Origin of the sequence: Nonomuraea sp. NPDC000554, from assembly GCF_040300065.1 — a bacterium.
In the GTDB taxonomy this organism is placed as follows: Bacteria; Actinomycetota; Actinomycetes; order Streptosporangiales; family Streptosporangiaceae; genus Nonomuraea.
Genome location: NZ_JBEPDC010000014.1, coordinates 1 through 57054 on the forward strand (window position 1 = coordinate 1; position 57054 = coordinate 57054).

At 68.0% G+C, this 57054-nt stretch carries 51 protein-coding genes and 4 pseudogenes (1 of these 55 only partly in view); 26 read left to right on the forward strand and 29 right to left on the reverse strand.

Annotated elements, in window-relative coordinates:
• A partial coding sequence (locus tag ABT294_RS25275) for a type I polyketide synthase (protein ID WP_350808728.1) occupies nt 1–2145 on the forward strand: 2145 nt, incomplete at its 5' end.
• A gap of 98 nt (nt 2146–2243) precedes the next feature.
• On the opposite strand, the gene ABT294_RS25280 is transcribed toward ABT294_RS25275, so the two are convergent.
• Nucleotides 2244–2939 (reverse strand): TetR/AcrR family transcriptional regulator, encoded by a 696-nt coding sequence (locus ABT294_RS25280; RefSeq protein ID WP_350808729.1) that lies wholly within the window; start codon nt 2937–2939, stop codon nt 2244–2246.
• A gap of 484 nt (nt 2940–3423) precedes the next feature.
• On the opposite strand from ABT294_RS25280, the gene ABT294_RS25285 reads away from it, so the two are divergent.
• Together ABT294_RS25285 and ABT294_RS25290 are read left to right on the forward strand one after the other, a co-directional pair.
• Entirely contained in the window at nt 3424–4944 is a 1521-nt protein-coding gene (locus tag ABT294_RS25285; RefSeq protein ID WP_350808730.1) for an MFS transporter, read from the forward strand.
• Nucleotides 4945–5152: 208 nt separating this feature from the next.
• Nucleotides 5153–6004, forward strand: a complete 852-nt coding sequence (locus tag ABT294_RS25290; protein WP_350808731.1) for a class I SAM-dependent methyltransferase — start codon at nt 5153–5155, stop codon at nt 6002–6004.
• Nucleotides 6005–6013: 9 nt separating this feature from the next.
• On the opposite strand, the gene ABT294_RS25295 is transcribed toward ABT294_RS25290, so the two are convergent.
• Nucleotides 6014–8857, reverse strand: coding sequence for a helix-turn-helix transcriptional regulator (locus tag ABT294_RS25295; protein ID WP_350808732.1), 2844 nt, complete (start codon nt 8855–8857; stop codon nt 6014–6016).
• 1453 nt (nt 8858–10310) lie between these two features.
• Between ABT294_RS25295 and ABT294_RS25300 the strand changes: the two genes are divergently transcribed.
• Nucleotides 10311–11774: an AMP-binding protein gene (locus ABT294_RS25300; RefSeq protein ID WP_350808733.1), complete on the forward strand. Its 1464-nt coding sequence runs from the start codon at nt 10311–10313 to the stop codon at nt 11772–11774.
• An 87-nt stretch (nt 11775–11861) separates the two neighbouring features.
• Here ABT294_RS25300 and ABT294_RS25305 read toward each other — a convergent pair.
• Both ABT294_RS25305 and ABT294_RS25310 read right to left on the reverse strand, forming a co-directional pair.
• Nucleotides 11862–12536, reverse strand: a pseudogene (locus ABT294_RS25305) (transposase); the annotation flags it as partial.
• A gap of 386 nt (nt 12537–12922) precedes the next feature.
• Complete coding sequence (locus ABT294_RS25310) at nt 12923–13606, reverse strand: helix-turn-helix domain-containing protein (RefSeq protein ID WP_350808734.1); 684 nt, start codon at nt 13604–13606, stop codon at nt 12923–12925.
• A gap of 146 nt (nt 13607–13752) precedes the next feature.
• Here ABT294_RS25310 and ABT294_RS25315 point away from each other — a divergent pair, with 146 nt between their 5' ends.
• The 3 genes from ABT294_RS25315 to ABT294_RS25325 are packed head-to-tail and all read left to right on the forward strand — an operon-like array spanning nt 13753 to nt 16684.
• Entirely contained in the window at nt 13753–14961 is a 1209-nt protein-coding gene (locus tag ABT294_RS25315; protein ID WP_350808735.1) for a cytochrome P450, read from the forward strand.
• A gap of 5 nt (nt 14962–14966) precedes the next feature.
• Nucleotides 14967–15911 (forward strand): ATP-binding cassette domain-containing protein, encoded by a 945-nt coding sequence (locus ABT294_RS25320; protein ID WP_350808736.1) that lies wholly within the window; start codon nt 14967–14969, stop codon nt 15909–15911.
• The gene (locus ABT294_RS25325) at nt 15908–16684 is read left to right on the forward strand and encodes an ABC transporter permease (RefSeq protein WP_350808737.1); all 777 of its coding nucleotides are present in this window, start codon (nt 15908–15910) and stop codon (nt 16682–16684) included. Before ABT294_RS25320 ends, ABT294_RS25325 begins: the two co-directional genes overlap by 4 nt.
• 430 nt (nt 16685–17114) lie before the next feature.
• Here ABT294_RS25325 and ABT294_RS25330 read toward each other — a convergent pair whose 3' ends face one another.
• Complete coding sequence (locus ABT294_RS25330) at nt 17115–17597, reverse strand: Lrp/AsnC family transcriptional regulator (RefSeq protein WP_350808738.1); 483 nt, start codon at nt 17595–17597, stop codon at nt 17115–17117.
• 443 nt (nt 17598–18040) lie between these two features.
• On the opposite strand from ABT294_RS25330, the gene ABT294_RS25335 reads away from it, so the two are divergent.
• Together ABT294_RS25335 and ABT294_RS25340 are read left to right on the forward strand one after the other, a co-directional pair.
• Nucleotides 18041–18394, forward strand: coding sequence for a DMT family transporter (locus ABT294_RS25335; RefSeq protein WP_502912119.1), 354 nt, complete (start codon nt 18041–18043; stop codon nt 18392–18394).
• A complete protein-coding gene (locus ABT294_RS25340; protein ID WP_350808739.1) occupies nt 18382–19362 on the forward strand; it encodes an aldo/keto reductase in 981 nt (326 codons plus the stop codon). Before ABT294_RS25335 ends, ABT294_RS25340 begins: the two co-directional genes overlap by 13 nt.
• Before the next feature lie 14 nt (nt 19363–19376).
• Here ABT294_RS25340 and ABT294_RS25345 read toward each other — a convergent pair whose 3' ends face one another.
• The 3 genes and pseudogenes from ABT294_RS25345 to ABT294_RS25355 form a co-directional block, all read right to left on the reverse strand.
• Complete coding sequence (locus tag ABT294_RS25345) at nt 19377–19655, reverse strand: helix-turn-helix domain-containing protein (protein WP_350808740.1); 279 nt, start codon at nt 19653–19655, stop codon at nt 19377–19379.
• Between the two features lie 34 nt (nt 19656–19689).
• Complete coding sequence (locus tag ABT294_RS25350; RefSeq protein ID WP_350808741.1) at nt 19690–20112, reverse strand: VOC family protein; 423 nt, start codon at nt 20110–20112, stop codon at nt 19690–19692.
• Nucleotides 20109–21099: pseudogene (locus tag ABT294_RS25355) on the reverse strand (transposase). The gene ABT294_RS25350 and the pseudogene ABT294_RS25355 overlap by 4 nt, the downstream one beginning before the upstream one ends.
• 751 nt (nt 21100–21850) lie before the next feature.
• On the opposite strand from ABT294_RS25355, the gene ABT294_RS25360 reads away from it, so the two are divergent.
• Nucleotides 21851–22777 carry an aminoglycoside phosphotransferase family protein gene (locus ABT294_RS25360; protein WP_350808742.1) on the forward strand — a complete coding sequence of 309 codons (927 nt, stop codon included), beginning with the start codon at nt 21851–21853 and terminating at the stop codon, nt 22775–22777.
• A 42-nt stretch (nt 22778–22819) separates the two neighbouring features.
• On the opposite strand, the gene ABT294_RS25365 is transcribed toward ABT294_RS25360, so the two are convergent.
• A complete protein-coding gene (locus tag ABT294_RS25365) occupies nt 22820–23104 on the reverse strand; it encodes a hypothetical protein (RefSeq protein WP_350808743.1) in 285 nt (94 codons plus the stop codon).
• Nucleotides 23105–23343: 239 nt separating this feature from the next.
• On the opposite strand from ABT294_RS25365, the gene ABT294_RS25370 reads away from it, so the two are divergent.
• Nucleotides 23344–24732, forward strand: coding sequence for a mercuric reductase (locus tag ABT294_RS25370; protein WP_350808744.1), 1389 nt, complete (start codon nt 23344–23346; stop codon nt 24730–24732).
• Between the two features lie 258 nt (nt 24733–24990).
• Nucleotides 24991–25113: a hypothetical protein gene (locus ABT294_RS25375; RefSeq protein ID WP_350808745.1), complete on the forward strand. Its 123-nt coding sequence runs from the start codon at nt 24991–24993 to the stop codon at nt 25111–25113.
• A gap of 82 nt (nt 25114–25195) precedes the next feature.
• Here ABT294_RS25375 and ABT294_RS25380 read toward each other — a convergent pair whose 3' ends face one another.
• Nucleotides 25196–25678: a group II intron maturase-specific domain-containing protein gene (locus ABT294_RS25380; RefSeq protein WP_350808992.1), complete on the reverse strand. Its 483-nt coding sequence runs from the start codon at nt 25676–25678 to the stop codon at nt 25196–25198.
• A 176-nt stretch (nt 25679–25854) separates the two neighbouring features.
• Between ABT294_RS25380 and ABT294_RS25385 the strand changes: the two genes are divergently transcribed.
• The 3 genes from ABT294_RS25385 (at nt 25855) to ABT294_RS50860 (ending at nt 27407) form a co-directional block, all read left to right on the forward strand.
• Nucleotides 25855–26088: a hypothetical protein gene (locus ABT294_RS25385; RefSeq protein ID WP_350808746.1), complete on the forward strand. Its 234-nt coding sequence runs from the start codon at nt 25855–25857 to the stop codon at nt 26086–26088.
• 131 nt (nt 26089–26219) lie between these two features.
• On the forward strand, nt 26220–26645 hold the full coding sequence (locus ABT294_RS25390) for a VOC family protein (protein WP_350808993.1): 426 nt from the start codon (nt 26220–26222) through the stop codon (nt 26643–26645).
• Nucleotides 26646–26924: 279 nt separating this feature from the next.
• A complete protein-coding gene (locus tag ABT294_RS50860) occupies nt 26925–27407 on the forward strand; it encodes a protein-tyrosine phosphatase family protein (protein ID WP_502912121.1) in 483 nt (160 codons plus the stop codon).
• Here the strand turns inward: ABT294_RS50860 and ABT294_RS25400 are convergent.
• From ABT294_RS25400 to ABT294_RS25410, 3 genes are all read right to left on the reverse strand, one after another.
• Entirely contained in the window at nt 27337–27687 is a 351-nt protein-coding gene (locus tag ABT294_RS25400) for a hypothetical protein (RefSeq protein WP_350809002.1), read from the reverse strand. The genes ABT294_RS50860 and ABT294_RS25400 overlap by 71 nt on opposite strands.
• A 259-nt stretch (nt 27688–27946) precedes the next feature.
• Nucleotides 27947–29539 (reverse strand): carboxylesterase/lipase family protein, encoded by a 1593-nt coding sequence (locus tag ABT294_RS25405; RefSeq protein WP_350808747.1) that lies wholly within the window; start codon nt 29537–29539, stop codon nt 27947–27949.
• 32 nt (nt 29540–29571) lie between these two features.
• The gene (locus ABT294_RS25410) at nt 29572–29805 is read right to left on the reverse strand and encodes a hypothetical protein (RefSeq protein WP_350808748.1); all 234 of its coding nucleotides are present in this window, start codon (nt 29803–29805) and stop codon (nt 29572–29574) included.
• Between the two features lie 92 nt (nt 29806–29897).
• On the opposite strand from ABT294_RS25410, the gene ABT294_RS25415 reads away from it, so the two are divergent.
• From ABT294_RS25415 to ABT294_RS25430, 4 genes and pseudogenes are all read left to right on the forward strand, one after another.
• A complete protein-coding gene (locus tag ABT294_RS25415; RefSeq protein ID WP_350808749.1) occupies nt 29898–30539 on the forward strand; it encodes a TetR/AcrR family transcriptional regulator in 642 nt (213 codons plus the stop codon).
• A gap of 402 nt (nt 30540–30941) precedes the next feature.
• Nucleotides 30942–31079: pseudogene (locus tag ABT294_RS25420) on the forward strand (site-specific integrase); the annotation flags it as partial.
• Between the two features lie 84 nt (nt 31080–31163).
• A complete protein-coding gene (locus ABT294_RS25425; RefSeq protein ID WP_350808750.1) occupies nt 31164–31646 on the forward strand; it encodes a tyrosine-type recombinase/integrase in 483 nt (160 codons plus the stop codon).
• Nucleotides 31647–31806: 160 nt separating this feature from the next.
• Entirely contained in the window at nt 31807–34929 is a 3123-nt protein-coding gene (locus ABT294_RS25430) for a Tn3 family transposase (RefSeq protein WP_350808751.1), read from the forward strand.
• Nucleotides 34930–35132: 203 nt separating this feature from the next.
• On the opposite strand, the gene ABT294_RS25435 is transcribed toward ABT294_RS25430, so the two are convergent.
• From ABT294_RS25435 to ABT294_RS25450, 4 genes are read right to left on the reverse strand one after another with little or no spacing between them, the layout of a single operon-like run.
• The gene (locus ABT294_RS25435) at nt 35133–35393 is read right to left on the reverse strand and encodes a hypothetical protein (protein ID WP_350808752.1); all 261 of its coding nucleotides are present in this window, start codon (nt 35391–35393) and stop codon (nt 35133–35135) included.
• An 18-nt stretch (nt 35394–35411) separates the two neighbouring features.
• Nucleotides 35412–36590 carry a serine hydrolase domain-containing protein gene (locus ABT294_RS25440; RefSeq protein WP_350808753.1) on the reverse strand — a complete coding sequence of 393 codons (1179 nt, stop codon included), beginning with the start codon at nt 36588–36590 and terminating at the stop codon, nt 35412–35414.
• Between the two features lie 28 nt (nt 36591–36618).
• Entirely contained in the window at nt 36619–37401 is a 783-nt protein-coding gene (locus ABT294_RS25445) for a DUF4097 family beta strand repeat-containing protein (RefSeq protein ID WP_350808754.1), read from the reverse strand.
• A gap of 25 nt (nt 37402–37426) precedes the next feature.
• A complete protein-coding gene (locus ABT294_RS25450; protein ID WP_350808755.1) occupies nt 37427–38572 on the reverse strand; it encodes a serine hydrolase domain-containing protein in 1146 nt (381 codons plus the stop codon).
• Nucleotides 38573–38713: 141 nt separating this feature from the next.
• On the opposite strand from ABT294_RS25450, the gene ABT294_RS25455 reads away from it, so the two are divergent.
• Nucleotides 38714–41860 (forward strand): ATP-binding protein, encoded by a 3147-nt coding sequence (locus ABT294_RS25455; RefSeq protein ID WP_350808756.1) that lies wholly within the window; start codon nt 38714–38716, stop codon nt 41858–41860.
• Nucleotides 41861–42103: 243 nt separating this feature from the next.
• Here ABT294_RS25455 and ABT294_RS25460 read toward each other — a convergent pair whose 3' ends face one another.
• Together ABT294_RS25460 and ABT294_RS25465 are read right to left on the reverse strand one after the other, a co-directional pair.
• Nucleotides 42104–42532, reverse strand: a complete 429-nt coding sequence (locus ABT294_RS25460) for a hypothetical protein (RefSeq protein WP_350808757.1) — start codon at nt 42530–42532, stop codon at nt 42104–42106.
• Between the two features lie 578 nt (nt 42533–43110).
• Nucleotides 43111–44001, reverse strand: coding sequence for a recombinase family protein (locus ABT294_RS25465; RefSeq protein ID WP_350808758.1), 891 nt, complete (start codon nt 43999–44001; stop codon nt 43111–43113).
• A gap of 251 nt (nt 44002–44252) precedes the next feature.
• Between ABT294_RS25465 and ABT294_RS25470 the strand changes: the two genes are divergently transcribed.
• Nucleotides 44253–44507 carry a tyrosine-type recombinase/integrase gene (locus ABT294_RS25470; protein ID WP_350808995.1) on the forward strand — a complete coding sequence of 85 codons (255 nt, stop codon included), beginning with the start codon at nt 44253–44255 and terminating at the stop codon, nt 44505–44507.
• Here ABT294_RS25470 and ABT294_RS25475 read toward each other — a convergent pair.
• The 3 genes from ABT294_RS25475 to ABT294_RS25485 all read right to left on the reverse strand — a co-directional run bounded on the left by ABT294_RS25475 (nt 44439) and on the right by ABT294_RS25485 (nt 46564).
• Nucleotides 44439–44678: a hypothetical protein gene (locus tag ABT294_RS25475; RefSeq protein WP_350808759.1), complete on the reverse strand. Its 240-nt coding sequence runs from the start codon at nt 44676–44678 to the stop codon at nt 44439–44441. The genes ABT294_RS25470 and ABT294_RS25475 overlap by 69 nt on opposite strands.
• 251 nt (nt 44679–44929) lie before the next feature.
• Nucleotides 44930–45337 carry a hypothetical protein gene (locus ABT294_RS25480; protein WP_350808760.1) on the reverse strand — a complete coding sequence of 136 codons (408 nt, stop codon included), beginning with the start codon at nt 45335–45337 and terminating at the stop codon, nt 44930–44932.
• A 120-nt stretch (nt 45338–45457) separates the two neighbouring features.
• Nucleotides 45458–46564 (reverse strand): coiled-coil domain-containing protein, encoded by a 1107-nt coding sequence (locus tag ABT294_RS25485; protein WP_350808761.1) that lies wholly within the window; start codon nt 46562–46564, stop codon nt 45458–45460.
• 153 nt (nt 46565–46717) lie between these two features.
• On the opposite strand from ABT294_RS25485, the gene ABT294_RS25490 reads away from it, so the two are divergent.
• The 3 genes and pseudogenes from ABT294_RS25490 to ABT294_RS25500 form a co-directional block, all read left to right on the forward strand.
• Nucleotides 46718–47767 (forward strand): site-specific integrase, encoded by a 1050-nt coding sequence (locus ABT294_RS25490; RefSeq protein WP_350808762.1) that lies wholly within the window; start codon nt 46718–46720, stop codon nt 47765–47767.
• Between the two features lie 257 nt (nt 47768–48024).
• Nucleotides 48025–49269 carry a coiled-coil domain-containing protein gene (locus tag ABT294_RS25495; protein ID WP_350808763.1) on the forward strand — a complete coding sequence of 415 codons (1245 nt, stop codon included), beginning with the start codon at nt 48025–48027 and terminating at the stop codon, nt 49267–49269.
• 322 nt (nt 49270–49591) lie between these two features.
• Nucleotides 49592–50320: pseudogene (locus ABT294_RS25500) on the forward strand (Tn3 family transposase); the annotation flags it as partial.
• Between the two features lie 174 nt (nt 50321–50494).
• Here the strand turns inward: ABT294_RS25500 and ABT294_RS25505 are convergent.
• From ABT294_RS25505 to ABT294_RS25515, 3 genes are all read right to left on the reverse strand, one after another.
• Nucleotides 50495–50734: a hypothetical protein gene (locus ABT294_RS25505; RefSeq protein WP_350808764.1), complete on the reverse strand. Its 240-nt coding sequence runs from the start codon at nt 50732–50734 to the stop codon at nt 50495–50497.
• A gap of 136 nt (nt 50735–50870) precedes the next feature.
• Nucleotides 50871–52226: an MFS transporter gene (locus ABT294_RS25510; protein WP_350808765.1), complete on the reverse strand. Its 1356-nt coding sequence runs from the start codon at nt 52224–52226 to the stop codon at nt 50871–50873.
• A complete protein-coding gene (locus tag ABT294_RS25515) occupies nt 52223–52864 on the reverse strand; it encodes a helix-turn-helix domain-containing protein (RefSeq protein ID WP_350808766.1) in 642 nt (213 codons plus the stop codon). The genes ABT294_RS25510 and ABT294_RS25515 overlap by 4 nt, the downstream gene beginning before the upstream one ends.
• A 219-nt stretch (nt 52865–53083) precedes the next feature.
• On the opposite strand from ABT294_RS25515, the gene ABT294_RS25520 reads away from it, so the two are divergent.
• Nucleotides 53084–53665 (forward strand): recombinase family protein, encoded by a 582-nt coding sequence (locus tag ABT294_RS25520; RefSeq protein WP_350808767.1) that lies wholly within the window; start codon nt 53084–53086, stop codon nt 53663–53665.
• Nucleotides 53666–53932: 267 nt separating this feature from the next.
• Here the strand turns inward: ABT294_RS25520 and ABT294_RS25525 are convergent, their stop codons facing one another.
• Both ABT294_RS25525 and ABT294_RS25530 read right to left on the reverse strand, forming a co-directional pair.
• Nucleotides 53933–54751: an FAD-dependent oxidoreductase gene (locus ABT294_RS25525; RefSeq protein WP_350808768.1), complete on the reverse strand. Its 819-nt coding sequence runs from the start codon at nt 54749–54751 to the stop codon at nt 53933–53935.
• Nucleotides 54748–55116, reverse strand: a complete 369-nt coding sequence (locus tag ABT294_RS25530) for an FAD-dependent oxidoreductase (protein ID WP_350808769.1) — start codon at nt 55114–55116, stop codon at nt 54748–54750. The genes ABT294_RS25525 and ABT294_RS25530 overlap by 4 nt, the downstream gene beginning before the upstream one ends.
• Nucleotides 55117–55169: 53 nt before the next feature.
• Between ABT294_RS25530 and ABT294_RS25535 the strand changes: the two genes are divergently transcribed.
• Entirely contained in the window at nt 55170–55862 is a 693-nt protein-coding gene (locus tag ABT294_RS25535; protein WP_350808770.1) for a TetR/AcrR family transcriptional regulator, read from the forward strand.
• 301 nt (nt 55863–56163) lie between these two features.
• Here the strand turns inward: ABT294_RS25535 and ABT294_RS25540 are convergent, their stop codons facing one another.
• Both ABT294_RS25540 and ABT294_RS25545 read right to left on the reverse strand, forming a co-directional pair.
• Nucleotides 56164–56655: an ASCH domain-containing protein gene (locus tag ABT294_RS25540; RefSeq protein WP_350808771.1), complete on the reverse strand. Its 492-nt coding sequence runs from the start codon at nt 56653–56655 to the stop codon at nt 56164–56166.
• 337 nt (nt 56656–56992) lie between these two features.
• A protein-coding gene (locus ABT294_RS25545; protein WP_350808772.1) for a MerR family transcriptional regulator crosses the window boundary here: on the reverse strand, nt 56993–57054 show its end. Its footprint extends 697 nt past the window's final position; the window shows 62 of its 759 coding nt (coding positions 698–759); its start codon lies off the right edge, out of view; the stop codon is at nt 56993–56995.

The following is a 57054-nucleotide window of genomic DNA, read 5'->3' on the forward strand; positions in this document are numbered from 1 at the left end:
ATCCTCAACCACCTGCTCCACCTGTTCACCGAACACGAACTGGCAGCGTTACCCGTCCGGTGCTGGCCAGTACGGCAGGCCCGGCAGGCGTTCCGGTTCATGGCCCAGGCCCGCCACACCGGCAAGATCGCGCTGACCGTCCCGCATGGCATGGACCCGCACGGAACCGTGCTGGTCACGGGCGGCACCGGCGGACTGGGCGCCATCCTCGCCCGCCACCTCGCCGGCCACCACCACGTCAAACACCTGCTGCTCGCCTCCCGCAGAGGAGAACAAGCCCCCGACGCCGACCAACTCCGCACCGACCTGGAAGCCGCAGGCGCGTCCGTCGACATCGTCGCCTGCGACCTGTCCGACCCCAGCCAGGTCACCACACTCCTGGACCGCGTCCCCGCCGAGCACCCCCTGACCGCGCTCTTCCACACCGCCGGCGTGCTCGACGACGGCGTGATCACCTCCCTCACCCCCGACAAGATCGACCGGGTGCTACGCCCCAAAGCCGACGCCGCCTGGCACCTCCACCACGCCACCCGCCACCTCGACCTGGCCGCGTTCGTCCTCTACTCCTCCTCCGCCGCCACCCTCGACAGCGCCGGACAAGGCAACTACTCCGCAGCCAACGCCTTCCTCGACGCCCTGGCCATCCACCGGCAAGCCACCGGCCTACCCGCCCAATCCCTCGCCTGGGGACTCTGGCAACAACCCAGCGGCATGAGCGCCCACCTCACCACCACCGACATCACCCGCATCGAACAAGCCGGCTACCACCCCATCACCACCACCCAAGGCAACCAACTCCTCGACACCGCCCTCACCACCCCCCAACCCCACCTCCTCCCCCTCCCCATCAACACCCACACCCTCACCAAACGCCACGACGGCATACCCCCCATCCTCCGCGAACTGACCCACACCCCCACACGCCGCACCGCAAACACCACAACCACCGCAACCAACCAAACAGCACTACAACAGCGCCTGGCCGGGCTGTCCCCGGCCGAGCAGGTCGGTGAGCTCACCAAGTTGGTGCGCGAGTGCGCGGCGAAAGTGATCGGATACAGCGAGCCGGATGCGATCCGGGCGGAGCAGAACTTCCTCGAAGCCGGTTTCGATTCACTCACCGCGATGGAACTGCGCAACGTATTGAACAAGGCGACGGGCCTGCGGATGCCGGCGACAGCGGTCTTCGACTACGGCACCGCCGCGGCGCTGGCCCGCTACATAGCGGACGAGATCTCGTTCGACGCTGAAATCGCCCGGACCCCGTCCTCCGGTGCCGCAGGGCCGGATGCGGGTGGAATGCTCGCGTCGATGCTGCGCGACGCGGCTCCCACGGGGAAGCTGCGGGAGGGGTTGGAGATGCTGGAGGCGGCGGCGAAGCTCAGGCCGTCGTTCCGCACGCTGGACGACCTGGACCGCTCGTACCGGCCGCTGGCCTTGGCCTCAGGCCCGGCGCTGCCGAAGCTGTTCTGCTTCAGCACGCCGATGGCGCTGGGCGGCGCCGCCCAGTTCGCGCGGCTGGCCGTGCATTTCCAGGGAGTGCGTGACCTGTATGCGCTTCAAGTGCCGGGATATGCCCCAGACGACAGCCTTCCGGACACCGTAGACGTCATCGTGCGCATGTGGGCGGAATCCATTCAGGAGACGGCCGGTGACGACCCGTTCGTGATGATCGGCTACTGCGGCGGAGGCAACTTCGCGCACGCGGCCGTCACGTATCTGGAGCAGAAGGGGGTACGTCCGCAAGGTCTCGTCCTGCTGGACACCTTCCTTCCTGGCAGCGAGGTCATCGATGAGCTCGGTGGCCAGATGCTGGAAGGGATGTTCGACCGGGCAGAAACCTTCGGCCCCTTCAGTGACACGAGGATGACGGCCATGGGGCGGTACTACCGGCTCTTCAGAGAGACGGAGGTGGTCGACGTCGAAATCCCCGTGCTCTTCCTCAGGCCGGACACCCCCTTGCCCTCAGGCCCCGACGGCGAGAGGTCCCGGGTCGGGAACTGGCGTGCTTCGTGGCACTTGAAGCACGATCTGTGCGAGGTCCGCGGCGACCACCTCACCATGCTGGAGGGCGAGGCGGGGTCGATCGCGCAGGCCATCGAGGAGTGGCTCAAACCGTCCGACGGGCGTTCGAACGGCGCGTGAGCGGTGAAACGACCGAGATGCCGAGGCCTGGACCGACCGGGGCGCCGAGGGCGCGGTCATTGATCCGTGGGCAAGGACGTACCAGAGCGGGGCCGCGATCAGAAGCGGGAGGGGAAGGTGCTCTGCCCGGTCTCGCTCTCCAGGAACCGGGCGATGCCGTCCAGGAGGCGCTGCAGGCTGAACTCGAATATCTCCTCCAGGTCCGAGATGACCTCCGGACTGTTCCGCAGCGCGGCCTGTCTGGGATATCTGTCGGTGCCCAGTTCCTCGAGTACCGCCGGCACCTTCACGGCCCGCCACTGGCTCAACGAGATTCCGCCACCCCGCCGCTCAGATGCGATCTCGCTCACCCGGAGCAGCGCCAGCCCCTGCGCGATGCCGCTCACGCCGAGATAGATCCGATGGGTCGTGACGGGATCGAGGCCCAGGCCGTCGAATGTGCCCAGACCCCGTTCGAAGCGGGCGAGGAGACTGGGGACGAGCGGCGGCTGCACGGTCGCGATGACCTCCAGGACCCAGGGGTACGACGAGTACAACGCCCACTCCCACCTGGCAGCGGCCTCGAGCTCGGCCCGCCAGCCTCTGCCGGGCCGGGGATCGGAGTCCCCGCCCTCGCTGAACACCGCCTCCACCATCAGGTCGATCAGCTCGTCCTTCCCGTCGATGTAGTTGTACAGCGACATCACCTTGACGCCGAGCACGTTCGCGACATGCCGCATGGACATGCTCTCCAGGCCGTCGGCGTTGGCGATCTGGATGGCGGCCCACACGATCCGCTCCCGGGAGAGGCCCACGTCGGTCCGATGAACTTCCTCACGCGTGACACGCCCGCTGGGGACCGGACGTGCCGGACGAGGAGGTGAGAGCTGCTCGTCCTGCTTCTCCCGCCAGGCTCCCTGGCCCGTTCCAGAGTCGAGACGGGCCCGGTAGGCGCGGGCCTGGCACGAGCGCGAGCAGTAGCGGGGCTTGCGCCCGCGGGGAGAGGGTGTGAGCTCCTTACCGCACTGTGCACACGTCAGCATGGCAGCCCTTATTTCGTCACGATCTTCCATCGTGACGAAAGCATATCACGCATGAATGTGATGAAAAGAAGGCTGGATGAGTGTGACGAAAATTTCGCCCGACAGAAAGGCTATTGGCAAGGAGGCAGCTGCGAGCTGGGATTATGTCAGCGTAGACGCGGGCCGCCCGGTGAATATTTGTTTGACGAGAGACTTCCTCGACATGACATATGGTGTACTGTAAATATTACGTACACAGTATGAGAGGGTGTGAACGATGGATATCGCTGAAAGCGACGCCAAGGCGGGCTGGAGGCAATGGGTCGGCCTCGCGATCCTCATGCTGCCTGTGCTGCTCATTTCCGTCACGGTGACGGTGCTGTTCTTCGCGCTCCCGTCACTGACCGCCGAACTGGAACCGAGCGGTACGCAGCAGCTGTGGATCGTGGACATCTACGCCTTCCTGCTGGCCGGGCTTCTCATCCCGATGGGCAATCTGGGTGACCGGATCGGCCGCCGGCGCCTGCTCCTGCTGGGCGCGGTGGCGTTCGGCATCACCTCGGCGCTTGCGGCGTACGCGCCCAACGCCGAGTTGCTCATCGTCGCGCGCGGTCTGCAGGGGGCCGCGGCGGCGACGCTGATGCCGCCGACCCTCGCCCTCATCCGGGTCATGTTCACCGATGCCCGTCAACTCCAGATGGCCATCGCGATTTGGGCCGCGGTCTTCACCCTCGGCAGCGTGGCCGGGCCGATCGTCGGCGGGTGGCTGCTCGAGAGCTTCTGGTGGGGTGCGGTCTTCCTGATCAGCGTTCCGATCATGGTCCTGTTACTGGTGCTCGGCCCGCTCCTGCCGGAGTATCGTGACCCCAATCCAGGAAAGTTCGACCTCCTCAGCGCGGTCCTCGTCCTCCTCACCGCTCTTCCGATGGTGTACGCGGTGAAGATGGCCGCCGAGCAGAACTTCTCCGCGACGATGTGGATCAGCGCGGTGGTCGGGCTGGTGTTCCTGGCTCTCTTCTTGCGCAGGCAGCGAAAGTTGCCCGACCCCATGCTGGACCTGGCGCTCTTCCGGCGGCAGGCGTTCACCGTGTCCCTGATCACCGCCACTCTCGCGGTTTTCGCCCTGGTCGGGACGTTCTACTTCATCACCCAGTACCTGATGTCGGTGCTCGAGATGCGGCCCATCGTGGCCGGGCTGATGACCGTGCCGACGGCCGTCAGCTCGGCGGCCGGCTCGGTGCTCGGGGCTGCGCTGACGCGGTGGTTCCGGCCCGGCCACATCATGGGCTCAGGCATGGTCTTCGGAGCGGTCGGCTTCCTGCTGATCTCGCAGCTGAGCACGGACGTCAACCTGCCGTTGCTGTTCAGCGGCCTGTTCTTGCTGGGCTGGGGGATCGGATCGGTGCAAGCGCTGGCGTCGACCATGGTGGTCGCCACGGCGCCGCCTGAGAAGGCGGGATCCGCCTCGGGGCTGTTCGAGTCCTCCACGGAGTTCGGGCAGGCGCTCGGGGCGGCCATCCTCGGCAGCATCGGCGTGGCCGTCTACCGCAGCACCCTCGCCGCCGACCTGCCCAACGACGTTCCGCCGGAGGCCGCCGTGGTGGCGCACGAGACCCTCGGCGGTGCGCTGTCGGTCGCCGGCGAGCTCCCGCAGGCGATGGGCACGGCTCTGGCCGCCGTGGCGCGCGAGGCTTACGTCGACGGCATGCAGATCGCCGCTCTCGCCGGTGCGGTCATCATGCTCATCATGGGGATCCTCGCGTTCCTCAACATTCGCGAGGTGCAAAAAGCTTCGTGAGGCGACGGGCCGCATCGTTTACGGCGGGAAAGACCGGAAAATAGGGGGGACAGCCCCATTGAGCGCGTGACGGAATCCGGGCACTCTTCGAGGTAGGCGAAAGTCTTCACGAGACGAACGCGATTTATCGTCGCCGCGTTCGCGTCGGCGGGCACGGGTACGCTGCCACGACCGCTGTCATCCTTATAGTCGGAGGGAAGTCGGAGACATGTACGACCAGAGCAGTCATACCTTTTTGAATTTCAAGGGCTATGGCGCAGTACATGAAGCCGACCACCCAGCCGACGACTTCCGCGAGAATGCCAGGGAGAATCCCCAGGACGACTACCGGACGACCGTCGAGCAGACCGCCGCCTTTCTCGCGGCCAGGGCGGGGATCAACGGTTCGTGCAGGGTCCTCGAGGTGGGTGACCACTGCGAATGCCTGCTGATGTACTTCGCCAAGTGGTTCGGCTGCCGAGGCGAGGGGATCTTCCAGAGCGAGGAGTACGTCAGGTTCGCCCAGGACCTGTGCACGAACCAGCCCCACGGTCTCGACGTCGGCTTCCGGCGCGCATCGGTGATGCGTCTGCCCTACGAACCTGGCAGCTTCACCCACGTCGTCAGCCACGGTGCGCTGCACAAGGTGCCGGACAAGCCGCACGGCTATCTGGAGATCCGCCGCGTGCTGCGCCGCGGAGGCGTCTTCGCCTTCAGCGACTTCTACCAGCCCCAGGCGAGCATCAGCGAGCACACCCGGACAAACGTCTACGACAAGTTCGGGTGGAACGACGGCTACACGCTCCTGGAACACCACTCCGCGCTGGAGGAGGCGGGATTCGAAATCAGCTCGGTCTTCAACGTGACCGGCTTCCTCCGGAGGACGTTCCAGGGAAACGCAGAGGCGGCCAGGACGCGTGCAGAACGGATGGCAGACGTCGAAGCCCGGGACAAGATGCTCGCCTTCTCCTCGTCCTGTGAAGAGGTGCAGGCCGCCATCGACCGGATGGAGGTCGGGTGGGCGGTTTTCGTCGTGCGCAAACCGGAAGCGCCTGGCGGGAGAGTGCCGCATGCCTCATAGCGCCATCCATCACAGGGGCACGGACGCCGGACCGGGAAGGTGCTCGGAATCCTCCGTGGCGAACACGTTTCCGTTCGCGGCACCGAGCTCTTTCGACGAGAACAGGCGTGGCAGATCGTTCCGGCCGTTCACACCGAGCTTTCGGTAAATGCGAGTGAGGTGCTGCTCAACCGTGCTGATGGTGATATGCGCTCTCGTCGCGATCTCCCGGTTCGTGTAGCCGAGTGCCGCCATCGAGGCGACGCGGTACTCGGCGGGGCTGAGTGCGTTCTGATCGTTGCCGGTGGTCATCATGCCGAAGTCGTCGTCGAAAGTGCTCGCCACCGACTGGCGTAAGGGCTCGGCGTGGCAGCGCCGACCGACCCGGTCCGCCTGCTGGCCGATGAGCCGGGCTTTGTCCGTCTCGCCCAGGGCGGCGAGGGAGTGGCTGAGGCGAGCCAGCGCGTGCGCCAACTCCATCTTGTGGCCGGAGTCCTGGAGCATGTCGACGGCTTTGCGGAGCAGTGGCGGCCTTCGTCCCACATCCTCGGCGGAGGCGAGCACCATCAGCGCGAACCCCCGGATTCTGGGGGAGTGGCCATGCGGAAGTGCCTGATGGAGTTCCAGGTACTTCCGGGCGCGGGCGTTGTTCTTCAGCACGACAGAGACTCCCGCCGCCCCGAGGCGCCAGGGGATGAGCAAAGGCGTGTCGACCTCCCAGGATCGCATCAGCGTCCCGCACTTCAGGACGTCGCTGAGGCCCGCGTGCAACTGGCCGACCGCCACTCTGTAGTGGCCCCGCGCGAAGAGGTAGTGCAGCCCGTACCGGGTCTGGTATACCGTCTCCGGCAGCGGCTGGCGCAGGTACTGCTCGGCCTCCTGGTACTGGCCCATCTCCGTATGGGCCTCGATGAGGCTGGCCAGCGGCAGGGCCGCGAGCACGCCCAGGCTTCTCGCCGGCAGGGTGCGCAGTGAAAGGCGCCCGTACTCGACGGCTTCCAGCAGCTCGCCCTGGCGCTCGGCGATGTGCGCGCGGAACGCGGCGAGCACGCTCAGCCACGTGGGCGAGGAGCGCCGCTCCGCCAGCGCGAACAGGTTCTCGACGAGGAACGACGCCTCCTGGATGCGGTCGGCATAGATGAAGCAGGACAGGGCCGCTTCGACCAGCTCGATGTTGCAGCCTTCGAGCTGGACCGAGTGGAGGACCTTCTCCGCCGTCTTCAGGGCCGCCTCGGTCTCGCCTTCTCGCAGGGTGGCGGCGAGCGCGGCGATCGTCCTCGCGTACGAATGGGCCGGATGCCGCTCGCTCCCCTCGCGCAGGGGAGAGGGCCGGTACGTCCCACGCAGCCGGTGCAGAACCGGGGGGTGCGTGCTGGCCACCCAGTGGTCGGCTGCGAGGCGCCACGCGGCGCTTCCCTCACCCTCCTGGCCCTCGTCCTGCTCTGCCCGCTCCAGCAGCGCGAAGAGTTCCTCGGCCTCGTCGTACTGGCCGTGCCAGAGCACGCACGTGAGAAGCCAGTGCAGGTCCCGGCCGGTCAGCCGGCCGTCCCGTGCGGCCCGCATGAGCATAGGGGTGTACGTGGTGGCGGTGGAGGGGTTGATCCGCCATGTGGCCTTGGTCAGCGCCAAGGTGACCATGACACGCTCGTCGTCTCCCGAGCACAGGTCCGCCGCGTGACGGAGGTACCGCACGGCGAGCTCGTACTCGTCGGTCGCCAGCGCCTGATCAGCGGCTTCGCGCAACACGTCCAGCGCCCAGGGCTCGCTCATCGTGCTGGCGGCGAGGAGGTGGTCAGCGATCACCGTGGGCTGTACGCCGGTCGCGTGCAACAGCTGGGCGGCGCGCCCGTTTAGCTCTCTCAGGGCATCGGGCTCCGTGGAGTCGAGGACGGCCTCCCTGGCGGCGGGGTGGCGGAAGCCGTCCGTGCCCAGGAGGCCGATCTCCGCCAGCCATTCCAGAGTACGGACCACGGTCGGCTGCTTGATGTGCAACATCTCGGCCAGCAGCGTGGGAGAAGCGGACGCGTCCAGCACGGCGGCGGCACGCAGGACCCGCAAGGGCGTGCTCCCGATGCGGTGCAAGAGTGTGCTCACGGACCCGGAGAAGCCGTCGTGGACCACCAGCCCCGTCCCGTCGCCGCCCGCGTTCTGCTGGTCCTCGATCAGCGAGCGCACAAGAAGGGCGTTTCCGCCGCTGAGCCGGTGGATCTCGGCCACCAGCGGATCGTCAGGTTCGATTCCTAGATGCGTCTGCGCTATCCGGGAAATGGTGCTCGACGAGTAGGGCGACACTTTTATGCGGCGGCACTGCGGATGGTGCATGAGGTCGCTCTGGATTCTGAGCGGCACCCCGTTCGGCCCCTCGTTGACGGTGAAAACCATGAAGACGTTCGCGGCGTGGAGACGGTTTATGAAGTGCAGTAGAATATCCAACGACACCGGGTCCGCGTATTGCACGTCCTCTGTCGTTATCAATACCGCGCCGTCCCGCGCGTGGTTGGTGATGATCTCCCACAGGCCATGCGTGACGCCGATCCAATTGAGGTCCTCCGGGCGGATCCCCCGCGGCCCCGCATTGAATACGGCCTCCTGCAGAAGCTGCAACGCGGGGGGCACCTCGCCGAGCGCGGCACTCAGGCTCTGCGAAACCTGATGGATGACTCCCAGTGAGATGTTCTGCTCGTTCCGTAAGCACGTGGCGCTCAGATGCGTGGCGCCCGACTTCACCGCGGAGTCGGTGAAGGCATGCAGTACCCGATGCTTGTCGGAACCGGGCGGGCCGGTTATCATCGCGATTCTTCCCCAGCCATGCTCACTTTCCGCGAGCATGGTGTTGAGGAGGGTGATTCCTGGTTCGCATTCGGCGAACTGCATCGACTCTCCTTTCACCGGTTCGGTCGTGGAGGAAGTTCAAATGGGCGTCGGACAGCCGACCTCTGTGTGTTCGTGCCGGTTCATTCGGCGTTTCATGAAAGACGCCCGACCCCTCTCGCGCGCAGGCCTTGGAGGTGTCACCGGCCACTTCGTGGCGGCACGGCCGTGACGGCGGTCGGACTTCGGCGCTGCGGGTGGCGTCGGCGGTCTGCCGATCCACGACCGTGGGTCCTCGCGTGAGCCTGCACCGAACCGGGGCGGCCTGTTGTCCGGGCAGGCCGGCGTGGCCGTGTCGCTGCGGTCAGTGAGCGGGACACGGCCACCGTCGCCGGCGGCCGGGGCGAGCCGGCGGTCCTGATGCCGGGCGATGTCCAGTGGCGAGCGGTCGCCACGGGTGAGAACGGAAAGGATCCCCTGCCCCCTCTGAAATCGATGACTCGTGGTGAACGCTACGACCGGACGGCGGATTGTGCTCCGGTGGCGCGTCCACTCCACGGCCTGCTAGGTGGCGACCCGACAACCGCGTGCCCGATTTCTCCGCGGCGCCAGGCAACCTCACCATCGTGCTTCGGCGCCGCAGAACGGACAGTCCAATAAGGGCTGGGGACGGCGCCGGTTTTCGCGCCCTCGCCGGCGCCCGAAAATCCTTGTAACATATGCGGCCACGTCTCCATCATGCGTATGAGTGACTTACGCTGCGGGGCGCGCTCGGAAACGCGCCGTACGGCGGACACCGCGCCCTGACCGAATCATGAACGGGCGCCAAACCGTCACGGTAATGTTATACATCGGCAAAAGTCAAGAAAACGTCGCCGCAGTGACAGATGGCCGCACAGACAGTGCACACCGTAGTCCTGAACGCCAATATCCGTAAACCGTGGCGACCGATTCTCCGGCCTCGGACCGGCGCTCAACTGGGCCGATGGGCCGATTTTTTCGGTCGGCCCGATTTATGGATCGCGTCAACCCGGAAGCCGCCAATCTGCTGGCGCCGTGCCTCTTGTGGTGTTGTCGCACGGGGAGACCTTTGAAACTCTCGCATGTGAGCAGCCTTCACGTCCTGGAGCTTGTGGACATCCGACAGGATTCCAAGATCATTATGGCGTGAGTTGCTCGCCTGCAGGTGGGATGACGGTCGGCCACGGGCATACCGCCCTGTTCATGGCGTAGGGGTGGCTCTTCGGTCACTCGGCCCGGGGGCTTCGTGCGGCACGGTCGGGCCCCCGGCTCTGGGGGCGTACGCGGCGTACGGCACCCCGTGTAGGGGTGGCATAGGGGGTCAGCTCGCAGGAGCCCCCGCGTAGTTTCGGTATCGGCCTGGCCGGCTTCCGGTTGCACGCGAAATGCGTACCGGCTGCCGGAGAAAATTCCTTTCCCCGGCTCGAGGCGGGAGGCTTGAATGAACGGCTCTATTTCCACGGCGTATTCCCCGCGGTCGCGACTCATTCACGAAATGCTGGACGAGGCCGCGGCCGCGAATCCGGACGGGGTATCGGTGCGTGACGCGCGTGGTCCCTGGAGCTACCGGCGGGTCGTCGAGCTCAGTCACGCTTTCGCCGCCTGGCTGGCGTCCAAGGGGGTCGAGCCTGGCGACCGGATCATTGTGCAACTGCCCAATGCGCGGGAGACGGTTCCCATCATCTACGGCGCCTCCCGGCTCGGTGCCGTCTTCGTGCCCTTGAACCCCGGGATGAAGGCCTACCACCTGCGGTCCGTACTGGAGGACTCCGAGCCCAAGCTGGTTATCGGCGGTGGCAAGGCACTGCAGGAGACCGCCGACGTGCCCGTGCACGGGATCGACGACCTCTGGAGTGAAGTGGCGGCGTTCGCCGGAGGCCCCGCCCCGGACCAGCCGGCCGAGGCCCGGCCGGAAGACGTGGCCGTCCTGATGTACACCTCGGGCAGCACGGCGGCGCCCAAGGCGGTGGTGTGCCCGCACGCACAGGTGACCTTCGCGGCGTCCGCCATCAACGCGGTGCTCGGCTACGGTCCCGGGGACGTGGTCTTCTGCCGGTCGCCGATGTCCTTCGACTACGGCCTCTATCAGATCTTCCTCTCCGCGCTCGGGCACGCCGAGCTGGTGATGGCCGGCGACGGGCCCGACCTGGCGCTGTTGAGTCAGCTCCAGGAGTGCGGTGCGACCGTCGTGCCGATCGTCCCTTCGCTGGGCGCCATGCTCACGACCCTGGGCCGGCGAGCTCCCGGCTCCGCGCCCGCCGTGCGGATGTTCACCAGCACCGGCGCCGCGCTGCCTGCCGCGACCATCGAGGGCCTGCGCGAGTGCTTCCCCGGTGCACGCGTGGTGCGGATGTACGGGGTCACCGAGTGCAAGCGGGTCACCATCATGGAGCCGGAGCTGGACCGCGAACGCCCCGACTCGGTCGGCCGCCCTCTGCCCGGCACCCAGGTGCTGATCCTCGGTGACGACGGCTCGCCGCTCCCCGCCGGCGAGACCGGGGAGATCGTGGTGGCCGGGCCCAACGTGATGGCGGGCTACTGGCGCGCCCCCGAGCTGACCGCCCGCGTCTACCGCCGCGACGAAGCCACGGGCGAGACACGGCTGCACACCGGCGACTACGGTTTCCTCGACGAGGACGGCTACCTCTACTTCGAGGGCCGGCGCGACGACATGTTCAAACGCAGGGGCACCCGGATGAGCACCACCGAGATCGAAGCCGCCGCGATGGACATTCCGGGCATTCGTGCCGCCGCGGTGCTGCCCCCGGGCGACGGGCACGATCTCGCCATCCTCGTCGAGGGCGCCCTCGCCCCCCACGCCGTCCTGCGCGAGCTGGCGCAACGCCTGGAGCCCGCGAAGGTACCCGCCGTCTGCCGCGTCCTGCCCTTCTTTCCTCTCACGCTCAACGGCAAGAACGAGCGCAAGGAACTCGTGCGCTTCCTCGACGAGAGCCCGTGAGCCCCGGGCGCCGGGTGACTCGGTGATGGCGATGGACGCTTGGGTGAGGAGCGCGTCGAAGAGTCGGTCGTTGTGCACGATGCGGGCGGCGATGACCTTCTTCTTGCCCGAGGCCCGGGTGATCGGAGAGGTTCCGGCATGGTTCTTGCGTGCCTTGGCGATGGCGTAACGGTCGGGGTCGTCGCCGAACTCTGCGAGCACCCGGGCGCCGAGAACGGCTCCCAGCCCTGGCTGGGACAGCACGATCTCAGCGGCCGGATGCTGCTCAAGATGGGCCTCGACCTCCTTCTGCAACGCTGCGACTTGTTCGTGCAACGCGACCAGCACGGCGGTCAGGGCGCGGGCCGAGGCGGCATAGGCACCGGTGGCCGCGGCGGGCTGCCCCAAGTGCTCGGTGCGCAGCGCGGCCTGAACGATCGGGCACCTTGTAGCGTCCGGCGCGCTTGAGCACCGCGGTGATCTGTCCCATGGTGCGCCAACGGCATCGGCGTGGTGCGCTCGCAGGTGCGGCGGATCCTGCTGGCAGAGGGCGTGCGCTGCCGTCACACCCGCTCCTGGCCACCAGCCATGACCCACGTCATTGCCCTCTACACGTGCCCGCCGCCGGGAGCGACGGTCGTGGCCGCCGATGAGCTCGGCCCCGTCCTGCCCCGGACCTTCGACCCCGCCCCCGGATGGAGCCCTGAGGGACAACGAGTCAAAGCGGCCCCTGCCTACAGCCGCGCACCGGTGAAGACCTGGGTCTACGGCGGCCCTGCGCATCGCCGACGGTCACGCGGTCACCATGACCGCCACCTCGCGCAACAGCGCCGGCCGGCAGCCCTACGGCGAGGTACGGCTGGACGTTGCCAAGCGGCTGGTACTGAGCGGGGATGTCGCGCAGCCCGGAGTAGGTCACGATCGCGTCGTAGCCCGATGTGCGCGAACTCGGCAGGCGGTTGAGCAGTAGCGGCGGCGACGTCCCGTCGCAGGCTGGCTGACGGTCAGCCCGCATTCGGGAGCCTCGCACCGAGTTTCGTTACATGGTGCCGCTGGCGTGGCGCTGGGAGCGGGGGTTTCGTTACGCGGGTCGAACAGGGCCTCGTGGGAGTTGAGGGGGCGATTGGACGACAGCACTTGAAATCCGGGGCGCAATCCCTGCGGTCTGATCATGGCGGGAGGTCGCGCCAGCGTTCGGCCGACGCCAGAGCGTCCAGGCTGATCCGCTCCAGGAACGCACCGCCCCTGGCCAGGCGGCGTCCCACGGGCGTGTCGAGCCCGAGCGTCTGCCCCGCCGCCTTGGCGATCTCCGCCGCCGCGAGCGTCTGCCGCGAGCTGATCACCGTCGAGTGGTACCAGGCGTCGTCGTCGACCACGTAGATGTCGCGCCGCCGCTGCCGATCGCGTTCGCGCCTGATCAGCCCCTGCTGGGTCAGGTAGCCCACCGCCATGGAGATCGAGGCGGGACTGACGTTCAGCCCGCGCGACAGTTCGGCCGCAGTGAGCCTGCCGTCCTCGCTCAGCCACAGGCCGATGAGCACGCGCGCCATCATTTTCGGCAGGCCCATCCCGACCGCCATCTCGACGGCTCCCTCTTCCACCTCGAAGACCTTGCGGTCCTGGGGTTCGGCCTCGGGCGAACGGGCCGGGGTGCCGCGCCGCGCCCGCCGCGCTGCCGCCTGGTGCGCCCGCTCGGGGCGGTAGTCGCTGGGGCCGCCGTTGCGGCCGACCTCACGGCTGATCGTCGAGGTCGGCCGGTCCAGCCGCCTGGCGATCTCGGCGTAGGAGCGGCCTTCGGCGAGGCCGGTCGCGATGCGCTGGCGGTCCCGCTGGGTCAACCTTCCTTCTGGCATGACGCCAGTATTGCGTTCGGCGCCATACAGTGCAACGTTTCATTGCATTCAGCTCCAGCGTCAACGCATCAATTTATCGGCTTTGACCTGGACTTATGTGCATCGATTGATTGACAGAATTTCTGAAAGCAACGTAGCTTTCAATCGTGACGAACACGTACTATCGCGATGAGCCGGTCACTCCGTCCCTCGACCGCGCACCCGCCTGTCCCTTCGATCCCGCCCCTTCGCTCACCGCCCTGCGCGCAGAGCAGCCAATCGCCCGCGTGGCCGTGCCCGAGGGCGCCCCCGGCGTCTGGATGATCACCGGATACGACCTGGTCCGCCAGATCCTCGCCGACCCGCGGTTCAGCTCCCGCTACGAAACCCACTACCACCCCCTGGCGGGCGGGCGCCTGCCGCCCGCCCCCGTCGGCGACCTGACCGGCATGGACGCACCCCAGCACACCCGCTTCCGCAAGCTGCTGGCGGCCAAGTTCACCGTCCGCAGGATGAACCTGCTCACCGAGCGGGTCACCGAGATCACCCGTGAGCGGCTCGACGCGATGGAGCGGCAGGGGCCGCCCGCCGACCTCGTCGAGGTCTTCACGCAGCCGGTTCCAGCGCAAATGATCTGTGAGCTGCTCGGCGTGCCGTACGAGGACCGCGACCAGTTCCAGAGCTCCACCCGGGCCCTGTCGGACGCCGGGACCGCTGAGACGCAGTACGCCGCCTTCGTCGAGCTCGGCACGTACCTGCGGGAGCTCGCGCTCACCAAGCGGGCCAAGCCGACCGACGACCTGCTCAGCGACCTGGCCACCGGAGGCGACCTGACCGACGAGGAGCTCGGTGGCGTGGCAGCGTTCCTGCTCGGCGCCGGGCTCGACACCACCGCCAACATGCTCGCGCTCGGCACCTTCGCCCTGCTGCGCAACCCGGCCCAGCTCACCGCCCTGCGCGGCGACCCCGACCTGGCCGTCGGCGCCGTGGAGGAGCTGCTGCGTTACCTGTCCGTCGCCGCCACCGGTATGCGCGGCGTGCTCGAGGACGTGGAGCTCGGCGGCAGGCAGCTCAAGGCGGGCGACACGGTCGTCATCGCGATCAACGCCGCCAACAGGGACCCGGCCAGGTTCTCCGACCCCGACGTGCTCGATCTGCGCCGCTCGGCCGCCGGGCATCTGGCCTTCGGCCACGGCGTCCATCAGTGCCTCGGTCAGCAGCTTGCCCGCATCGAGATGCGTGTCGCGTTTCCCGCGCTGCTCATCCGCTTCCCGACGCTGCGGCTCGCCGTACCGGCTGAAGACCTGTCGCTGCGCACCGACCCCTCGCAGGTGTACGGCGTGCACAGCCTGCCCGTCACCTGGGATCGGGGGTGAACGCGATGCGAACCTTCGTCTCGGTGACGGGGCTGCGTAAGTCCTACGGCCCCCACCGCGTCCTGGACGGCATCGACCTCACCATCCCGCAGGGCACCGTCTTCTCGCTGCTCGGCCCCAACGGCGCGGGCAAGACCACCACAGTGCAGATCCTGTCCACCCTGATCAAGGCCGACGCGGGCGAGATCTGGGTCGCCGGGCACGACCTGGCCAAGGAACCCGACAAGGTGCGTGCCGCGATCGGCGTCACCGGCCAGTTCTCCGCGGTCGACAGCTTCCTCACCGGCGAGGAGAACCTGCGACTCATGGCCGACCTGCTCCACCTCGGCCGCGCCAAGGGCCGCAGGCGCGTCCGCGAACTGCTGGAGCGCTTCGACCTCACCGACGCCGCGCGCAAGCCCGCGGTCACCTACTCGGGCGGCATGCGCCGCCGGCTCGACCTCGCCATGACCATGGTCGGCACGCCCAGGCTCATCTTCCTGGACGAACCGACCACGGGCCTGGACCCGCGCAGCCGCCGCACCATGTGGCAGATCGTCAGGGACCTCGTCCAGCAGGACGGCGTGACCATCTTCCTGACCACCCAATACCTGGAGGAGGCCGACGTACTCGCCGACCGCATCGCGCTGCTCAGCCAGGGCCGGCTGGTGGCCGAGGGCACCCCTGAGGAGCTCAAGCGAATGGTCCCCGGCGGCCACATCGTCGTGCGCTTCGCCGACCCTGACGGGTACCGCAGGGCGGCCGGCCACGTCGGCGCCACCTCCAGCAACGACGCGGCGCTCACCGTCCAGATCCCCGACTCCGGCGGAGTCAGGACGCTGAGGAAGCTCCTGGAGTGGCTGGACACGCATGCCGTCGACGTCGCCGAGCTGTCGGTGCACACCCCCGACCTGGACGACGTCTTCCTCACCCTGACCCAGGAGCCCTCGACCAAGGAGCCCTCCCGATGAGAGCGATCACCGACTCGGCGACGATGCTGCGGCGCCAGGTCAAACACATCTGGCGCTACCCCACGCTGATCCTCACGTTCGCGTCCGTGCCCGTGGTGTTCCTGCTGCTGTTCGTCTACGTCTTCGGCGGCACCATGGGCGCGGGCATCGGCGCCGACCGCGCCGCCTACGTCGGTTACCTCACCCCCGGCATCATGATCACGACGATCGTCGGGGCCGCGCAGGGGACCGCGATCTCGGTGGCGACCGACATGACCGAGGGCATCATCGCCAGGTTCAAGACCATGGCCATCGCCCGCGTCTCAGTGCTCACCGGGCACGTACTCGGGGCGATGGTGCAGACGTTCCTCGCGATTGCCATGGTGACCGTGGTGGCGTTGCTGATCGGGTTCCGCCCGTCCGCCTCGGTGCTGGACTGGCTCGGCGTGGTCGGTGTGCTGGCCATGTTCACCTTCGCGATCACCTGGCTGTCGGTCGCGCTCGCCATGGTCACCAAGAACGTGGCCACGGCCAGCAACCTGCCGATGCCGCTGATGCTGCTGCCGTTCCTCGGCAGCGGCTTCGTCCCGACCGAGTCGATGCCGACTGGTTTGCGCTGGTTCGCCGAGCACCAGCCGGCCACCCCTGTCATCGAGACGCTGCGCGCGCTGCTGGCCGGGCGTCCGGCCGGGTCCAGCTTCCTGGAGGCGGCTGTGTGGAGCGCGGGCATCGCCCTGGTCAGTTATCTGTGGGCACGCAGGCTCTACAACGGGTACGGCCGGAATACGACGTAAACGCACCGTGGCCTGACAACTGATCGTTAAGGTGGGCTTCGTCATATTGATGATGGTCTGGGATGTTGCTGGTGACCTCGATAGACGCGCTTCGCGCGGGTGGTCTCGACGCGGGAACTGGCGGAGAGCTTCACGTCGGCTGATGCCGAGGTGGGCTGGGCGCGGCCATACCCAGGATGAGCATCATCTGGTTGAAGTCCGACAGGCTGAAATGCCAGCACGGCGACCGCCCGCCGGGAAAATCATCAGGTGGACGATGACGTCCTCCCCTTTCCTCCTGGAGCGAAATCAGCTTCCCGCACCAGCAGGTCTGTATCGAACCAGGGACCCGTACGAGGCCGTCACGCCGGTGACCCCGCCCGGCTGAGCGTGGCCCGCTCGTCGGCACACCGGGAGAGCTCGCCGAAAGTCCGTAAGGCAGGCCCGAGCCTCACTCCAGGGGCAGGGGGCGGCGTGGCACGGGCGCAGTGTGGATGAGAGACGTGGTCGTGTGACCGTACGGGGTGAACAGGTCGAGGATCGGCTCGAGCTCGTCGACCGCTCGCAGGTGCATCGTGAAGTAGAAGCAGTCGTCGCCGGTCATTCTGTAGCATTCGACGATCTGGGGAACTTCCTGGGCGATCTTAGAGATGCGTTGGAGTTCCCGGATCGCCGGGCGGATTCGAACCATCACTGTGACCGGAAAGCCCAGGGCCCGCGGGTCGACCTCGGCGCGATAGCCGGTGATCACTCCGGTCTCCTCCAGCCGCTGCACCCTGTCGGCCACCGCGGGGGCCGACAAGGCGACCCGGCGGCCCAGCTCGGCGAAGCTCACTCTGGCGTCGACCTGCAGCTCGGCGAGGATACGAAGGTCGAGGGCGTCGATTCCCTTCGGTTCGTATGTCCGCTCGGGTCTGATCTTTCGATTCGCCATTCTCCTAAATTACGGCCTGGCCAACGATGGGGTCATGCCGCCAACCGGCCCTCGCGCCGTCCTCTCCGCGGCGCCTCCGTGGACCTACTTCATCGGGAGCGCCGTCTTCCACTACCTCGGCCCGGCTTTCGCTGTGCTCCTGTTCACCAGGCTCGCCCCGCTCGGGGTCGCGGCGCTGAGGATCTGGAGCGCCGCACTTGTTTTCGCGCTCTGGCGTCGCCCCTGGCGGACTCTCGCCCGGCTCGATGCCGAGGGTCGTCGTACGATCATCGCCTGGGGCGCGGTGCTCGCGGCGATGAACGTCTGTTTCTACCTGGCGATCGCCCGCGTACCCCTGGGAGCCGTCGCCGCGATCGAGTTTCTGCCGGTCATCGTGCTGGCCCACCGTACGGCTCGGCGTCAGCGGCATCGACGGGCTGGCCGCCGCCATGCTCGTCGCCTGTGTGTTCGTCGCGCCGGTGGCGGTTGGGCAGGCCGCTCCTGCGGTGATCGACCCGGTCACGCTCGCCGCCGGGATCGGGGTGGGGATCTGTTCGTCGGTGATCCCGTACGTGTGCGATCAACTTGCTATGGCACGCATGGCTCGCTCCACGTACGCGCTGCTGGTGGCGCTGCTTCCGGCCACGGCAACGGTGATCGGCATGGTGGCGCTCCGGCAACTCCCTTCACTCGCCGAGCTCGCCGGAGTCGGGCTCGTAGTGCTCTCAGTCGCGCTCCATCGGGAACTTCGGCCGCCTCCTCCAGCTGCGGTGAAGACCGCGCTCTCACAGAAAGGTAAGACGAAATGCGATACATGAAGCTGGGCTCATCGGGACTGCAGGTCTCCCGGATCTGCCTGGGCATGATGACGTACGGCGATCCAGGTTCCTGGGAGTGGCTGCTGCGCGAGGACGCGGCCGAGCCGATCGTACGGCGCGCGGTCGAGGCCGGTGTGACGTTCTTCGACACCGCCGACATGTACTCCGACGGCGCGAGCGAGGAGATCACCGGGCGGCTGCTCAGCAAGCTCTTCGCGCGCCGCGACGACTACGTTCTCGCCACGAAGGTCTACTTCCCGATGGGGCCGGGCCCGAACGACCGAGGGCTGTCCCGCAAACACGTGCTGGCCGCCATCGACGCCTCGCTCACCAGGCTTGGAACCGACTACGTCGATCTGTACCAGATCCACCGCTGGGACTACGAGACGCCGATCGAGGAGACCATGGAGGCCCTGCACGACGTGGTGCGGGCCGGCAAGGCACGCTACATCGGGGCCTCCAGCATGTACGCCTGGCAGTTCGCCAAAGCGCAGCACACTGCTCAGACGGCCGGCTGGACCAGGTTCGTGTCGATGCAGAACCACTACAACCTTGTGTACCGGGAGGAGGAGCGAGAGATGATCCCGCTCTGCCTGGATCAGGGGGTGGGCGTCATCCCGTGGAGCCCGCTGGCGCGCGGACTGCTCACCGGGAGCCGCCGACGCGACGGTCAGCGGCGTACGGTCCGGTCCGGCAGCGACCGCCTGGCCGACAGCATGTACAAGGACGCAGATTTCGACGTCGTCGACGTGATGCGTGCGGTCGCCGGCGAACGAGGCCTGCCTCCGGCGCAGTTCGCGCTCGCGTGGCTACTCGGAAGGCCTGGTGTAAGCGCGCCGATCGTCGGGGCGAGCAAGGTGGGTCATCTGGACGACGCGATCGCGGCGGTGGATGTGTCTCTGAGCGAAGAGGAGACGGCCCGCCTGGAGGCCCCCTACCGGCCACACCAGATCATCGGCCACTCTTGAACGGGGCGATGGTGTCAGCCTCCGGCGGTGAGTTCGGCGCGTGCCGCGGGGGCCGCGATGGCTTGGCGGTCGCCGCTGGACTTCAGCTCGGGCACGTATGTGTAGATGGTGGAGCGGCTGCCGCCCAGCAACCGGGCGATGGAGGCGATGGTCGCATCGGGCTGGGGGAGTAGGGCGCGGGCGTGTCCGACCTGTTCGGGGGGCATCGCCAGGGGCCGTCCGAGGCGCTGGCCTCGGGCCTTGGCGGCGGCCAGGCCCTCGATGATGAGTTCGCGGAGAACCCGCGAGAGCAATCGTCAAGACTTGTGGATGGATTCAGTGCGGTCGTCAAGGTTGGGCTGACACGTCGGAGGCGACCAGCTCGATTTCGAAGCCGTCCTTGTCCTCTAGGTAGGCGGCGTAGTGCTGCTTCCCGCCGGCGTAAGGGTGACGATCAGGGAACATCAAAGTCCACCCGTGTGCCGGTGCCTGTTCGACCAGGGCATCGAGTTGGGCGCGGCTTCCCACGTGAAAGGCCAGGTGGTTCAGGCCCGGGCGGCAGCGGTCGTGCCGATCGGCACTGAGCGCGGGCGACTGTTCCAGGACCACATACGTGACCCCCAGACGCCAACTCCGGCCATCGTTCCAGTCTTGGAACTGGACGTAGCCAAGCGCCTGTAGCAGCCATTGCCAGCTGGCAATGGCCCGCTGCAGGTCGGGGACCCAGATCTCGACGTGGTGCAGCATTCCGCTGGTGGCCTTGCCGTTCATGCCGCGACCCCTTCCGGGCGGTCGACGAGTTTGCCGTTGATGAAGGTCGCGCCAGTGCGGACCAGCGCAACCAGGTGAGGAGCGTTCACCGTACGCCAGCGGGCCTGAGCCGACTCGATGAGTTTGAATGCCATCGCCAGCCCGGCGGCGCGTGACCCGGGCCCCTTGGTGACCTTGGTGCGATGCCGCACGGTGGCGAAGGTGGACTCGATCGGGTTGGTGGTGCGCGGATGCACCCAGTGCTCGGCAGGACAGTCATAGAAGGCGAGCAGCTCATCCAGGCCGTCGACCACCTTGGCGGCGGCCTTGGGATACTTGGCGCGCCCACGACTCGGTGGACCCGGTAGCTGTCGGTCATCGCGACGAGCTCTTTACGGCCGTCGGCGCGCACGCCGATCATTACCAGCAGGCGCAGCTTGTGCTCCTCCAGCCGGATGTGGACGTGGATGCCGTCGACCCACAGGTAGACGTAGTCGACGCCGGACAGGTCGCGAGCGGCGAAGGCGCGCTGCTCGGGCTTCCACTCCTCAGTGAGACGCGTGATGACCGAGGCGGACAGTCCCGCCGTCGAGCCGAGGAACTGGCCCAGGGCAGGGACGAAGTCCCGCTGGACAGCCCGTGCAGGTACAGCAGCGGCAGCACCTCGGTGATCTGCGGGGTCCTACGCGCCCAGGCCGACAGGATCGCCGAGGAGAACCGCTGCCGCTCGCCCGTCTCCTCATCGATGCGCTTGTCGTTGACCTGCGAAGCCTTCACCTCGACCGCGCCGGCCGCAGTGAGGATCTCACGCGGAACGTGGTAGCCGTTACGCGCCACCAGGCGCCGGCCGCTCTCGTCACGCTCATCGGCGAAGGCGGCGATGTAGGCGTCCACCTCGGCCTGCAACGCAGCGGCGAGCATCTTACGGGCGCCTTCGCGAACAATTTGATCGATCAGCGTAGGGAAAGCGGCCGTTGGGCTGCTGCCGCCAGCAGGCGGTTCGGGCACTGCGGTAAGCGGCACGGGTGTGCCTTCCCGACCGACGTTGACGCGTCGGCCTTATCTCGAAACCATCATCGGATGTTCCGGGAAGGTACCCCTTCCCGCCAGATCCACAGATTTCGATGATTGCTCCCGGCTCCTTGTCCGGTCGTCCTCGGCGGGGCCGGCGGTGCGGGCGAGGGCTATGGCTCCGGGCGGGTTTCCAGGACGGGGGCGTAGCCTGCGGCGCGCAGCGCCTCCAGCGTGACGGCCCGTGGTTCAGCCGAAACCAGGACCGTAGGGGCGATCTGCCGCAGCTGCAGCGCGCTGTGGCGCAGCTGGTGCAGCGTCCAGCCTTCGCGGTGTGGGTCCAGGTCGGCGGAGGCGGTTTGAACAGGTGCTCGGCGCGGGAGTACAGGCGGCCGCGCCGGATGATGGGGCAGATGTCGGCGGCCGCGGGGGCACGGGGTCCGGTGGTGTGTCAGGAAGACCGGGACGGCCTGGCGGCCTTGGAGGAGGCGGGCGGTGGCGGTGGCCCAGCGCACGTATTCGATGGATCGGAACGGTTGACGGTGGTAACTCCGCACGAACCGGCTCGCTATCGCCGTTGCGTGCAGCTCCTTCTGAGGGAGTAGTTGGCCGGGGTCATCAACGATCAGATGTGATCGCGTCCGGGTAAGGTAGGTGCATGCTTTGACGCCTGCCCGGTAATCGGGCGCCTCCGTTATCTCCTTCGTTCGTCGCGGATCGACCTGGACCCACGAAGGAGATGCCTTTCATGAACACATCGACCTCCATCGACGTTCCCGACCTGTTCGCCGCGTCTTATGGCGCGAACGGTGCCGAGGCGCGCGCTTGGCTCGCCGATTTGCCTCGCCTCGGTGGCGAATTCCTGGACTGCTGGCGGCTGCGGCCGGACGGCCCGGCCGCGTACGGAATGGCCTCGCTGGTCCTGCCCGTACTTCAGTCCGATGGGACACCCGCCGTCCTCAAGCTTCAGCAGCTCCGGGAGGAGACCGTCGGCACCGCCCCCGGGCTGCGGGCGTGGCAAGGCGACGGCATTGTGCGCCTGCTCGACTATGACGAGCAAAGCGGCACGCAGTTGCTGGAACGCTTGGATGCGGCCCGGCCGCTATCCTCGGTGGCCGACGATGATGCGGCCATGCAGATCCTGGCCGAGCTGATGGCCCGCTTGACCTCGGTTCCTGCCCCAAGGGATCTGCGACGGTTGTCTGACATCGCCGCGGCCATGCTCGAGCAGGTCCCGCAGGCCGTGTCGGCTTTGTGCGACCCTGGCGAACAGCGGCTGGTGCGCACCTGCGCGTCCGCTGTGGCCGAGTTGCTCGGCGAGCCTGGCGATCGCCTGTTGCATTGGGATCTGCACTACGACAACGTCCTGGCCGGGGAACGGGAACCCTGGCTGGCCATCGACCCTGAACCACTGGCCGGCGATCCGGGGTTTGAGTTGCTGCCGGCACTGGACAACCGGTGGGAGGAGGTGGAGGCCACCGGTGATGTGGCTCGCGCGGTGCTGCGCCGCTTTGACCTGCTGACCGAGGTCCTGGGTCTCGACCGGAGGCGGGCAGTCGGCTGGAGTCTCGGCCGCGTGCTGCAGAACGCACTGTGGGACATCGAAGACGGCAAGGCCACGCTCGAACCTACCCAGGTCGCCATCGCTATGGCACTGCTGCGCCGGCGAGAATGAAAACAGGGACAGCTTGACAGCTCCTGCAGTTCATGGGGGCGATCAAAGGACCGACTGCTGCTCGCGCAGCGCCCGTAGGTCCAGGTGAACCTGCAACAGCTGTCGCAACAGTTCACGCCCCTGCTCGTGGCAGCATGGCCGCTCAACAGCCTGGACGACCTCGTCCAGGATCTCCTCCACTGTCTCCCGGCTGATCACCAGCCGCGATAACCGGTCCTCCTCGGTCTCCAACCGCTGGCTCGATTCGGCGATCTGCTCGCGAAGCTGTTCCACCCGCCGACGGGCCGCGCTCTCCCGCCGCACCAACTCCTCCAGCAACGAGCTCATCGCCACCACCGCTTCGCGCGCTCCTGCTCACACGGTAGACAACGACCAGCCGTTCAACCAGCCCAGACCCAACCGCCCAGCTCAGCCGCCCCCTCAGAGGGAGCCGCACCCATCGCCGTTGGCCGTTCGGTTGTCGTCAAGGGCCGATTACAGCCCGACCACTCCACCGGTCAATATCCCACCCACACCCATCGGCCACCCTCAGTGCATACAGCAAAGCACAGGGTTACGATCTCCCTGTGGCGGACGAGGGCTATGACGTGATCGTGATCGGGACCAGCCAGGGCGGCCGGTTCCTCCCCTTCGATCTGGCGAAGGCAGGCAAGAAGGTGGCGCTCGTCGAGCGCGACCACCTGGGCGGCGTCTGCGTGAACACCGGGTGCACTCCGACCAAGACGATGGTCGCCAGCGCGCGCATCGCCTATCAGGCGCGGCGCGGGGCGGAGTTCGGCGTGCGGACCGGTCCGGTGTCGGTCGACCTCGCCGCCGTGCGGGAGCGCAAGCGGGGGATGGTCGCGGGCGCGCGGGAGAACTACGCGAGCCGCCTGGCGCAGGACGGGGTCGACCTGATCGAAGGCGAGGCCCATTTCACGAGGCCCAAGACGGTCGAGATCGCCTTGAGGGGCGGCGAGACGCGGGGGATTAGCGCACCGGTGATCGTCATCGACACGGGTAGTAGGCCCAGGCCGCTGGCGATCAGCGGCGCGCAGAACGTCCCTGTCCTCGACTCAACGTCGATCATGGAGCTGGGCGCGCTTCCTGAGCACCTGATCATCCTCGGCGGGGGCTACATCGGGCTGGAGTTCGGGCAGATGTTCCGCAGGTTCGGCAGCGAGGTCACGATCGTCCAGACCGGCCCGCGCCTGATGATGATCGAGGACGATGACGTCTCCGACGAGGTCGCCGCCATCTTGCGCGACGACGGGATCACGGTCCTGACGTCGGCGACGACGGACCGGGTCGAGGAGGCAGGCGGCGGGCGGGTGCGGCTGACCGTTCGCACGCCGGACGGCGAGCGGCAGGTCGAGGGCTCCCACCTGCTGTCGGCCATCGGCCGCGTCCCCAACACGGAGGGGCTCACGCTGGCGGCGGCCGGCATCCGGCTGCGCGACAACGGCTTCATCGAGGTCGATGAGTACCTGGAAACCTCCGTCCCCGGCGTCTACGCCATGGGGGACGTCAAGGGCGGCCCGGCCTTCACCCACCTTTCCTACGACGATTACCGGATCCTGCACGCCAACTTGCTCGGCCGCGAGAAGGCGAGCACGCGGGACAGGATCGTCCCTTATACCGTGTTCATCGATCCGCAGCTCGGCCGCGTCGGCATGACCGAGCGGCAGGCCAGGGAGCAAAACCGCGCGGTCCGCGTCGCGAAACTGCCGATGAACGCCGTCATCCGGGCCCTTGAGACCGGGGAGACGCGCGGCTTCATGAAGGCCGTCATCGACGCGCACACCCAGCAGATCCTCGGCGCCGCCGTGCTCGGCGCAGAAGGCGGCGAGATCATGACGATCATGCAGGTCGCCATGCTGGGCAAGCTCCCGTACACCGCCATGGCGAACGCCATCTTCACGCACCCGTTGCTGGCGGAGGGCCTTAACGGCCTCTTTATGACGCTCGACGCCTAGTCTAGGGCAGTGCCGATCAATAACGCCCGATGCTCACTGCGAGATCGTGTCCGGTCGGCAGCACGCCGGCGCCGGCGTAGCCTGACCAGCCGTCGTCGGGTACGGTCAGCACGAGCTCGCGGATCTCGGACATGGTCGCCCGGTCGACGACCAGGCGGGCCCTGAGCTCGCCGCCGCCGTGCAGGTCCTCGAAGACCTGTAGTGCGGCGATGTCGTGGGCTGGCAGGGTGGGTCGCGCTCTTCGTCCAGGATCGTCCAGTGCTCGACCAGCTCGTCGATATGCATCGGGGAGTGCGTCAGATCCGCCCCATTGACCAGGCAAGTCACAACAAGATCAACGCCGTTTGGGGCTCGGGCCAGGGCGCGTTGCTGGTCTTGTAGCCAGTCCGTTTCCCTGACCCGCCCGCCGAACCCGGCGTGCACGTCTCCATGCACCGGGCTCTCCACGTGTCTTGCTCGGTGGTCATCCGCCAACGGCGGCGGTTGCCGGTTGCGACGACCACGGCGTCGGAATCTTGGTGCCGCGACAGCGGTAACGGATCACTTTCACGCTGGACGCGCCGGTGAACTCGACGCCATTGCAGGCCAGCTTCCAGGTGCCGGGCAGGCAGAACCGGCGGCGCAGCTGATGCCAGCTGATCCGGGAGAGTTTGCGGAAGATCCAGCCGACGATGCGATGCCACGCGTGGTTGTCGATCGCGCCGAAGATCGCCTTGGACACTCCGTGCCGGAAGTAGTTCGCCCATCCGCGCAGCATCCGGTTCAAGCTGACCAGCAGCTCGTCCGGGCGCATGTCCTGATCGGCCCTGCGTGTTCGGTCTTTCACCTTGTCCTTGATCGCTTGGATCGCTGTCTTGGACGGTTTGGTGAAGACGTAGTACTTCTGCGTTCCTCGTTTGTGCTGCCTTCTGATGTGAAAGCCGAGGAAGTCGAAGCCCTCATCGATATGGACGACCTCATCACCTGCCGCACCTCGGCAGGCTCGTACTCGTCCGACTTCAGCGAGGTGCGAATATGCGCCAGGAACGCCTCGACCCCAATCCGGGTCTCGACCTTGAAGGTTGTGACCTGGTCAATTCCCGGGGTTCGTCCTCCGGCGTTGGCGGAGACGCGCTCCCACGCGTGCATCAGGAACGCCGGGTCACCACGCTGGCTGTGCCCGGGGGCAAGAAGGTGTCGGTGCTGGAGTGGATGCGCACCGCGGTGACCATACTGTCGGGCACGGGCATGTGCGAGGCTTTCGACCGGTCGGCGTATGTGCTGGGGCTGGGCACCGGGGCGGTGGACTGCAGCGCGGTGGCGCCGGTGAAGATGGCCGAGCTGGCCAGGTTCGGACGCGGCACCCCATGGCGGTGACGGCCGGAAGCAGAAGCCAGAACTCAGCACGCTTCCCAGTGTCGAGAACGTGGCGATGGCTCCGTCCTAGGTACACCAGTGGCCCACGACGGGCCGTGCGACAAAGGAGAACCACCATGACGCTCCAGCGGATGGACAACGTCGGCATTGTCGTCGACGACCTTGAGGCTGCCATTGCGTTCTTCGTAGAACTCGGCATGGAGCTGGAGGGCAAAGCGCAGATCGAGGGCCTCTGGGCGGACCGCACCGTCGGACTCGACGGCGTCCGCTGCGACATCGCGATGATGCGGACCCCAGACGGCCACGGCCGGCTGGAACTGGCAAAATACCATACCCCCGCGGCAATCGGCGCCAGACCGCATAACCCGCCGCACAACACGCTGGGCATGCATCGCGTCATGTTCGCCGTCGACGACATCGAGGACGTCGTTGCCCGCCTGCGCACTCACGGCGCCGAACTCGTCGGTGAGCTGGCCCAGTACAAGGACAGCTACCGGCTCTGCTACGTCCGCGGCCCCGAGGGGATCATCATCGCGCTGGCCGAGCAGCTCAGCTGACAGCCCGTCGCGGCCGACCTGCGACCCAACCAGAACGATCCGCTGGACGGACCAAGAAAACGTGTACGCGGACACTCAAGTTGAGGATGAACGCGTCATTCAAGATGAGGACGTGGCGGTGTGAGAAGACCCCGGCAGCATGAGGCTGACGGGGTCTTGGTGTGCGGATTGGCGGCTTGATGTGCAGCTTGCCGCTGGAGGTACCAGGAGCGGAGAGGCTGGTGCGGCGGTCGATAAACCTGCAGCGGTATCGATCGGCCCGCAGATAGCATCCCGTTTGTGCCACCCCAACCATCTGTCGATCAGATTCCCGCCGGCAGTGGAACGCTCTCGGTAACGAGACGGCCGAAACTGAGGGCGCTCCCGGTTTTCGAATCGTTGGGTGTAGCGCACGTGGTGACGCTGCTGTCCCAGCAGGAAGGCGCCATGCAACTCGGCTCTGCCGTCAAGGCGGTCGGCCTGCAGTGGATATGGATCCCTCTCCCCACCGCCGGCCCTCCGCCGCCTACCAGCGACCATCGGCTAGGGGCCGCCCTCATGCAAGTAAGCTCCCTCTTGCGCGACGGCGGCCACGTACTGGTCCACTGCTCTGCGGGGATCCACCGAACCGGAATGTTCGCCTATGCGCTACTCCGGTTCACAGGCATGACCGCCGAAGAAGCGGCGCTGTCCCTGGAACAGCTGAGTGCTGTCAGGGCCACGGAAGTCGGAGACCATCGGCTGGCCTGGGCCGACCGTATCTACGCAACATGGCGTGGTTGACCAGAGCCGGTCTGGCGTGGCATTTCGGCCTGGAGTGATCTGTCACTCCGTTGCGATGACCTCGTTGACGGCGGTGCGGGTGGCGGCCGGCCAGGGCGATGTGATGGGCCAGGTAGCTGGTGGTCTCCTGGCTGGTCATGCCGTTCATGTGATGGCGGACGGCAATGCGCTGGTCCAGCGCAGCAAGGACACCGAGCTTGATCTTGCGGCGCAGGGTGGGTTGGCCGATGAGCACCGTGGCGAACGGGCTGGACGAATCCATGTCATGGTTGGTCAACATGCGCACAGATTCGAGCTGATCATGGGCCAAAAGATGGGCTTCGTCAGGACAGGGTGCGGCCGCGCTCGGCGAGCTCGGTGGCCAGCACGTCGTTGGCCTGAGGGATGAGAGGGACCTTGAGCGGTTTGGGGACGCCGCCCAGCGCGGCGGCGCTGCCGAGGTCAGTGCCGCCAGCACCACTGTCGTAGAGGATGACGGCGTCTGAACCGCTGACCGATGACCGTCTGAATGACGGCCCAGCTCATGGGCTGGAGTTCTTTCACCTACGCGTGTCCCAAAAGCGGCAGTGGTGTTCGGTGGAGCCGTCGCCATTGCTTCTGGTCGAGGAAAGGGAGCGGACGTGGTTCGCGCTCTTGCTGGTCAGGGGCTTCCATCGGGGCAGGCTCGGGCCGTTGGGATTGCCGGTGGCGGCGAAGCGGGTCCAGTAGGCGATCATCTGGTCGGCCAGCCGACGTTGGCTTGTCGAGAGGGGCTGGTCGGTGGCGGCGCCGGGGCCGTCGAAGAGGTAGGGCAGTTCCCCACCATGGTAGGCGCCTAGAGGGAAGGCGGCGGGGATGGGAAACCCGGATGGTCTGGGGGCGGGGTCGTCGGCGAACTCGTATTGGTAGACGGGGGTCTTGCGGGCGAGCAGGCGGTTGCCCGCCTGGGTGGGGCAGGTCCAGCCGCGGTCGGTGGCGATGGCGGCCCATACCAGTGAGGGGGAGCCGTGTGTGCTGACGGGATACCTGGCCGCGCCCCGCCGGGCGTCGGTGCCGAAGGCGGTGCGCAGGAACTGCTGATAGGTCTGCCGGCTCAGGGGCTGGCCCGGCCCGTCGAAGTACATGGCCACGAAGTATCGGGCCTCGTGCGCGGTGGTGCCGACCATGAGCGGCACCGGGTGGACGCGTCCCTCGGTCACCGCCCGGCGCGGGTCGAGCGGCAGCGTGTCGCTTCCGTACGAGGGCGCCCAGGTGGCGGGCATCTTCTGCTGCGCGGCAAGCAGGGCCGGGACCGGGGCCCGGCGCAGGCAGGCCATCGTCTGGGCGGCGTCCGTGCATCCGATCTGCTCGGCGGCGGCCGCGGCGATCTGTTCACCGGACTGCCGTGATGGCCACACGGTGTCGCCGCCGGCGGGCTCGATGCCCATCTGGCGCATCGAGCAGGTGCCGCTTTGGATGATCGCCTTGTCGAACAGCCCCGCCGCCGTGGGGGACGTCACCTGGGCGCAGGTGCTGAACGCGCACGCGGACTCGCCGAACAGGGTGATGTTGCGCGGGTCACCGCCGAAGGCCGCCGCGTTGTGCCGTATCCAGCGCAGCGCGGCCTGCTGGTCGAGCAGGCCGAATGCGCCCGAGCCGGGCAGGGCGGGGTGGCCGAGGAAGCCGAAGATGCCCAGCCGGTAGTTGACGGTCACGACGACCACGCCCGCCTCCGCCAGCCGCTGGGTGTCGTAGTCGCCGCCGGCGCCCTGGGTGAAGCCGCCGCCGTGCAGCCAGACCATCACAGGCAGCCGTTGTCCGGCGGGCACGGTCCGGGGGGCGGTGACGTTCAGGTACAGGCAGTCCTCGGTGGTGCTGGCCGGGTTGGAGTCGGCGGGATTGGCGTTCTGCGGGCAGCGCGGGGCCGTGCGGGTGCCGTCCTTGACGCCTTTCCACGCTTGGACGGGCTGGGGCGGCTGCCAGCGCAGCGTTCCGGTCGGTGGCGCGGCATAGGGGATGACGTTGAACCGCTGCAGGTCCCGCCCGATGTGAGCGCCAGCGACGGCGCCTGACGAGGTGTGCGCGACAGGCTGGCGCGAGCTCGATGCCGGGCCGGTGGCGCTCCCACAGGCCGCGACGACGGACAGCCCGGCCACCGCCGTGACCAGCCGCACGCGCGCCACCCCCCGCGCCATTCCTCGGAGTCTCACCGGCGCACCGCCCGATACGCCGCGCTGAGCAGGAACACGGCTCCGACGGTTCCCAGGGCAAAATCGGCCCAGCCGGGGACGCCGACGGCACGCAGGATGCCAGCGATTCCGAAGCTGGTGCCCCACTGCGCCTCGGTGATCGCCGAGCCGAACCCCTGCACGGTGAACAGAGCTCCGGCCAGCCACAGCGCCTTGTCGGCTGTGCGGTTGCGTGTTTGCGAACGACTCATGGGGTCCCCCCTTGTTCCGATGCGTACGCATCAAATAAACCGGAAAAGTTGATACGATGCAATCGCATCGAAACGTTGGCGGAAGGAACCCCATGCCCAAGCAGGTCGACTACGAGACGCGACGCCGCCACATCGCCGAAGCGGTCTGCGACCTGATCGACCGGCACGGCCCCGAAGGCGCGACCCTCCGGGACGTGGCGCAGCAGGCTGGGGTGTCCATGGGAGCCGTGCAGCGATGCTTCGCCACCAAGGACGAGATGCTCGCCTTCGCCCTGCACCACATCACCGAACGCATCACCGCGCAGGGCCAGGAGGAAATCGACGCCTCCGCTGCCAAGGAGTCGGCGGTGACCCTGCTCACCGCCACCCTGCGTACGCTCGCCCTGATCGAACCGCACCAGCGACGCGACGCCAGGATCCTGGCGGCCTTCACCGCCCACGCCACGGCCATCCCGTCCCTGGCGGAAATCCTGCGCCAAGCCCACGCCAAAACGCGCGACCTGCTGGCCTGGCTGATCCGCTATGGCCAGCGAACTGGCGAGTTCCGCGACGACCTCGACGCCGACCTGGAGGCCGAGACCCTCCTGCCACTCGTCGAAGGGCTGACCTCGCTCGCCCTGCTCGGACACCGACCCACCGTGCCCGCCCACGACACGCTGACTCGTCGTATCGACGGCCTGCTCATGCAGCCATCCCGGCCAAGCCGACCGGCCTCATCGACCGCAATCACCTGAGGGCGCCTTGCGAGCGCGACGCCAGCGCTGCGTCCGTCACACCACGTACGCCAAGACGCCTTCCAGAGGCGCCAGACGTTCACCGCCACGCTTGGCGTGTGATGTTCTTCACCGCCGGCGTCCGCAGCGACCCTCAGCCGGTTGCTCTATGCGGGCGGGGCCTTGCGGTGCGAATCAGCAGGATGGAGACCAATGGTCACGGGATAACTGTTGCTATCAGGCAAGATAGCGATCACGGGCGTAGCGCGAGCCGGGCGACCGCCGTTCGGCAGGGACGCTTCGTTTCCCGGTTATCTGGCAACCCGGCCGATGATGGAGGTCGACACGGTGGATCCGGTCATCGCCGAGTAACTCGGCCGCGCCCACCCGCTCTCCCGCCATCTCGACGACTTCCTCCCCGACCTGGCCAACGCCGGCGCCTCCGCGCACACCCGGCGCGCCTACCGCGGCGACCTGATCGCCTTCGCCGCCCACCACGGAGAGGAGATCGCCGCGCTGACCGCGACGCCGATCCGCGCCTACCTGGCCGAACTCGCCGAGCTGTCGCCGGTCAGCCGCAAGCGCGCCGCGATCGCCTCCTTCACCAAGTGGGCGGTCCGCCATGACCTGCTGCAGGCCAACCCGATGGACCGGATCGACACCGTCAAGGTGCCCAAGACGCTGCCGCGCCCAGCCAGCGCGGCCGACGTCGCCAAGGTCTTCGCGGCGATCTGCTCGCGGTGGCCGCGCAAGGACCTGCTGCTGGGCCGGCTGCGCGACCGGGTGCTGTTCGAGACCGCCTACGTCTGCGGAGCCCGCGCCTCCGAAGTGTGCGGTCTCTACGTCGAGGACCTGGACCTGCGGCTGGACGACGAGCACGCCCGGGTCCACGGCAAGGGCGGCAGCGTATGCACCGTGCTGCTCGACGACCGCGGCTACGTCGCCCTGCTCAAGCTCTACCTTGCACGCGCCGGCTACACCGCCGAGCCGCTGTTCCGGGCCAGCATGAACGGCCGCGGCGGGCCGCTGTCCTACGACGCCGCCCACCACCGCTGGCAGAGCTACTGCACCGTCGCACGCGTCGAGATCGACATCGGGGGGCAGACCAAGTACGGGAGAAAGGGATAGTGGGGTGTTGAGGTGCTGCTCAGAGGGTTCGTTTGTCAGTTGATGTGACCCTCCGCTTGGGTTTGGTTGCGGTTTGATGAACACGGCCGGTCGGCAGGGTTGATCACCGCTACGGTTTCCGGGGTCTGGACGCCGGGATCGAGGCGAGGGACAGCCTGGGATGACGTGGATCGAGCGGACCGCCTATCCGCAGTTCAAGCGGCTGACTTCGGCGCGGGTGCTGCATGTGTTCTTCACGCCGTCGCCGGAGGAGGTGGACTGGGCCGAAAAGCGGACCGGCGGCCCGGAGTCGTGTTTCGCGCTGGTGCTGGCGTTGAAGTGTTTTCAGAAGATGGCGCGTTTCCCGTCCCCGGATGAGATTCCCGAGGTGGTGATCGACCACGTTCGGCGCTGTCTGGAGTTGGCCGAGGACGTCGGGCCGGACCATGGGTCGTCCCCGAGCGCGAAGGCGCATCGCAAGCTGGTGCGCCAGCGTCAGGGCGTCAAGTACGACGCGGGCCGGGCCCGGGCGATTGCCGCGGTGGCGATCCGGAAGGCGGCGCAGGCCAAGAACAATCCGGCGGATCTGATCAACGTGGCGATCGAGGAGTTGCTCCGGCTCCGGCTGGAGCTACTCGGATACACGACGCTGGAGGACCTGGCCACCAGCATCCGCGCCGAGGTGAACGCCGCCATCTTCGCCACGATCCTGCGGCGGATGGGTGAGGCGGGCCGGGCCCGGATGGAGGGGTTGCTCGTTGTCGGGCCGGACGGCAAGTCGACGTTCAACCGGCTCAAGAAGCCCGCCCAGCGGGCCACCTGGTCGCGCTTTCGTGAGCAGGTGAGATGGCTGGATCAGGTGGACGCGCTCGGCGACACCGACGCCTGGCTGGAGGGCATCGCGCCGTCGAAGATCGCCGATTTCGCGGGTGAGGCCGACGCCCAGGACGCCGACACCTTGTCGCGCTACGAGGCGGTCAAGCAGGTGGCGTTGCTGGCGTGCCTGACGCACACCGCCCGGATGCGGGCCCGCGACGATCTGGCCGAGATGTTGTGCAAGCGGATGGCCTCCCACGTCAAGCGGGCCAAGGCGGAGCTGGAGGAGATCCGCGCCCGGCAGCGTGCGACCAGCGAGCGGCTGATCGGTACCTACCGTCAGGTGCTGGAACGTCTCGACCCCGGCAGCGAGGCCTCGGCCGCCGGACGCGAAGCGGTGGGGCGGGCCATGGAGGCGGTGACCTCGTGCGGGGCGGGCGCCGGGCAGGTCCAGGCGCTGGGCGAGCTGCTGTCGGCGCTCGTGGTGCAGACCCACAGCGTGCAGACCGTACGGGCCGCGGTGGAGCAGGCCGGCGGGTTCGCCGCCCAGCTGGCCGACATCGAGGAGGTCGCCGCCTTCCACGGCGACGCGCACGAGCTGCTGGTGTACCGGTTCTTCAAGAAGGACCGGCCGGCGCTGTTCGAGCTGGCGGGCAAGCTGCGGCTGAAGGCCACCTCCAGCGACGATTCGGTGCTGGCCGCGCTGGCGCACGCTCGTGAGCACTCATCCAAGCGCCGCGACTTCATCCCGCTGCCCCCGGCGGTGGAGGAGGACGAGCCGGAGTCGGGCATCGCGTTCGCCTCGGGCAACTGGCGGCGCGCGGTGACCGACCGGCGCCGTCCCGGCATGGTGGCGCGCCGGCATTTCGAGGCGATGGTGTTCTGTTACTTGGCCGAGGAACTGCGCACCGGCGACGTGGCCGTGCTCGGCTCGAACGAGTACGCCGACTGGGGCGCCCATCTGCCGCCCTGGCCGGAGTGCCAGCCGAAGCTGGCCGCCTTCTGCGAAAAGGTCGGCCTGCCCGACACCCCCGCCGGTTTCGTCGCCCACCTCAAGGACGCCCATCTGAGCGCGGCCGCGCATTTGGACGCCGGCTACCTCGACAACGCCGACCTGGTCATCGACGAGGGTGGCGTGCCCACCCTCAAGCGCCGCCGCGGTAAGGGCAGCGATGCCGAAGCCGAGCGGCTGGCGGCCGAGATCGAGCGGCGCATGCCCGAACGCTCACTGCTGTCCATCGTCGCGCGCACCGCCCACTGGCTCACCTGGTATCGCCACTTCGGCCCCGCCTCCGGCTCCGACCCCAAGATCAAGGACAAGCTGGGGCGGTACTCGCTGGCCGTGTTCACCGGCGGCATCAACATTGGCCCGTACGAGGCGGCCAAGCACATCGCCGGCGTCACCGCCCGCGAGCTGTCCATGGTCCGCAACCGGCACATCACCCTGAAGAAGCTGAACGCCGCGATCGCGGATGTGGTCAACGCCTTCGCCGAGCTGGACGTGATCAAGGCCTGGGGGGACGGCAGCACGGTGGCCGCCGACGGCACCCAGGTGGACACCTACATCGACAATCTCCTGGCCGAGACCAGCATCCGGTACGGAGGGTTCGGCGGCATCGCCTACCACTACATCTCCGACACCTACGTGGCGCTGTTCTCCCGGTTCATCCCGTGCGGGGTGTGGGAGGCGGTGCATCTGATCGAAGGGCTGCTGGCCAACACCTCCGACATCCAGCCCTCCACCGTGCACGCCGACACCCAGGGCCAGAACTTCCCGGTCTTCGCCCTGGCCACGTTGTTCGGGTTCGACCTGATGCCACGCATCCGCAACTTCAAGGACCTGATCTTCTTCCGCGCCTCCGAGAAGATCGCCTATCCGCACATCGACCAGCTGTTCGGCGAGAGCGGCCGCAACGTGATCGACTGGAAGCTGATCGACAAGCACTGGGTCGACCTGATGCAGGTGGCGATCTCGATCAGCGAGGGCCGCCTGTCCTCGGCCACGTTGATGCGGCGCCTGCGGTCCAGCTCCCGCAAGAACCGCATCTACAAGGCATTCCGTGAGGTGGGCCGCAGCGTACGGACCGTCGCCCTGCTGCGGTATCTGGCCGACCCGGCGCTGCGGGCGCGCGTCACCGCGGCGACCAACAAGGTCGAGTCCTACAACGGATTTTCCAAGTGGCTCGGCTTCGGCGGGGTGCTGGCCGACAACGACCCCGAAGAGCAGGAAAAACTGATCAAGTTCAACACGCTGCTGGCCAACCTGGTCGTCTTCCACAACGCCCTGGACATCTCCGACATCGTGCGGCAGCTGGTCGCCGAGGGCTGGAGCATCACCGCCGACCAGCTCGGCCAGATTGCCCCCTACCTGCGGGCCCACATCAGCCGCTTTGGTGCGTACGCCACTGACGAACTCCATCACCAGCCAGACCCGTTCGACCCCCTGCTCAAAGAGGTCGACTTCACCGACGTCGAGCTGGCTGCTTGATCAAAAGGGTGGTGGTGCCAGTGCCGAGAGCGCTCGGCTGAGCGTCGGTGTTCTCGGCACGCTCCGCAGAGTGTGACGGCAACTTGTTGATCGTTTCAGCAACGGTCCCTTGTCCGGACATGGCCGGACAAGGGTGTGCGCTCGAAGGCCGCAGCCTGGTCAAGCCTCTCTGCCGGACCGACTCGACCAGGCAGGATGGGCCGTCAGTCGTCGATGGCCTGGTAGAGCGTGGTCCAGAAGTCGTGGATGGCCCGCGCCGAATCCGGGGTGGACATGCCGGTCTGGGTGAGCAGGATGCCGACGAGCTGGTGGTGCGGGTCGGCGTAGGCGGTGGTGCCGCTGCCGCCGTCCCAGCCGAACTGGCCGATCGGGGCGTAGTCGCCGCGGTAGGTGCGCACCGCCATCCCGAATCCCCAGCCGCCGTGCCGCCCCTTGTTGGTCAGGGGGCACGGAGCGCAGATCAAGGGGGGGCTGTGGCGCGGTCACTTGGAACTGGGCGGGCACATCTCCGCTTCCATTTCCTCGGTGAGGATGCTGAACGACTTGCCCCAGTCGCCGTTGATGTTGGTGACGAGCATGTGCTTGCCGTCCCGGGTACCCATAGCGGAGGTCCAGGAGCCGTGGATCCGACCCCCGTTTCCCCACACCGTCACCCCGCAGGACAGCTTCTGGGAGAAGATGCCCAGGCCGTAGGTGGTGTTGTCGATCCACGGCACGCCCCCCTTGGTGGAGACGGTGGTGAACATCTCCTTCTGCTGCGCGGGCGGCAGTAGCCGACCGCTCAGCACTGCCTTGTAGAACGTGTGCAGGTCGCCCAGGGTCGAGACGATGCTGCCGACGGCGAACGCCCAGGAGGCGTTCATGTCGGTGAGGTCGTAGGTTTTCTGGTCGGGGTCACCCAGCGGGAACTTGACGTAGTGCTGTCCGTGCGGTTGGGGCAGCTTTATCTCTTGGCCCGGCACGTACGTCTTGGTCAGGCCGAGCGGGCGGATGATTCGCCGCGTGACCTCCTCGGCGTAGGACTTGCCGGTGACCTTCTCGATGATCATTCCGGCGAGCGTGTAGTTGGTGTTGGAGTAGCCCCAGCTCTTACCGGGCGCGAAGGAGGGCGGGTTGCCCATGGCGATCTTCACCAGTTCCTCGGGACGGTAGCTGTCGAAGCGGCCCTTGAGGAAGGCGGGTGTCCACTGCTTGGTCGCCAGTTTCTCGTCCGAGGTGTAAGGGAAGATGCCACTGGTCTGGTTGAGCAGCTGCCTGATGGTGATCTTGCTGCCGTCGTGTCCGTTGCCCTGCACCACGCCGGGCAGCCACTTGTCCACGGTGTCGTCGAGGCTGAGCCGGCCTTCGGCCGCGAGCTTCAGCACCACGAGCGCGGTGAACGTCTTGGTGACACTGCCGGCGCGGAAGTAGTCCTGCTGGCGGCGCTTGCGTCCGGTTTCGGTGTTGGCCACGCCTACGGCACTGAACCACTTCTGGCGGCCGTCGCGGATGTCGGTCATGATGCCCGGCATGCCGTCGTCGGTGACGGCGTGTTCAAGCACCTGCTGGACCGCGGCGTGGTCGTTGGCCCCGTCGGCGGCCACCGCCGACGACGACGCACCGGCGGTCACAGTAACCGCGGCGGTGAGCAGGCAGGCAGCGGTGCGGAGAGCCTTCTTCATGGTCAATCGCCTTCTTTCAAATGGTGTGCTAGTTGGTGACCCGGTGGAGCAGGATGTCGCCCTGGGCGACGTGGGCGTGGAGCTCGACGGGGTTGCCGGCGGACACCTCGGGGAGGTCGCCCCGGTTGTCGCGGACCCTGCCGCGCGTGGTTTTGGCGTCCAGCAGGACGGCGGTGCCGTCCGGGATCCCGACGGTGATCGTCCCGGTGCCGACGTTCAGATCGGCGCGCCCGCGCACCATCGCGCCGATCTGAACGGCGCCTTGCTCGACGGTCACGCGCAGGCCGTCTTCTGCCCGGTCCACCGTGACGTTCCCGGCGCCGTTGCCGATCACTGTGGTGCCGGTGCTCTCGCCGATCCGGATCTGGCCGTGGGCGGTGGTGAGGGCGGCCGGGCCGCCGGAGGTGGCGACGGTGATGTCGCCGTCGTCAGTGCTCAGGCGCAGCTCGCCGGTGTGGTCGAGGTGGATGTTGCCCTGGGAGAGGTGGGCCCGCACTGCGCCCAGGCGGCCCTGGCCGTTCAGGAGGCCGTCGCGGACGCTGATGTCGAGCGCCGAGCCGCTGGGCAGCTCGACCGCGACCGTGATGCGGCCGGGCAGGGATTGAATGCTCGATCGGTCCTTGACCGTCAGGCGGCCGGCTGCGTAGGTGACGCGGGTGCGTTCGGCGGCTGAGACGTCGGTGGCGTCGGCCGGATTGGCCGGCTGTACCTCGACGGTGGTGTCGGTGCGCTGGGTCGCGCTGATGCGGATGTCGGCCTCAGTGAACGAGACGACGGCGGTGATCGGCTGCGGTGTGTCAAAGATATTCATCAATGTTCTTCTTTCAGAGCGTGCTTTACGCGCCGACGGAGATGCCGAACTCTGCTTCGATGATCTTGAACATGGGGTCCCAGGACTTCCACTCGGTGTTGGTGTGGACGGCGACGGTGTGCCGGCCGTCGGGAGTGCCGACCGCGAAGAAATAGGAGCCCCAGACGCTGCCGCCGACGCCGCGCAGTGTCCGGCCGCCGGTCGCCTGCTTGTCGAACTCGAACATGCCCAGGCCGTAGCGGGCGTGCGGCATCCAGTAGCCGCCCTCGGTGGAGACCGTGGTCCACATCTGCCGGTGCTGTGCGGGCGGTAGCAGGCTGCCGGTGGTCATCGCGTTGAAGAAGCGGATCATGTCCGTCGTAGTGGAGACGACGTTGCCGGCCGCGTACCCCAGGGAGGAGTTGAGCTCGGTGACGTCCAGAGGCGGCAGGCCGGGCTCCTCCATCAGCGATTCCCAGTTCTCCGGGGTGACCGCGGCCGGGTCGGCGCCGTCCTTGAGGAACTGCTGGGAGTAGCCTCGCGGGTGCGGCTCGGGGTAACCGGTCTCGGTGGTGGGGCGCACGCGGGTGTGGGTCAGGCCCAGCGGCTGGACGACCCGGCGGTCGACCTCGTCGGCGTAACTGTTGCTGGTGACCTCCTCGATGATCGCGCCGGCGATGTAGAAGCCGCCGTTGGCGTACTCGAAGCGTTCGCCGGCCGCACCGACCGGCGGCTGGGACACCGCCACCCGCAGCAGTTCCTCGGTGCTGAAGGTGTCGAAGCGATGCCGGTCGAACCCGGAGCGGGTGGCGTAGCGGTAGCTGACCTCCGGGGCCAGGCCGGTGGCGAACAGGCCGCTGGTGTTGCTGAGCAGGTGCCTGATGGTGATCTTGTCACCGTCGTAGCCGTTGACGTCCAGCACGCCGGGCAGGTGAGCGTTGACCGTGTCGTCGAGGCTCAACCGGCCCTCGGCCTCCAGGGCCAGAAGCGTCGCGGACGTGAAGGCCTTGCCGCTGCTGCCGGCGTGAAAGTACTCGCCCGGCACGCGCGGGGAGCCCGTCCGAATGTCGGCCACGCCAGCGGTGCCGAACCAGGTCCGGTCGCCGTCCTTGACCTCCGCGACGATGCCGGGAATGCCGACCTCGGCCACCGACCAGTCGAGCACCTGCTGCACGTTCTCGTGGGCTGCCATTGCACTGCCTTTCGGACGTTTCTTCCGTACGTCCTCCACGGTGTCCACCGGCGCTTACATGCGGCTTAGAACGCTCTTTTAGCCGGTATGGCGCCACTTTCAAACGGCACGTGCGCGTCTTTGTGCTCATAGCCTTTGTGCATGCGGATGGAGTTGCTGGGACCGGTCCGGGCCTGTGCCGACGATGGCACGCCGATCGAGGTCGGCGGCGTCATGGTCCGAGCGCTGCTGGCCCGGCTGGCTCTGGCCGAGGGCGAGATGGTGCCGGTCGACGCACTCGTTGACGGCCTGTGGGGGGAGCATCCGCGCGGGGGCACCGTCAACGCACTGCATGGGCTGGTGCATCGGCTGCGCAAAGCTCTGGGCGAGGCCGAGGTCGTGGAGAGGGCGGCCGGCGGGTACCGCCTGCACGTACGCGCCGAGGACGTCGACGCCTGTCGGTTCGAGGAGAAGGCGAAGCGGGGCGGTCGCGAACTGGCCGCGGGTGACGTGCGGCGAGCGGCCTCGCTGCTGGACGAGGCGCTGGCGCTGTGGAGGGGAGACGCGCTGGCCGACGTGCGTGACACCCCCTTCGCCGCCTCGGCCGGCGCGCGGCTGGACGAGCTACGGGTCGCGGCCATGGAAGACCGTTTCGAGGCGGAGCTGCGGCTGGGCCACCACGACGAGATCCTGGCCGATATGGCGGCGATGGCAGCCGGTCACCCGCTGCGCGAACGGCTGGCCGGATTGCGCATGCGAGCTTTGCACGCGGCAGGCCGCCAGTCCGACGCGCTGGCCGTGTTCGACCAGGTCCGCGGCACCCTCGCCGAGGAACTGGGCGTCGACCCCTCCGAGGACCTCCGCGAGACGTACCTCGCCGTACTGCGGGGTGAGCGGGAGTACCCCCAGGCGCGACAGGCTCGGCCGCACGCAGTGCCAGGACGTCTGCCCGCCCAGCTGACCAGCTTCGTCGGCAGGCAGGAGGAGCTGAGGTTGCTGGCCGGGTTGCTGGAGTCCTCCCGGCTGGTCACGGTCGTGGGCCCCGGAGGAGTGGGCAAGACCCGGCTGGCCGTGGAGGCCGTGAGCCGGCATCGGGTCCATCAGCGAGGCCGGGCCTGGCTGGTCTCCCTGGCCGCGGTGAACACGGCCGACGGGCTGGTGGAGGCGGTGCTGAGCACGATCAGCCTCGCCGGAGCCCAGCCGGCCGGCACGCTACTGGAGCGGGTGGTCAACCTGCTCGCCGGTGGTGAAGGCGTGCTGGTTCTGGACAACTGCGAACAGATCTCCGGAGCCGTCGCGGAGTTCGCCGGACAGTTGCTGGAGCGCCAGCCGGACCTGACCATCCTGGCCACGAGCCGGGAACCGCTGGACGTCATGGGTGAGGCGCTGTGCCGCCTGGGACCCCTCGGCCTCCCCCCGGCGCACGCGGATCGCGATCGTGTCTCCGCATCGGCTGCGGTGCGGCTGTTCCTCGACCGGGCGGGAGCCGTACGACCCGGCTTCGCACTGGACGCGTCGACCGCGCGGCCGGTCGTGGACATCGTGCGCCGGCTGGACGGGCTGCCGCTCGCCCTGGAACTGGCCGCGGCACGCCTGCGGACCATGAGTGCCGAGCAGATCGCCCGGCGGCTGGATGACCGCTTCCGGCTGCTCAGCACCGGTAACCGGACCGCCCAGCCCCGCCAGCAGACGCTGCATGCGGTCATTGAGTGGAGCTGGGATCTCCTCACCTCACAAGAGCGCACACTGGCCGCCCGGATATCGATATTTCCGGCGCGGACGGGTATCGCTGTGATCGAAGCGGTCTGCGCGGATGAGACGCTTCCCGCGGACGAGGTCGTCTACCTCCTGGACTCCCTGGTCGACAAATCCATCGTGGAGCGGGCCGGCGACGGCTACCGAATGCTGGAAACCATCCGGGCACACGCGGCGGGGAAGCTCCGACTCGCAGGAGAGACCGACGCCGTCCTGCGTGGGCTCACCCGGTACTTCGCGGACCTGGCCGACGAACACGAGCCGCTGCTGCGCTCGGACAAGCAGGCGGAGTCGCTGCGGCTGTTCCAGGCCGAGTACGACAACCTGATGTACGCCCTGCAAACGGCCATCGACGGAGACGACGCCGAGACCGCGGCCCGGATGCTCGGACCGCTGTACTGGTACTGGGTCATGCTCCGCTACGACGCCCGGGCCGAGACCTACATCGCCAAGGTCACCGAGTTCGGCGACGCGCTGCCCGCGGACGCCCGCGCCGCGTTCACCGCGATCCACCTGGTGGGCGTCGAGGGCGGGCCGATCACTGACCACGAGCGGCTCCGCGCGCTCATCGGCGACTGCGCGCGCACGGGCGCGCTGCGCCGCTATCCGATGCTGCTGACGATAGTGCTGGTGATGGCGGCGATACTCGGGCTGGACGAGCTGCTCGATCAAGAGATCGCCCGGGTGCGCAGCGGCCCGGACCGCTGGGCGATCGCCTGCACCTTCATGATAGAAGCCATGCGCCATCGCGAACAGGGCGACCGGGAGAGCTCCGCGACCGCGATGACCACGGCACTGCGCCTGTTCGAGGAGACGGGCGATCGGTGGTGGACGGCGAAGGCGCTGTACGGCCTGGCCCAGATCCACGCCATCGCCGGAGACCACGACCAGGCGATCACCGCCTACGAGCACAGCCTCGCGATCGCCACCGACCTCGGCTCGCAGGACGAGGTCTCCACCCGGCTCGGGCTCGCCACGGAACGCATGCGCGCCGGCGACCTAGCCGGCGCGAGGCGCGACATCGACACCGCCGAACGAGCGGCCTGGCGGCGTGGCCAGCCGGCGCTGGAGATCGAGGTGCTCGGCGTCCAGGCAGAACTGCACCGCCGCTCCGGAGAGGTCGAACGCGCCGATCAAGCGCTCGACCGGATGGAGGCGCTCCTGCGCAAGCTGCCCCAGTCGGCGGAGGCCATCGACCCTCGGTTGCTCCTCGCTCGGGTAGCCAACCTCCTCATCGCTGGCGACGCCGTACGCGCCCGCGAACTGATGCCCCGCGCTGTCGAGGCGGCGCAGGCGATCATGGATGCCCCCTTGGCTGCTCAACTCCTGGCCAGGCTACTGTTGCTGGAGGGCGATCCGGCAGGCGCGGCCACCGCGCTCGGCCTGAGTCAGGCCATCCGCGGCGCCTTCGACCACGGCGACACCGAACTGCGCTGCCTCTCGGAGATGCTCGCGGAGTCGCTCGGCCGTACCGACTACGACAGCGCCTATGAACGGGGCGCCGACCTGACCCCACACGAGGCCACCGACCGTCTGACAAAGCTACGTGTATAAGTCCAGGGTGGCAGGGGCATTTGAGCCGATTGTCGTACATGAGGCAGGCCAAGTACGAGGAAAAGAGCAATGTGCCGCACAGGCCGGCGAAGTTCGGCAGCACCCAGTGGGTCTCCGTCTGCTTGTCCATCGCCTGTCTCCGTGCGATCACACAGCTCACCGGGAGCGGGAACTCATGTGGGTTCGGCATCTCAACGCTTGTTCGCCTCGCGTGTTCAGCGCGCTCAATGTCGCGAGGGAGTGTCAGCGGAGGGCGGCTTCGAGCGCGTCCGGCAGGGCGCTGTCGGTGATGACCAGTTCGTCGCCCAGGTTGAGGATGCGCACCTCGCCGTGATCGAGTTCGAGCCGGAGGCCGATCTCCGTCTCGATCCGGTGGTCGATGATGCGGTGAACGGCCCGGATCGGCTGGCCGATGAATCGGCTCATCAGGAAATCGTCTGGGGCGGGACCGACGATGACCTGGCCGTACTCGTCCATGTCATAGGAGTCGTGTGGTTGATCGAGCGTCAGCTCGAGCGAGGCATCGGGGGCGGTGTGGAAGCGGACCGGGCCGAGATCGCTCAGGTGCAACCACATGTGCACCAGTGAGGCTTGGTCGCCGCTGGGGTGGGTGTGCCAGGACACCGTCACCTGGAGCAGCCTTCGGCTGACGAGCTCATCCGCGGAGATCACGACGCCTATGGTGTCACGGTGGTTCGGGCGTTTCCGCGGCGGTCTGCGGAGGTGGCGGGCGGCGTTGGCGTAGCGGATGGCGGTCTTGTCATCGATGCCGAACACGGTGGCCAGATGCAGGGGATCGGGGCCGCGGGTCAGAGCCTCTTCGAGTTGGCGGTCGATGCGAAGGCGCCCCAGGGTGGCGGTCAGACCCCTGACGGCGCTTGACGGGTGAGCTCGTCGAGAGGGCGAGGGTGACCGCCGATGGGAGTTTTCGACGCCTTCACCGAAGGAAGCCGGTGACCAGCAAGGAGGGATGGCGAGCGTTCGTCGCCGAGCACCCGCTGCCCCCGGTGCTGCCGCGCTGACCTTGGAGAAGGTGGCGCACCTGCTGTGACGGGCTGGGCTCCGGCGACATTCTCGTGCCCGGTTCACGCCGCCGCGCCGACCGGCCACTCATAAATGTCGTCGAATGTCAGGTCTACGCCCTGGGCAACCTCACCTACTTATCCTTGACCTCACCCGGCAACGAGCACTGCGGTGCTGCCCCGGTAGCGAGCCGAAACACCATCGCGGCTCCTTGGGACAGGACACATTCACAGCGCAGCCGCCGGCGCCTGCGTGGGCGCCTGAGTGAGATGGTGTTCGTCGTGGTCGCGCAGCATGCGCAGGACCGTGGCGGGCGAGGGATGCCGGCCCTTCTTCGCGCCCTGGGTGATGACAAGCCGGGCGGCGATCTCGCGCAGACTCAAGTCCTGCTCGCGCAGGTGCAGGGCCATGGACAGCATGGCGGGGTCGGTGACGGTGGCGCCGCCGATGGCCTTGCCGTTCCTGCGGGCGGACTCGTGGCCTTCCAGGGTGCGGTCGCGGATGTATTCGCGTTCCATCCCCGACAGCGCAGTCAGCACGGTGAACACCACGCCGGACGGGTCGTGAGTGCCTTGCAGTTCCCCGGTGAGGAACTCCAGGCCGACGTCGGCGGCGCGCAGTTGTTCGGCGAGTTCGGCCAGGGCCAGGCCGCGGCCGAGCCGTTTGTGCTCGTGCACGACCAGGGTGACGGCGATGCCGGAGGCACGTATCTCGCGGGCCAGGGCCACGGCCCGCTCGAGTTCGGGCCGGCGGGTGGCGCGGGTGGAGATCTTCTCGGAGAAGATCCGGCTCACCCCGGCCGCCTTGAGGGAGTCCAGCTGAGTGTCCAGCGACTGGCGGACCGTCGAGGCGCGAGCATAGCCGATCTTGGCGTGCCCTGATGTCTCAGTCTCGCCAGCGGGGCGGGGCAGTTCGACCCAGGCCGAGCCGGGCTTGCGCAGCGCGGGGGTGGGCACGTGGAGCGCTTTGGCCAGCGCGGGCACCAGCCGGAAGCGGGCGGTGTGGTACTGGGCGGCCACCTTGCCTCGGCCGGTCCGGCAGGGCGAGCCGGCGGGGGCGGCGCAGGAGGACATCGGGCAGTCGAATGCTTCCACGCGCAGGAAGTCGTTGTCGCTCACCCCGAGATCGTTTCATGGGAGCGTTTCATCCGTTCAGCCTTTTGCACCGACCTATGAAACAGACAATCCCCTGGGCGCCCCGGCCGCTGGCGGCTGTTTCACAGGCGAGGGCTTATGAAACACCGCCCCGCGGCGCGGGCCGCCAGCACGCTCGCCATCACCCGCTCGGCGGCGTCACGCGTGGGGCCGTGTGCTCGCCCTGGTCAGCGATATGACTATCCCTTTCTCTCGTACTTGGTCTGCCCCCCGACATCCACCAGCTGCGCCACGCCCACGCCACCGAGCTCATCAACGCCGGCGTCTCCATCGAGGCCGTTCGCCGACGCCTCGGCCACGCCTCTGCCGAGACCACCCAGCTGTACGCGTTGCTCGACGACAAGGTCGCCGACGCCGGGACCGGGCGACGAGCTAAGGAAGCTTCGCAACCAGGAGCAGCCTCAGCTCACTGCAATCAAGATCCTTCTCAGCGCCAACGGCTGTCCGCCGATTCCTCGACCCCGGACTAGCGAGGCGTCGACGCAGTAGGAGTTGGAGAACAGCCGGACGGTCGCGGTCTTGGTGACCTGGCGGACCTCGCTCCACTTGAACGCTTCGGCCAGCTGCGCCGAGGTCGGCGACGGGAACGGCGCCCCGGCCATCCACCACTCCAGCGACCCTTGGCCGGTCTCCGAATGCATCCGCCGGTGATAGACAATCTCCACAGGCGGTGAACAGCCGGTTCAGTTGCGCCAGGTCGGACACCTTGGTGCCGCTGGTCTCCCCGTAGGCGGCGATCTCCACGAGGAACTGCTGCCGGACGGAGCGGAAAATCCTCTCGATCTTGCCCCGGCCTTCCGGCTGTCCCGGCCCCGAATGAATGATCTTCACGCCGAGCCGGGCAGCCGCCCGCTTCAAGGCGACATCGACGAACGCCGACCCGTTGTCGACATCAATGGACTCGGGGACGCCGCGGGCCGCGAGCGCCGCCGCCAGCCAGACGGTGTCTTCGAAATAGCCCCAGCGGTGCCCGACGATGGCCCGGCTGTGAAAAGGCGAAGAGGAATGTCTTGCGGCCGGCCACCTTCGGGCCGTGAAGTGCGTCGCCGGTCCAGATCTCGTTCGGCCGCGGCGCCTCGAACCGGCCGAAGGCCTGCGGCGGCTGCCCGTCCGGGCGGGTCACCAGCTCCAGGCGCTCGAAGTGGCGCAGCAGCGTGCGCGCCGACGGTGACCAGCCCGAGGTCTGGCGCAGGATCCGGACGATCTGCGCGGCGGTCCGCTCCGGCTTCTCCCTCTTCAACGCGGCGCTGCGATCGCCAACTAATTGACTCGCCACCCGCCCCGAAACGGCATCGTCCATGCCCTGGCCAACCCCATGACCAAACACGGCTGGACCACCCGAGACGAACCCCCGCTGACCAGCGGCTCAGCGCCTATCGAGAAGCCTCGTTGGGATATGACCACTACCCCGTTTCGGGGGTCAGGGTCGGCGCTCTCGTTCCCGTAGTTGGCTCATGAGGTCGTTCAGCCGGGCGTTGAGGTTGTCGCGTTGGCTGAGGAGATCGGTGACGCGGGCTTCGGCGGCCTGACGTTGAGCTTGCTCGCCTTTCAGCGTGGCCTCGGTGGTGGCCAGTTGCAGGCGCACGTCGTTCAGCGCAGTCAACGCCTGCGCTCGTGCGGCCTGTTCCTGCTCCAGGCGTTCGCGTGCTCGTTCGCTGTCGGCGCGCGCGATGGTGGCCGCTTGCTGCGCCTGTTCGTGTGCCGTGTGGGCGGCCTCGACTTGTGTGGTGGCGGTGGCCAGTCGTTCGCTGCTGACTTTTAGTGCGCCGTCGCGCTCGGCGAGCAGCCGTTCCAGTTCGGCGATGCGGTCGGCCTGTTCGCGGGCGCGAGTTTCGGCTCGGCGGCGTTCCGCCGCCGATTCCGTCTGTAGCGCGTGCATGTGAGTGGCCTGCTCATCGCGCGAGGCGATGGCGTCTTTGGCGTGCTGGTCGGCGTCGCGGGCGGCCTGCTCGGCCCGTTTGCGTGCTGCCTCGTGGTCGTCTACCCGCTGGGTGGCCAGGCGCTCGACCTGCTGGGCGTGCTCGCGTTGGCGCTCGGCCTCGGCCTCGGCCCGCTGCCGGGCCTCAGCCTCTGCGGCGGCATTACGGCGCGCCGCGTCGCAGGTGTTGAGGGCCTCGGTGACCCGCTGCTCGCTGTCGGCGGCCGCGGCTCGGGCCTCCTCGGCATGCTGTTCTGCGGCCTGCGTCTGGACGATGAGGTTCTGGTTGGCGTGGCGGAGTTGCTCGGTGAGATCGCTCAGCTGGGCGGTCCACTGCTCAGCGAGCGGAAGCAACCTCTCGGTCGCGGCCCCGACGTGGCGTAGCGCCTCGCCAGTAGTGGCGTTGTGCGTGACGGTGCGGGCGCGATGCGCGGCGGCCCGGCACGCCGCGCTGCAGAACCGGGCCCGGCGGCCGCCCTTGCGCCTGCCCTGGTCGTCGCTCTCCCGGACGGGCAGAGCGTTACCGCAACCATCGCGTGCGCACCGCTCCACGCCTTCGATACCAGGGGAGGGTATTTCGGCGGGCCCGGCTGCAAGATCTCTCTTCACGAACCCGACTGTAGCATTTACGTACGCTGAGCAATCGATATTGATTACGTTCGCACGGTACGAATCTGTGAGGCGATCTGACCCGTGATAACATTGTTTATCGCGTGTCAGGTGAGACGCATGGTCCCTCCTGTGAAAGGGCGGAAATCGGGCATGAGTCACGACGGGCAGATCCTGCCGGCGGGGGAGTTCTACGCCGCGCCCGCGGCGCCAGGGCGCGGCGGCGATCAGCGCGGCGCACACACCGCCGCCGACTACGCGCTCAGCGAGCAGGCGCGGGCACGGATCGCCGATGGCGTACCGGCCAACACTCGCCGCGCCTACGCCCGCCAGTGGGCCGCCTTCACCGCCTGGTGCGCCGAGCACGGCCGCCTCGCGCTGCCTGCCACCTCCCACACCCTGGCCGAATACACCTCCCAGCTGTGCACGAACGGCCAGGCCCCGGCCAGCGTCGAGCAGGCCATTGCCGCTGTGCGCACCATGCACCGGCTGTCCGGCCACACCGGTCAGCCTGCCACTGAGGCCGCCCGCCTCGCGCTGCGCGCCTACAAGCGCGAGCGCGCCGAGGACGGCGGCCGCGGCCAGCGCGAAGCTCCGCCCATCACCATCGACGCCCTGCGCGCCATGGTCACCGCCTGCGACCTGGCCGCGACCAGAGGGTTGCGCGACCGGCTGCTGATCGTGCTCGGCCTCGCGCTGATGGGCCGGCGCAGCGAACTGGTCGCGCTCACGCGCGAGGACGTGCGCGAAGTCGCCGACGGCCTGGAGGTGACCATCCGCACCTCCAAGACCGACAAGGACTCCCGCGGCGAGACCATCGCCATCCCGCGCGGCAGCCACCCCCTCACCGACCCTGTCGCCGCCTGGCGCGACTGGCTGCACGCCCTGGACCAGGCCGGACACACCACCGGCCGGCTGCTGCGCCGCATCAACCGGCACGGCAGCATCGGCCCTTCCCTGGGCGCGGATGCGGTCAACGTCATCGTCCGCGACCTGGCCGTCCGCGCGAATGTTCCCTACGCGCACACCGTCACCGCGCACAGCCTGCGCGCCGGCGGCGCCACCGTCGCCTACGCCGCCGGCGTCCCCGTCGCCGTCATCGCCAAACACGGCCGCTGGGCCGCCGCCTCACCCGTGGTCTTGCGGTATATCCGAGCCGTCGATCGCTGGCGGGACAACGCCATGAGAAATGTCGGCCTGTGATACGCCTGGAAGATCTCTATTGCCACGTTGCATTCTCGATCTTGACGGCCCAGAGACGGATCCTCCGCGTACCTGAGACACCCGTGGTAGGAGCAGCCTACGTCGGTGTCTCGAAATCTCCCCCAGGAGGCGAACGTCCGGCGACTAACTTGCGGGAATCTTGCCTTCTCGCAAGTTAGCCATGGTGCTCGCAACGCAACGGATTTGAATTTCCGAATTCGAATTTCTAGAAAATCGGAAAATGCTAGGCTCCGGCTGTGGCTGCGGAGACTGGCGCGGTGACGCCGTGTAAGCACTGTGGGACGCCCATCGAGCAGCGGCAGGGGAGAGGGCGGCCGAAGGCGTACTGTCCCGAGGGGAACTGTCAGGCTGCGGCCAAGCGAGAGCGCGAGTTGCGCCGGGCCACCCCTGGGCTGGAAGGGGCGCTGGCCAGGGCTGAGCAGCTGTACGACCGGATGGAGAGCGGGCTTGCCGCGGCCATCGAACCGCTGGCTCGGGCGCTGGCAGACGAGCTGAGCCCCGCTGGGGTCGAGGCGAGGTTGAGCGCCGTGCAGGCGGAGGCGCACACGCGCGTCGCCATCGCGCGTACCGAGCGGGAGCAGGCGTTCGAGCAGGTGCGGCTGGCGCGCGAGGCGGCTGAACACGCGCGCCGCGAGGCCGCGGCGATGCGGTTGCGGGTGGAAGAGGCCGAAGCCGAGCGCGACACCGCGCTGGGCGACGCCGAGCAGGCGAGGGAGCAGGCGCTCGCCGCGCTGCGTGAAGCGTCCAGTACCGAGCGGCAGGCTCTGCAGACCGCCGAGGAGGCCGGGCGGCGGGCGAAGCTGGCCGAGCGACGGGCCGAGGAGGCCGTTCGGCGGGCGGAGCTGACCGAACAGGCCCGCGACCAGGCCGTGCAGGAGCTGGCCGAGCGGATGGAGGCGGCCGCGGCCCGCACCGCTGAGGCGCAGGCGCAGGCCGTCCAGGCGGAGGACGACGCCGCACTCGCGCGCACGGAGCGTGACCAGGCCCTCGATAAGGTGACGGCTGCGACGCGCGCCCGGACACGGGCCGAGCGTGACGTCGCCGCGGCCGACGCCAGGGCCGAGGCCGCAGGAGAGGAACGCGACCGAGCGGTCGCACGCGCGCAGGTCGCGGAAAGGGCCGTCGCGGAGGCGCAGCGCGATCGGGCCGTGGCGCTCAACGAGGCGGCCCAGGCGGGGGACCGGGCTGAGCGCGACGTCGCCGAGCTGCGCGAACGGCTTGCGGCCGCCGAAGACGTCCTCGTACGGGAGAAGGAGGCCTGGGAGGCCGAGATCCGGCAGGAGACGGAGCGGAGCGGCGAGGCGCTGGCGGCGGAGCGAGCGCGGGCCGACGCCGTGACCCAGGAGCGTGACCAGGTGCAGATCGAGTTGCGCTTGGAGCGGGTGCGCCTGGATGACGCACGCGCCCAAGTCGAGACCGCACGAGCGGAGGCTGCTCAGTTGCGGGAGCGCGCGGTGGCCGCCGAACTGCGTTCGACGTGAAAGCGTGCGTAAGAGGCCCCCACTCGGGTCGGCGCCTCCAGGTGCAAAGTAGCTCTGCGTGATCGCTGTTCGGAGTAGCTGGTAGGCGGATGGCCAGCTTCGACGCAGGGAACGTAACCGGGGTTGAGAAACCGGCGGACAGCCGTTATCGATGAGAATGATCATGGAGCTGCGGAAGATTGGAACGCTCGGCTTTGTAACGGGTTGATCGCTGTGGGTTGATTGCGGGTGGGCTGGGCCTACTTTGCTGGCATGCCTGCGGAATTCCTGTCTGCTGAGCAGAGAGCGGCCTACGCATCGTTCGCCGACATGCCGTCGCTGTGTGTTCGGGATCTTCTCCATGCTCGGCTACCGGTTCGCACCTCGCTTCGCCGACCTGGGCGACCAGCGGTTCTGGCGGGCCGACCTGCCCGACGGCAGCAGCGGCGCGTACGGGGTGCTGGAGGCGATCGCTCGGAACAAGGTGAACATCAAGAAGGTGCTCACGCAGTGGCCGGACATGGTGCGGGTCGCCGGGTCGCTGGTGACCAACCAGGTGCGCGCCTATGACCTGCTGCGCATGTTCGCCCGCCAGGGTAACCCGACCCCGCTGGGGCAGGCGTTCGCCCGGATCGACAAGACGTTGCACCTGCTCAGCATGCTGGACCCGATCGATTCCAGCTACCGCCGCAGCCTGGGCAAGCAGCTGTCGGTCCAGGAGTCCCGGCACCGTCTGGCACGCAAGCTCTGCCATGGCAACGCCGGAAAGATTCGGCAGGCCTACCGGGAGGGCCAGGAAGATCAGTTAACGGCATTAGGGCTGGTTCTCAATGCTGTGGTTTTGTGGAATTCGAAGTACTTGTCGGCGATCCTGGATCAGCTGCGTGCCCAGGGCGTGCCGGTCAAGGACGAGGATGTGGCCCGGCTGTCCCCGCTGGGCCACGCCCACCTCAACTGCCTGGGCCGCTACGCGATCGCTTCCTCGGCCCCAGACAAGGGCCTGCGGCCGCTCGGAGCGGCGGCGCTGCCCCAGGACGCATCTTCCGCTGTCGTGGACGAGGACGGTGTGTAGAGCTTGCATTGATCAGCGGTCGTCGGCCCCTGTGAGAGGTCGGGTCGAAGCCTTGCACGTGGCTCGTGGGCCGTGCTTACGGCCGGTCTGGGTGAGTATCGGTTCGTCTGAACCGTCGATCTTGTCCGTGATGATCAGCCAGGTTCTGCGGCACCTCGGCCCTGAGGTCGGCAATCACCGCGGCGGCATGGATGGCGACCAGTGCGGCCTGCGGGCGTGGCGGTCCACGAGCCGGAGGCCCGTCCTCACCAGCACCCAGCCGAGCCGCTCCTCGAAAGCACTGATGACCGACGCGGGGGCGACCAGGCGGGCTTTGCGCTGCCGGTCAGCTTCTTCCCACAGCTCACGGGCTCGTACGCCTTCAACAAATAGGTATAAGTCTGGATGCATCGTGATCTCCTGGGTGATCGTCACGGTCGGAACGGGAAGCCGTACGTGTGCACGGCGACGTACTCACGGCTCTGTACGCGCGACAGCGGCCGTGGTCGGTGAACATGGGTCGGTAAGTGGGTCTGTGCGGCCTTGTGGGTAGCACCCTCTGATCCTTCGGTCAGATGCGGGGCGGCGCGTCCGCGCTCGGAGAGGGCGACGCCGTGGTGTGCTGGGCTGTTGCCATGCCGGTCGCGGGAGTCGGTTGGCCGCGGTAGATCCATAGGAGGGCTCCTGTCAGCAATACGGTTCCTCCCAGCAGCCAAGGAGTCGGGCCGGGCGGCAGGACACCTACGAGTAAGCCAGTGAGGGCGCCGATCAGTTGCAGGGCGAGAGACTGGACGGATAAGGCGGTAGCGCGGCCCGCACTTGTGACCCGGCGGTGCAGGAGGTCATTTTCGCTCGGGCCCGCCGAGCCGAGCCCGAGGTACACCAGGCCATAGCCGGTGGCAGCGAGGGCTGTCGCGGGTGCTCCGGTGGATGCCGCGGTGGCGCCGAGGAGGAGCAGGCCGCTGGCGCTTGTCCCAAGACTTGCCAGGACTGCGCGCTCGCCGCTGCCTGCCAGACGTGCGATGAGCGGTGCGAGGTGGCTCCCGAGACCCGAGCAGAGGAAACCGGCACAAGCAAGCGAGGCGAAGACCACCGCGCCAGACTCCGATGCGCCGGTCAGGATCGCAACACGGCCCGGTGTGAGCAGTTCGACGGCGGCCAGGGCACTGCCGGCAGCCCCCGCGCTGAGGAGGATACGGCGCACCATCGCGTCGCGTCCGCCCAGACGCAGTCCATCTGCGATGGTGACAGGGATACCTCGCAGTACGCCGCGCAGAGTGGCTGCCGACCGAGGTGGCTCGCGCAGGGCCGTCAGGACGTACAGCACGAAGACGATCTCGATAGCAGCGGCCAACAGTAGCGGGACCGATAAAGGAAGAACCAAGCCGGAGGTTGCTTGGCTCAGTTGCGTACCCACGTCCGGGCCGGTTGCCAGCAACCAGGGCACGGCGCCGCCGAGCAGAGTGCCGGCGGCCAGCGCCGCCGATGTTGCGGACTTCCCTCGGGCTAGACCGGGACGCAGGTCGGCGCTGGGGCCGGAGTGCGCATGGACGATGTCGACGTACCAAGCCTCGGCCGGCCCGCTGGACAGGGCTCGGCCCGCCCCCATGAGGGCCATGCCGCAGGTGAGCACCCAGGGTGTGGCGCCCAGACCCAGAAGGATGAAAGCGGTCAGGTTCAGCAGACCGGCGGCGGCCAGGACGGTGCGCCGTCCCAGGACGTCGGACAGCCCTCCTGTGGGCAACTCCAGCGCGGCGGCGGTGAAAGAGTGCGCGGCGAAGAAGCCCGCGATGGCCGCGAGGGACATGCCACGTTCGGTGAAGAGCAGGATCAGGGGCGCGATGGTCAGACCGGCCGGAAGCCAGAAGAGCACGCAGGCTGTGACATAGCGGCGACATGCGGCGCGCATGTTCAGCGGCTCGGTCACGATGCGTCCTCGCCGGTAGGCACGGGAACGGAGGCGTCCGGATCAATGTCGGGATCGTGCGGTGCGAGGGGCAGTCCGGCAACGAGGAAGACGACCTGAGCAGCGCGTGGGTCGCCCGCGTCTCGGGTGGTCAGTTCCTCCACTTTCCGATCGAGCACCTGCCGCAGCTCGGTGAGAGACTCGGGGGTCAGCCGGAGCAGCAGGTCGGATATATCCGATGGTTCCAGCCACTCTTGGCCGAGCCGCCCGGCGGCGATGTCGGCCTCATGCCGGGCAAGGGACGCCTCCAAGTGCTCAATCTGGCGCCTGCGTGCGAAGCTGACGAAGGCGCGGCTTTCCGGTGCCGCGTCCATCGCCTTGTTGCTCCAGGACGTCACCAAGTGCACCGCCCGCCAGCGGCGCTCTCGCCTGTCGCGGTGCTCAGCCTCGGCGACGAACGCATACTTCGCCAGAACCCGCAGGTGATAGCTGGTGGAAGCGGATGTCTCTCCGGTCCTGACCGCGAGTTCGCTCGCGGTGGCAGGTCCGTCCTGCCGCAGCAACCCGAGCAGCCGGATGCGGAAGGGGTGCGTGAGTGCCTTCAGCGCGGCGGCATCCTGCTCAGGTTCGAGAACGCGCTTGTGCTCTTCGCTGACCATAGCCAAAGAGTAGATCCACCAACCATCTTTCCCAAAGTATTTTTGCAAAAAATCTTTGGGAAAGATCTGCGGTGGGAACTCAGCGCAAAGGCGGGCGGCGACAACCCGGTCGAGTCAGGAACGCGGGTTTTTGGACTGAGGTTTCTGGACGGTGTTGTCGCTGGTGGCTACGGTGTCCGGAAAGGTATATCTTTCTGGACACCACGCCGAAGGTGGCTGATGACTGTTTGGGCGTACGCACGAGTCTCGACGCGTGACCAGAACCCGCAGCTCCAGCTCGACGCCCTGGCGGCCAGCGGCTACGACGAATTGGTCATGGAAAAGGAGTCGGGCAGGCGCGGTGTCGCGCGACCGGCATGGGAGGCACTCCTGGCGCTGCCCAAGACGGGCGACACCCTGAAGTTCTGGAAGTCCGACCGGTGGGGCCGCTCAGCGGGACACGTGCTGACCACGGTCAACGAGCTGCGCGACCGCGGCATCACGGTGGTGTCGCTGACAGAGAACTTCGATCTGGGCACCAAAGAGGGCCGGTTCATGTTCGCGGTCCTGGCCGCAGCCGCGGAATACGAACTGGAGCTGCGCGCCGAGCGGCAGGCCGAGGGAATCGCCGCCGCCAAGCGCCGCGAAGCCACCGGCGCCATGCTCCCCGGCAAGAAGAAGACCGGCCGGCCGCGCGCCATCGGCCCCGCCGAACTGGCCACACTACGCCGCCTGGTCGACGACGGCGCCTCGGTCACCGAAGCCGCCCGCACCCTCAAAATCGGCCGCTCCACCGCCTACGCAGCACTCGCGCGCCGCTGACCAGCAACTACCCCACCCGTATCCCGCACTCTGCCCGGCCGTGCCCCTTAGCAAGATCGTTCTCATCGATAACGGCTGTCCGCCGGTTCCTCACCCCCGGTAACCCCGCCCAGCCTGGCTCGCCAACGCCACTAGCCGTTCAGTTGCTGCTCACCGCCCCGTGGCGGAGGTCGTATGGCGGGCGCTGGATCTGCCGGCAGGAGCCGCGGTGGTGCCGTGCTGTCCCGTGAAGCCGTGGCGAGCTGCTGATGCTCTCGCGCTTGGCAGTCAGGATGACTGAACTTCGTCGAACAGGGCGAGGGCTTCGGTGGGGTCCGGGCTCACGAGGCGTTCCAGACCGGCCGTCGTGATCTTCGCCCATCTGCCGGCCCGTGCCCACATCTGTTCCTCGAAGGCGCGGACGGCCTCGTCCAGATCGTCAGGACCGGGGGCGGCGGCGACGGACTCGGCGAGTTCGGCGCCTTCCAGCATCGCGAGGTTCGCGCCCACCCCCAACGGGGGCATCAGGTGGGCGGCGTCGCCCAGTAGCGTCACCCCGGGGACGTGGGCCCACGTGTGGGACACGGGCAGGACGTAGAGGGGGCGGTGGACGAAAGCGGTGCCGTGGCGGAGGAGGTCGAGGACGGGAGTGGCCCAGCCGTCGAACAGAGCCAGCAGGCTTGATCGCACGGCCTCGACGTCGGCCAGGTCCAGGCCCACATCCAGGCCCGCGTCCGTGCCCGCGCGCCGGTTCAGGCCCATATGCCGGTCCAGGTTCGTGTGCCAGTCCAGCGGCGCGCGGAACTGGGCGAACACCTTGACGTGGCCGCCGCTGTTGCGCTGGGCGACGAGGGCGCGGTTCACGCCGTACACAGCCATGGAACCGTCGCCGATCAGCCGGCCGACGTCGGGGTGGCGGGTGTCGACATCGTCCAGGGAGGCCTCGACCGCGGTGACGCCGGTGTAGTGCGGCGTCGCGGACGAGACTGCCGGGCGGACCCGGGACCAGGCGCCGTCCGCGCCGATCACGAGGTCGAACGTCTCCTGTCGCCCGTCCGCGAAACGGACCAGCACGCCGTCCTGGGTCCCCGGCACCACCTCCGTCACGCCCCGTCCCCACTGAACGTCGAGGGGGCCGAGCAGCAGGTCACGGAGTTGCCCCCGGTCGATCTCGGGATTGGCCTGACACCCGGACGGGGTTGCCAGTCGCGAAGGACGGTTCCGTCCGCGTCCAGGATGCGCATGGCCTGCCCCTCGGGACGGGACAGCGCCTGGAACTCCGCCAGCAGCCCCGCCTTGCCCAGCGCGAGCTGGCCCATCCCTTCGTGCAGGTCGAGCGCGCCGCCCGGGGGACGGGCGTCGGGGGCGGGATCGCGTTCGAGGATGGTGACGGGGTGTCCGTGGCGGTGCAGGACGCGGGCGAAGGTGAGGCCGGCGGGGCCGCCCCCAATCACGGCAATACGGTGTCTCATGGCGATACAGTGTATTTAACTATTACGATGTATCGCAACAGTACGATGTAACCATGACTGTGTGGGACCGGCCGGAGCCGCCGACTCGCCCCGTGCCGCTCGACCGGGAGCGAATCGTTGCCGCCGCCATCGCGCTGGCCGACGAGGGCGGGCTGGAGGCGGTGTCGTTGCGCAAGGTCGCCGCCCGGCTGGACGCCGGCCCGATGCGGCTGTACGGATACATCTCCACCAAGGAGGAGCTGTTCGACCTCATGGTGGACGAGGTCCACGCCGAGATCCTCCCCGAGGAGCAGCCCGGCGACTGGCGGGAGGTGTTGCGCATCCGCGCCCACCGCACCAGGCAGGCCACCCTCCGTCACGAATGGCTGGCCGACCTGCTCGGCGGCCGTCCGACCCTGGGCCCGAACGCCCTCGCCGTGACCGAGGCCACACTGGCCGCCCTCGACGGCCTCGCCGACCTCGACACCGTCATGCGCGCCGTGGAGACTGTCAGCGCCTACCTCACTGGCGCGATCAGGCGCGAGATCGCGAATCTGCGGGCCGAGCGCGCCACGGGCCTGTCCAAGCGCGACTGGCAGCGTGCCTTCGGTCCGCATGTGAAGAGGATGCTGGCCACAGGCCGCTTCCCGGCGCTGGCCAAGGCCGTGTACGACGGCACGGAGGTGGACGCCGAGGCGTCCTTCACGACCGGGCTGGACTGGGTCCTCGACGCCGTGGCCGCCAAACTCGCCCGGCCGCCGGCGTGACGCTCAGGATTTCCAGGTGACATCCGTGGCGCCGCATAACGCCGCCAGACTGCGCACCCACCTGCTCCTCTGGTTCAGAGGCAAGCTCTGACGCCGGACGACCGGGCGGCGCTGGAAGGGCTGCGCCATCTGCAGCGGCACGCGGACTCCTAGGGGGCAGGCCAAGTACGGCAGTCACGTCTCTGACCAGGGCTTTCACGGGACCCGGGCAACGTGGGGCCGCCACGATGGCGTGCTCCGGAGGTGGCGACGGCCCGACGCGGTGCGCGGGCCATCGCCGTCGTAGCGGGTCGGTTGCGTCTCAGGCGGTGGCGGGCTGGAGGAGTTCGATCTCGATGGCCAGCACGCCAAGTGCTTCCTTCTCGGGGCCGTAGATGCGGCGGATGTCGGCCAGTTGCTGCTCGCGCGGGCTGTCGGGGTTGACGTTGGCTGGGCCCTCGGCGTCGAGCATCTCCTCGAAGTTGCCGTACCGGCTCACCCGCTTGACGCGAGTGAGGGCGTCGTCGCGGCCGCACACGAACCGGATGTGGTCGCCGGCCTTGAGGCTGCGCAGGTTCGGATAGCGCACCCGGACCTCGATGGTTTTGCGGCCAGCGGCGACCAGGTCGAAGTAGCGGCGGTAGAGGTTCATCTCGCGGGCGCGCACACCCGTGGAGCTGCGCGGGCGTGCGGTCATGATCCTGTCCAGTTCGGCGGTGGTGTAGCTGCGGCAGAAGTGCTTGGGGGCAAATGGCCAGACCATGGCGTCAACGAAGGAGTCGACATCGCCGGGCCAGGTGGTGATGTCGAGCATATGGTCGCGGGCCGATGATTCGACTCGCTTCCGTGGTCTGTGCTCGCCGCTTGCTGGGTGATGACATCGCGGGCTTCTGCGCGGCGCTGGCCGGCGGAGAAAGGGGTCGGAGCTATCGCGACCGGTGGCGCGAGCAGTTGAACAGGAACGTCGCAAGGAAATTGGGCCGGTGAGGAGTTCGAGCTGGGTGGACAGGGTCAGCAGCTCGGCGGCGTTGCGGGCCAGGCCCCTGAGTTCGTGGACTGTGACGCCGGACTTTCGAGAGGCTTTCTGCGAGCGATTATCGGGTCACAACGGACACGAACTCTCAACTGGTCATTTCTGCGAACCACACGAGCTACATCCGGGTCCGCGCGTACGCTTGCAGTGCGTCGCGGACGAACGTCGCCCCCGCGGCGT

Bases quoted from the DNA above. Each gene is read 5' to 3' on its own strand.
- ABT294_RS25285 (WP_350808730.1), top strand. From the start codon at position 3,424: ATGGATATCGCTGAAAGCGACGCCAAGGCGGGCTGGAGGCAATGGGTC.
- ABT294_RS25290 (WP_350808731.1), top strand. From the start codon at position 5,153: ATGTACGACCAGAGCAGTCATACCTTTTTGAATTTCAAGGGCTATGGC.
- ABT294_RS25300 (WP_350808733.1), top strand. From the start codon at position 10,311: ATGCTGGACGAGGCCGCGGCCGCGAATCCGGACGGGGTATCGGTGCGT.
- ABT294_RS25430 (WP_350808751.1), top strand. From the start codon at position 31,807: ATGACGTGGATCGAGCGGACCGCCTATCCGCAGTTCAAGCGGCTGACT.
- ABT294_RS25365 (WP_350808743.1), bottom strand. From the start codon at position 23,104: ATGAGCTCGTTGCTGGAGGAGTTGGTGCGGCGGGAGAGCGCGGCCCGT.
- ABT294_RS25440 (WP_350808753.1), bottom strand. From the start codon at position 36,590: ATGAAGAAGGCTCTCCGCACCGCTGCCTGCCTGCTCACCGCCGCGGTT.
- ABT294_RS25450 (WP_350808755.1), bottom strand. From the start codon at position 38,572: ATGGCAGCCCACGAGAACGTGCAGCAGGTGCTCGACTGGTCGGTGGCC.
- ABT294_RS25350 (WP_350808741.1), bottom strand. From the start codon at position 20,112: ATGAACGGCAAGGCCACCAGCGGAATGCTGCACCACGTCGAGATCTGG.
- ABT294_RS25455 (WP_350808756.1), top strand. From the start codon at position 38,714: ATGCGGATGGAGTTGCTGGGACCGGTCCGGGCCTGTGCCGACGATGGC.
- ABT294_RS25415 (WP_350808749.1), top strand. From the start codon at position 29,898: ATGCCCAAGCAGGTCGACTACGAGACGCGACGCCGCCACATCGCCGAA.
- ABT294_RS25480 (WP_350808760.1), bottom strand. From the start codon at position 45,337: ATGGACGATGCCGTTTCGGGGCGGGTGGCGAGTCAATTAGTTGGCGAT.
- ABT294_RS25425 (WP_350808750.1), top strand. From the start codon at position 31,164: ATGGACCGGATCGACACCGTCAAGGTGCCCAAGACGCTGCCGCGCCCA.
- ABT294_RS25530 (WP_350808769.1), bottom strand. From the start codon at position 55,116: ATGAGACACCGTATTGCCGTGATTGGGGGCGGCCCCGCCGGCCTCACC.
- ABT294_RS25295 (WP_350808732.1), bottom strand. From the start codon at position 8,857: ATGCAGTTCGCCGAATGCGAACCAGGAATCACCCTCCTCAACACCATG.
- ABT294_RS25325 (WP_350808737.1), top strand. From the start codon at position 15,908: ATGAGAGCGATCACCGACTCGGCGACGATGCTGCGGCGCCAGGTCAAA.
- ABT294_RS25520 (WP_350808767.1), top strand. From the start codon at position 53,084: ATGACTGTTTGGGCGTACGCACGAGTCTCGACGCGTGACCAGAACCCG.
- ABT294_RS25330 (WP_350808738.1), bottom strand. From the start codon at position 17,597: ATGGCGAATCGAAAGATCAGACCCGAGCGGACATACGAACCGAAGGGA.
- ABT294_RS25320 (WP_350808736.1), top strand. From the start codon at position 14,967: ATGCGAACCTTCGTCTCGGTGACGGGGCTGCGTAAGTCCTACGGCCCC.
- ABT294_RS25445 (WP_350808754.1), bottom strand. From the start codon at position 37,401: ATGAATATCTTTGACACACCGCAGCCGATCACCGCCGTCGTCTCGTTC.
- ABT294_RS25475 (WP_350808759.1), bottom strand. From the start codon at position 44,678: ATGCATTCGGAGACCGGCCAAGGGTCGCTGGAGTGGTGGATGGCCGGG.
- ABT294_RS25535 (WP_350808770.1), top strand. From the start codon at position 55,170: ATGACTGTGTGGGACCGGCCGGAGCCGCCGACTCGCCCCGTGCCGCTC.
- ABT294_RS25340 (WP_350808739.1), top strand. From the start codon at position 18,382: ATGCGATACATGAAGCTGGGCTCATCGGGACTGCAGGTCTCCCGGATC.
- ABT294_RS25360 (WP_350808742.1), top strand. From the start codon at position 21,851: ATGAACACATCGACCTCCATCGACGTTCCCGACCTGTTCGCCGCGTCT.
- ABT294_RS25390 (WP_350808993.1), top strand. From the start codon at position 26,220: ATGGACAACGTCGGCATTGTCGTCGACGACCTTGAGGCTGCCATTGCG.
- ABT294_RS25490 (WP_350808762.1), top strand. From the start codon at position 46,718: ATGAGTCACGACGGGCAGATCCTGCCGGCGGGGGAGTTCTACGCCGCG.
- ABT294_RS25515 (WP_350808766.1), bottom strand. From the start codon at position 52,864: ATGGTCAGCGAAGAGCACAAGCGCGTTCTCGAACCTGAGCAGGATGCC.
- ABT294_RS25410 (WP_350808748.1), bottom strand. From the start codon at position 29,805: ATGAGTCGTTCGCAAACACGCAACCGCACAGCCGACAAGGCGCTGTGG.
- ABT294_RS25400 (WP_350809002.1), bottom strand. From the start codon at position 27,687: ATGTTGACCAACCATGACATGGATTCGTCCAGCCCGTTCGCCACGGTG.
- ABT294_RS25540 (WP_350808771.1), bottom strand. From the start codon at position 56,655: ATGCTCGACATCACCACCTGGCCCGGCGATGTCGACTCCTTCGTTGAC.
- ABT294_RS25310 (WP_350808734.1), bottom strand. From the start codon at position 13,606: ATGCCAGAAGGAAGGTTGACCCAGCGGGACCGCCAGCGCATCGCGACC.